General features: G+C 62.3%; 37 protein-coding genes. 21 read left to right on the top strand and 16 right to left on the bottom strand.

Annotated elements, in window-relative coordinates:
• The 13 genes from ACK59Z_RS20600 to tssB all read right to left on the bottom strand — a co-directional run.
• Positions 1-354 (bottom strand): toxin VasX (locus tag ACK59Z_RS20600; RefSeq protein WP_409293621.1); only part of this gene is annotated, 354 nt, incomplete at its 3' end.
• The gene (locus ACK59Z_RS20595) at positions 347-1270 is read right to left on the bottom strand and encodes a DUF4123 domain-containing protein (RefSeq protein WP_108191269.1); all 924 of its coding nucleotides are present in this window, start codon (positions 1268-1270) and stop codon (positions 347-349) included. The genes ACK59Z_RS20595 and ACK59Z_RS20600, both read right to left, overlap by 8 nt.
• On the bottom strand, positions 1267-3435 hold the full coding sequence (locus tag ACK59Z_RS20590; protein ID WP_409293620.1) for a type VI secretion system Vgr family protein: 2169 nt from the start codon (positions 3433-3435) through the stop codon (positions 1267-1269). The genes ACK59Z_RS20595 and ACK59Z_RS20590 overlap by 4 nt, the downstream gene beginning before the upstream one ends.
• Before the next feature lie 74 nt (positions 3436-3509).
• Positions 3510-4025, bottom strand: coding sequence for an Hcp family type VI secretion system effector (locus ACK59Z_RS20585; RefSeq protein ID WP_409293619.1), 516 nt, complete (start codon positions 4023-4025; stop codon positions 3510-3512).
• Positions 4026-4158: 133 nt separating this feature from the next.
• Positions 4159-5028, bottom strand: a complete 870-nt coding sequence (gene icmH / locus ACK59Z_RS20580) for a type IVB secretion system protein IcmH/DotU (RefSeq protein ID WP_108191318.1) — start codon at positions 5026-5028, stop codon at positions 4159-4161.
• A 1-nt stretch (position 5029) separates the two neighbouring features.
• Entirely contained in the window at positions 5030-6367 is a 1338-nt protein-coding gene (gene tssK / locus ACK59Z_RS20575; protein WP_108078403.1) for a type VI secretion system baseplate subunit TssK, read from the bottom strand.
• A gap of 55 nt (positions 6368-6422) precedes the next feature.
• Positions 6423-7220, bottom strand: a complete 798-nt coding sequence (tssJ, locus tag ACK59Z_RS20570; RefSeq protein ID WP_108191319.1) for a type VI secretion system lipoprotein TssJ — start codon at positions 7218-7220, stop codon at positions 6423-6425.
• Positions 7217-7786, bottom strand: coding sequence for an FHA domain-containing protein (locus ACK59Z_RS20565; protein WP_108191320.1), 570 nt, complete (start codon positions 7784-7786; stop codon positions 7217-7219). The genes tssJ and ACK59Z_RS20565 overlap by 4 nt, the downstream gene beginning before the upstream one ends.
• Entirely contained in the window at positions 7783-8799 is a 1017-nt protein-coding gene (tssG, locus tag ACK59Z_RS20560; RefSeq protein WP_108191321.1) for a type VI secretion system baseplate subunit TssG, read from the bottom strand. Before tssG ends, ACK59Z_RS20565 begins: the two co-directional genes overlap by 4 nt.
• Complete coding sequence (gene tssF, locus ACK59Z_RS20555; protein ID WP_409293618.1) at positions 8763-10529, bottom strand: type VI secretion system baseplate subunit TssF; 1767 nt, start codon at positions 10527-10529, stop codon at positions 8763-8765. Before tssF ends, tssG begins: the two co-directional genes overlap by 37 nt.
• A gap of 3 nt (positions 10530-10532) precedes the next feature.
• Positions 10533-10943 carry a type VI secretion system baseplate subunit TssE gene (tssE, locus tag ACK59Z_RS20550; protein WP_010953542.1) on the bottom strand — a complete coding sequence of 137 codons (411 nt, stop codon included), beginning with the start codon at positions 10941-10943 and terminating at the stop codon, positions 10533-10535.
• Positions 10940-12430 (bottom strand): type VI secretion system contractile sheath large subunit, encoded by a 1491-nt coding sequence (gene tssC / locus ACK59Z_RS20545; RefSeq protein WP_108191322.1) that lies wholly within the window; start codon positions 12428-12430, stop codon positions 10940-10942. Before tssC ends, tssE begins: the two co-directional genes overlap by 4 nt.
• A gap of 17 nt (positions 12431-12447) precedes the next feature.
• Positions 12448-12951 carry a type VI secretion system contractile sheath small subunit gene (gene tssB / locus ACK59Z_RS20540; protein ID WP_033725935.1) on the bottom strand — a complete coding sequence of 168 codons (504 nt, stop codon included), beginning with the start codon at positions 12949-12951 and terminating at the stop codon, positions 12448-12450.
• A gap of 326 nt (positions 12952-13277) precedes the next feature.
• Here tssB and vasI point away from each other — a divergent pair, with 326 nt between their 5' ends.
• From vasI to tssM, 3 genes are read left to right on the top strand one after another with little or no spacing between them, the layout of a single operon-like run.
• The gene (gene vasI, locus ACK59Z_RS20535; protein WP_175442706.1) at positions 13278-13928 is read left to right on the top strand and encodes a type VI secretion system-associated protein VasI; all 651 of its coding nucleotides are present in this window, start codon (positions 13278-13280) and stop codon (positions 13926-13928) included.
• Positions 13916-15379, top strand: a complete 1464-nt coding sequence (tssA, locus tag ACK59Z_RS20530; RefSeq protein ID WP_014859253.1) for a type VI secretion system protein TssA — start codon at positions 13916-13918, stop codon at positions 15377-15379. Before vasI ends, tssA begins: the two co-directional genes overlap by 13 nt.
• Complete coding sequence (tssM, locus tag ACK59Z_RS20525) at positions 15376-18996, top strand: type VI secretion system membrane subunit TssM (protein WP_409293617.1); 3621 nt, start codon at positions 15376-15378, stop codon at positions 18994-18996. The genes tssA and tssM overlap by 4 nt, the downstream gene beginning before the upstream one ends.
• 77 nt (positions 18997-19073) lie before the next feature.
• On the opposite strand, the gene ACK59Z_RS20520 is transcribed toward tssM, so the two are convergent.
• Complete coding sequence (locus ACK59Z_RS20520; protein ID WP_108191323.1) at positions 19074-20927, bottom strand: ABC transporter ATP-binding protein; 1854 nt, start codon at positions 20925-20927, stop codon at positions 19074-19076.
• Here ACK59Z_RS20520 and ACK59Z_RS20515 point away from each other — a divergent pair.
• The 16 genes from ACK59Z_RS20515 to ACK59Z_RS20440 all read left to right on the top strand — a co-directional run bounded on the left by ACK59Z_RS20515 (position 20926) and on the right by ACK59Z_RS20440 (position 40834).
• Complete coding sequence (locus ACK59Z_RS20515; RefSeq protein WP_181318777.1) at positions 20926-21081, top strand: hypothetical protein; 156 nt, start codon at positions 20926-20928, stop codon at positions 21079-21081. The two genes, ACK59Z_RS20520 and ACK59Z_RS20515, sit on opposite strands and share 2 nt — an antisense overlap.
• Before the next feature lie 148 nt (positions 21082-21229).
• Positions 21230-22720 (top strand): BcsE family c-di-GMP-binding protein, encoded by a 1491-nt coding sequence (locus ACK59Z_RS20510; RefSeq protein ID WP_108191324.1) that lies wholly within the window; start codon positions 21230-21232, stop codon positions 22718-22720.
• Positions 22717-22902 carry a cellulose biosynthesis protein BcsF gene (bcsF, locus tag ACK59Z_RS20505; protein ID WP_108191325.1) on the top strand — a complete coding sequence of 62 codons (186 nt, stop codon included), beginning with the start codon at positions 22717-22719 and terminating at the stop codon, positions 22900-22902. The genes ACK59Z_RS20510 and bcsF overlap by 4 nt, the downstream gene beginning before the upstream one ends.
• The gene (gene bcsG, locus ACK59Z_RS20500; RefSeq protein WP_108191326.1) at positions 22895-24508 is read left to right on the top strand and encodes a cellulose biosynthesis protein BcsG; all 1614 of its coding nucleotides are present in this window, start codon (positions 22895-22897) and stop codon (positions 24506-24508) included. The genes bcsF and bcsG overlap by 8 nt, the downstream gene beginning before the upstream one ends.
• Positions 24505-24723, top strand: coding sequence for a cellulose biosynthesis protein BcsR (gene bcsR / locus ACK59Z_RS20495; RefSeq protein ID WP_012052045.1), 219 nt, complete (start codon positions 24505-24507; stop codon positions 24721-24723). Before bcsG ends, bcsR begins: the two co-directional genes overlap by 4 nt.
• On the top strand, positions 24720-25427 hold the full coding sequence (gene bcsQ / locus ACK59Z_RS20490; RefSeq protein WP_012052046.1) for a cellulose biosynthesis protein BcsQ: 708 nt from the start codon (positions 24720-24722) through the stop codon (positions 25425-25427). The genes bcsR and bcsQ overlap by 4 nt, the downstream gene beginning before the upstream one ends.
• Positions 25424-28033: a UDP-forming cellulose synthase catalytic subunit gene (gene bcsA, locus ACK59Z_RS20485; protein ID WP_108191327.1), complete on the top strand. Its 2610-nt coding sequence runs from the start codon at positions 25424-25426 to the stop codon at positions 28031-28033. Before bcsQ ends, bcsA begins: the two co-directional genes overlap by 4 nt.
• Positions 28030-30318: a cellulose biosynthesis cyclic di-GMP-binding regulatory protein BcsB gene (gene bcsB, locus ACK59Z_RS20480; RefSeq protein WP_108191328.1), complete on the top strand. Its 2289-nt coding sequence runs from the start codon at positions 28030-28032 to the stop codon at positions 30316-30318. The genes bcsA and bcsB overlap by 4 nt, the downstream gene beginning before the upstream one ends.
• Entirely contained in the window at positions 30318-31433 is a 1116-nt protein-coding gene (gene bcsZ, locus ACK59Z_RS20475) for a cellulose synthase complex periplasmic endoglucanase BcsZ (protein WP_108191329.1), read from the top strand. The genes bcsB and bcsZ overlap by 1 nt, the downstream gene beginning before the upstream one ends.
• Positions 31421-34939, top strand: coding sequence for a cellulose synthase complex outer membrane protein BcsC (gene bcsC / locus ACK59Z_RS20470; protein WP_108191330.1), 3519 nt, complete (start codon positions 31421-31423; stop codon positions 34937-34939). The genes bcsZ and bcsC overlap by 13 nt, the downstream gene beginning before the upstream one ends.
• A 337-nt stretch (positions 34940-35276) precedes the next feature.
• Complete coding sequence (gene dapA / locus ACK59Z_RS20465) at positions 35277-36143, top strand: 4-hydroxy-tetrahydrodipicolinate synthase (protein ID WP_014859241.1); 867 nt, start codon at positions 35277-35279, stop codon at positions 36141-36143.
• Positions 36144-36328: 185 nt separating this feature from the next.
• On the top strand, positions 36329-37372 hold the full coding sequence (locus tag ACK59Z_RS20460; RefSeq protein WP_108191331.1) for an aliphatic amidase: 1044 nt from the start codon (positions 36329-36331) through the stop codon (positions 37370-37372).
• A gap of 55 nt (positions 37373-37427) precedes the next feature.
• The gene (locus tag ACK59Z_RS20455) at positions 37428-38549 is read left to right on the top strand and encodes an AAA family ATPase (RefSeq protein WP_108191332.1); all 1122 of its coding nucleotides are present in this window, start codon (positions 37428-37430) and stop codon (positions 38547-38549) included.
• Between the two features lie 21 nt (positions 38550-38570).
• Positions 38571-39728 carry a transporter substrate-binding domain-containing protein gene (locus ACK59Z_RS20450; RefSeq protein WP_033723614.1) on the top strand — a complete coding sequence of 386 codons (1158 nt, stop codon included), beginning with the start codon at positions 38571-38573 and terminating at the stop codon, positions 39726-39728.
• Positions 39725-40309, top strand: a complete 585-nt coding sequence (locus ACK59Z_RS20445) for an ANTAR domain-containing response regulator (RefSeq protein ID WP_012052055.1) — start codon at positions 39725-39727, stop codon at positions 40307-40309. Before ACK59Z_RS20450 ends, ACK59Z_RS20445 begins: the two co-directional genes overlap by 4 nt.
• A 12-nt stretch (positions 40310-40321) precedes the next feature.
• On the top strand, positions 40322-40834 hold the full coding sequence (locus tag ACK59Z_RS20440; RefSeq protein ID WP_012052056.1) for an AmiS/UreI family transporter: 513 nt from the start codon (positions 40322-40324) through the stop codon (positions 40832-40834).
• A 46-nt stretch (positions 40835-40880) separates the two neighbouring features.
• Here ACK59Z_RS20440 and ACK59Z_RS20435 read toward each other — a convergent pair whose 3' ends face one another.
• A complete protein-coding gene (locus tag ACK59Z_RS20435; protein WP_019751131.1) occupies positions 40881-41327 on the bottom strand; it encodes a GNAT family N-acetyltransferase in 447 nt (148 codons plus the stop codon).
• A gap of 72 nt (positions 41328-41399) precedes the next feature.
• A complete protein-coding gene (locus ACK59Z_RS20430; protein WP_108191333.1) occupies positions 41400-43166 on the bottom strand; it encodes an NAD(P)H dependent flavin oxidoreductase family protein in 1767 nt (588 codons plus the stop codon).
• Between ACK59Z_RS20430 and ACK59Z_RS20425 the strand changes: the two genes are divergently transcribed.
• Both ACK59Z_RS20425 and ACK59Z_RS20420 read left to right on the top strand, forming a co-directional pair.
• Positions 43167-44663, top strand: a complete 1497-nt coding sequence (locus ACK59Z_RS20425) for a PLP-dependent aminotransferase family protein (RefSeq protein ID WP_108191334.1) — start codon at positions 43167-43169, stop codon at positions 44661-44663.
• 270 nt (positions 44664-44933) lie between these two features.
• A partial coding sequence (locus tag ACK59Z_RS20420) for a methyl-accepting chemotaxis protein (protein WP_409293616.1) occupies positions 44934-46528 on the top strand: 1595 nt, incomplete at its 3' end.

Here is a 46528-nt window from a genome sequence, read left to right as displayed (position 1 = left end):
TACCCAGCCCGTGCTCTGGCCGGACAGGTAGCGCTCACGGCGGTGGTAGTCCTCCAGCCCTTGGTAGCGCAGCTCCTTGTAGAGGCCCGCGCCGACGTGCTCATGAATGACCAGCTTTTCGCCCAGAGTGCCTTTCATGAACACGTAGACATAGCCTGGGCGCAAAGCGCGGAGGGTGTAGGCCGAGTGCTGCAGCGGGGCGAAGCCTTGTTCCAGGTTGAAGCCTGCATCGGCATAGCGGCAGGCGGGGGCGTCGCCGGTGCGGGGTACGATGGCGTAGCGCACTGGCAGGATGGGCACACGTGCGCTGCAGGCAGGGCCGGAGGTGGCGCTGCTGACGGAGGCGTTAGTCATGGGCAGGTGCCTTGCTTTCGACCAGAGCCTGGAGCTCGCGAAGGCGGGCCTGGGGCGACTCTTCGAGGTTGGTGTAGATTTTTCCCGCCTTGTCATTGCTTATCAGCCACATGTGCCCGGCTATCAGCCGAATGAATTGGCCCGCAACTTCCTCGCTCCGGAAATTGAGGGCTGTCAGTTGCGGCAGGAGTGTTTCTATCCATAGGCGTATGTCCGCCAAGGTATGGTTGGCATGGGGCGGCATGGCCAAGACCTCATGAGCCAATGAGAGGACAAAGTGCTCGTGCATGCCTGCTTGCAGCCGATCAAGTTCAAGCTGCTGGAGGGTCAAAGGCAGCTCTGATTTTGAGCGGGCAGCAATCGGCTTGTTTTCGTGTGTTTTCCACTCATGAGCCGGCCCCCAGTTGACTCGCCATGCCAACCGAGACACTGGGCCAAGCCATACCTTGCGATGGTTGTCGTCCAGCGCATTCAGCCAGGCTGCAAGATGGTCCGGTGTGACATGGTGAGTGGCAACGCTCTGATCAGGGAGCACGACCTGCACCAGGCTGGTGAAGTGGTCTGCCAGCGCTGCCAGGCCAACCTCGGCATCCAGCGCGATAGCTCCACCGATAGGCATCCAGGTCGTGATTGCATGGGCAAGCAGCTCGTGAGCGTCTGCAATGTCCACCAGCAAAGGCCCAAACTCATGACGGTCATCCAGGGCGCTGTTCTTCCATAACCATGCCTTTTGAGTATTCCGGCTGACAGCGTTGATAAGCTCGAGTACCGATGGGGCATAAGCAGGAACCAGTTCACCTTCCTGCGGGATGGGCCGATAGGCCCAGTGCTCGATTGCCCTGGTCATGAGCAGCAGAAAGCGGCAGTTGTGAGCAAAGTCTTCGCTGCGCGGAGCAGGTGATGGCGTTGTAGTCATTGGCCTGGCCCTCGGATACAGCGGCAATCGGGCAGGGGGCAGGTACCATCAGGGCGGCGCCCACACAAGCGCTCCAGAGGCTTGCCGGTGTTCGGTGCACTGCTGATGGAAAAGGGGCTTGTCGTCCCATTTGCCGACTTGAGCATCTGGCCGGTGATGCGAATCGTCGGGCTGTCCAGGGTGATGCCCGTTTCGTCGATTCGAATGGAGCCACCAGGGCCTTGGATGACCACGGATTCCGAGGCTCGAAGCTCATAACGGCGAGTACGTCTGCGGATATCCCCACGGGCTTCCAGCTCGGCATGCCCTTCGACCCGTTGCTCGAAGTTGCCACCGATACGGGTGTGGTGATTGGCGGCGATCTGGTCGTGACGGTGATTGCCGATGTTTTCGATACGGTCCTTGGCGATCCTGATCGTGTGGTTTCTGCCGATGTCGAGCGCGGCGTCCTGCCCGATGGTGATGTGCTCGTCATTGCCAACCGTTTCCGTACGGTCGTGGCCGATCAGGATCGATTCGTCGTGATCGACCTGCTCTTTGCGGTCATTGCCGACCTGCGTAGTCTCATCGTGCTTGACCACATTGTTCTGGTCCCTCTGGGCATGAATGAACACTTCCTCCTGGCCCAGTTCGTCCTCGAAGCGCAGCTCGTTGAAGCCATCGCCCTTGTGGGTCTGGCTCTTGATGGTCATGCGGGTCTTGTGACGGGGAAGGTCGTACGGTGGCAGCTGGTTACCGCAGTAAGTACGGCCGGTGATCATCGGCTGGTCGGGGTCGCCGTTGACGTAGTGGATGATCACGTCCTGGCCAATCCGTGGGATGGCCATCGAGCCCCAGCTGCCGCCGGCCCAGCCTTGGGATACGCGTACCCAGCAGGAACTGAACGCGTTGTCCTGGCTTTCTCTGTCCCAGGGGAAGCTGACCTTGACCCGGCCCCATTCGTCGCAGTAGATCTCTTCACCGGGCGGCCCCACCACGGTGGCCATGTGCGGGCCGTCAACGCGTGGTTTGGGCAACGGGGCTGGGCGCCACTCGGTTCTGCCTGGCACCAGTACCGCCTTTTGCTCGTAACGTGTGCCCTGGTCGGCCCCGGCAGCTTCTTCCTGCAGGCTGGTGAACTGGCTGCCTTCGTGGCGAACCGTGCTGACCCGCCAATGCACATTCAGGTCTTCGCGCGGGTGGCCGGTCAGGGTGAAGCTCAGGCCTGGTTGCAGGCGCACATCGTCGCCTTGCACTTGGGCAATACGCACGTCATGGCGCAAGCCGGTGATGCGGTTTTCGGTGAACGGCTTGCCAACGGCATCGCGTTTGTAACGGCCGGGGTAGTCGAAGCACTCATAGTCCGTGGACTGGTGCTCAAGATACGGGCCCGAGGCCCTGTGTTCCTGACGATAGGCCGGGTGGGTGAAGGTGTAGTCGCGTTGAACCTGCCGTGCAGTACGCACTTGTTCGCTGTAGCGCAAGCGCCGTAGGCACGGTTGAGGCTGGTCGCCGCCGTGGTTGGAATGGTACAGCACGGTGTCCGGGGCTGACGGTTCACGCTCACGGTAGAAGCCTTCGGCGTCGTCCTCGTGTTTGATGACACCGTGACTTATCAGACCGAGTGACTGCAGTCTGTCGGTGATGATCAGCTTATGGCGTTTCTCATTGTGCTCGAAGCGGTAGACGAAGCCTTCTTCGGCCGCCAGGCGGGCGATGAAGTCGAGGTCGGTTTCGCCGGCTTGTACGCAGAATTCGCGCACCTGGTGGTCCAGGCTGGCGCGTAGTTCGTACTGGTCGATGCCCTGGCGCTTGAGCATCAGTTCAAGAATTTGCGGCACGGTCTTCTGCTGGAAGATGCGCCAGTTCGAACGCAGGCTGGCACGGGCCAGCTGTGGCTCGATCAGCGCGTCATAGTAGGTGCGGTAGAAGCCACTTTCCGCTTGGCTGAAACGACTGACCAAACCGTGCACGTAGCGTACTGGGCGTCCGCCTTCCCAGATGGTGAAGAGCACCGGTTTGTCGAGCAGGTGGCCGAAGTCGATATCGTTCTCGAAGCTGATCAATTTCAGCTCCAGTTCGAAGGGTGTGCTGATCCCTTCTCGTAGTTCGAACGACACCACTTCGAACTCAGCGTTGCCAACGAGTGCCTCAAAGCTGTAGCGCAAATCAGATTGGCTAGGCATAAAAGATCCTTGTCCGCCGTCTGAATCAACACAAAGCCCGGGCGGGCATGGCCTGCCCGGGGCATTTGCACAGGTCAGGCGGCGGGTGCGCGCCAGTCGTCAGAGCCTTCGGTATTGGCTACATCGTGAGCCCACGTGATCTTTCGATACGCCAGCGATACTTCAACCAGCTGGGTGTAGTTTTCATTGTCTTTGTCGAGTGCGTGGGGAAGCACGGTATTGATGCTGACGATGGTGGCGTCTTCGAGCATGGTGGTGAAAAAATGCTCTTGTTTGCCTTCCGACGAGGTGCGATACCAGCTGATCTCGACCGTTGGCAGCATTTCGCCGGTGGCAAGTGCCTGATACATCAGGGGCGTAGCTTTGTTCAGTGAACTGGTGAATATGAAAGGCTTATGCACGCGCTGGCCACTCGGTTGACCGCTCTGGGGGTCAGTGGGCGTAGTCACCTCATGCTTGATTTCCTGAACCAGAATCTGATCTTCATGGCCTTGTTGGAACACGTTGCCGACGGAGTCAGCGGTGAAGGCGCCAGCGGTGATGTTGCCTTGGGTCTGGCCTACGATCTTGATGTAAGCGGGTGTTGGCATGGCAGTTACTCCTGCGTCCATGTGGGTAAAGCACGCGCACCACGGGTGGCGTGGCCATCGGAAACGATGGGCTTGTCAGCGAGGCAAAAACCTCGCGAATTCGTTGAATTCAGTGGTGCTGTGTCACGGTTGGCTATTGCTGCAAGATGCCGTTCAGCGACTCCAGCACCTCGGTGGTGATCAGGTGCAGGCGGTAGCTGTAGATCCCGTAGGCCACCGCCATGGCGATGGCGGAAATCACCAAGGGGCTCCACCAGGGCCATTGCCGGTTCATGCGGAAGTTGCGTGGGGCCACATTGGCGTAGGGGTCGCAGACTTCTTCGGGGGTGGGGCCGCGCAGTTCGCGGATGATCCCGTGCAGTTGGTGAATCAGTGCGTTGAGTGTTTCTTCGCCTTTCGGCGCGAGCGCGTACTTGCCCTTCAGCCCAAGGCACAGGGCGTAGTACATGAACTCCAGTACGTCCTGGTAACGCTTGGGCTCCTGCATCAGGCGGGTAATCACCGTGAAGATTTTTTCCCCACCCCAGGTCTCGTCGTGGAAGATGCTGAGCAGCGGCTCCTGGCTCCAGCAGCTGCTCTTGCCCCAGGGGCGCTCCATAACGGCTTCGTCTATGAACAGGCACAGACCGTAGGAGTACGCCAGCAACTGAGCCGGCTCGTAACCGTGCTGGCGCATTTCTTCCTGGATGTTGTCGATCTGGCTGCGCACTTGCTGGTGCACGTCCTGGATGTTTGGCAGCTCGTCCAGCGTACGCAGGCGTATGACCAAGCCGAACAATGGCGATGCGGCATCCAGCATCAGGTTGGCGAAGCCGCCCCGCAGCTGAAACTCCGGGTCAGCGGGGTAGCCTTCGGAAACGGGCTCAGGCTCAGGTTTGTCCGTGGATACTTGCGCATTGGTTGCCGCAGCCCGGGGGGCGAGTACTGGCTTTTCAAGGGTTGAATCAAGCGCGTTGACTGCAGCGTTGTTTTCATCGGTGGGCGTATTGTTGTCATTTCCCATGTCACTCACTCCTGATCGCCCAGAACTGCAGTTCAAGCCCTGGGAAGTCGCCCGCAATGTGGATGCCGAAGCCATTCGCCTTGCTCATGCACGCCCAGGCCGGGTCACGTCGGTCCAGCTCGAAGTAGCTGAAGCCCGCATGGAAGGGCAGGTCGCGGGGCGCCACGGGTAATGGCAACAAAGGGATGCCCGGCAATTGCAGCGGCACCAGGTCATTCAGTGACTCAAGCGAGGTGATCTTGGCTTTCTGGATGAACATCTGGCGCAACGCCTGTGGTGGCATGCTGGCGCGCACGGCGAGGATGAAGTCGGCTTCGTCGATCAGCCGGCGGTCTTCCAGCGTGGTCGTCATCACGCCGAATTGTTCGCTCTCCAGCGGTAGTGAAACAGCGCGTGGCCGCAAGACGGTGCTCAGAGACCGACGCAAGGTGTCTTCCAGTGGTTTGAAAGAGGTGCGCAGCGCGGTGTGGTGATAGGCGGGGTACTCCTGCGGCAGCCTGTTCTGGTCGGTGAAGGTGACGAATTCGCCGCAGGCCTGGCTCATGCACAGGTACAGCTGTTCGGGGTGCGTTTGCGCTTGCCTGGCCAGATGCTGGAAGCATGGCCACCAACGGTTCATGGCCTGCAGCAGGTTGAAGTCGCGAATGTCGGCGATCCCGGACTGGCCCGATGCACCAATCCGCGTGGCGAGGCCGCGCGCCCGCTCGCGCAAGGTATGGGTGATTTCTTCAAGAAACCGCTGCAGCGCTGGCACCGCCCGCACCGAAACGCTGGTGGGGTAGAACGCTTCGTCCAGTTGCAGGCTGCCGTCGGGGCGCCGTTCCAGAATACGTGCCAGGGCCAGGCGGGTGTAGGCGCTGCTGTCTTCGGTCTTGCGTTTGAGCTGCAGGTTGGGCACCGCAAGGTCTACCTGCACCAGGTCACCGTCAGCGGTGTGGGTATCCTTGATTTCCTGTGCCTGGGCGGTATAGCGGAAATTGGCTGCATTGTCGGGCCAGCTCACTTCGCGGCCGCCATCTGTGCGCAGCGGCAGGCACAGATACACCTCACTGTCTTGGCACGCGTCGTCGCCGATTTCCAGCGGCGGCGGTGGCGGAAGGTCGGCGGGAATGTCGAACACCGTGCCGTCCGGCATTACACCTCGCGCCCGGGTGATGGCGACTTTGCCCAGACTCAGGTATTCGTCGTTCAACTGAAGTTCGCTGAAGCCGTAGAAGGCTGCATTGAGGCTGGCGAGGCGCTGGTGCAGGGCTGCTTCGCTGGCCCTTGTCGCCTGCTGGAAATGCTGTGGTTTGACGAACAGGCCTTCGGGCCAGAGAACGGGATTGCGTGAACTCATGGGCGCTCCGTGTCAGCGTGAGTAAGCAGGAAGGGCAAAGGGTGTTGAGGCGCCATCAGTCTTCTTCCTTGAGCACGATGTGCGTGTCGTTGACCAGCACCGACAGCATGATCTGGCGGCCACGCGGCGGAATGCGCAGAACTTGCCGCCAACTGGCGTTTTCATGCCCTCGGTAATCGGCAATCACCGCGACGAAGCGGGTTTCGGCGTGGATAGGCTCGAACGGGATGTACTTGAACTGGCCAGGGCGCAGCAGGTAATCGTCACTGCGGATGTAGGTGCTGCGCAGCGCTTTGGCCGGGTCCTGCTCCAGTAGCTGGTACACGGTGTTGCGCAGCAGTGAGTCGTCGCGCAGTTGCAGGATCGTGATGGCAATGGGCGTAGCGACCAGCGCTGAGGCAGCGCTTGTGGTGCGCGGCAAGGTCAACGCCACTTGAGGGTCGTCGTAGCTGCCGGGGCCGCTTTCTTCCAGGGGCGAGCGCGCCGGGTCGCTTTCGTCTCCTTCGTCCAGCTCGACGGGGGACATGGCCGGGAATTGCGCTTGCAGGTATTCGAACAGAACCCCGATTTTTTCGGTCAACGCATAGGGGTCGCCAGCACTCAGGGTTACAGCGTAGGGGCTGGGCTCCAGGGCGCTATCCTGTTCGGCTGCGACGTCAAGGCTGTTCGGATTGCCGTTGAGGGTAGGGCTGGCATTGATGCTGAATGCGACCTCGGTCGGGTGATCCTTGGGCGGCCCAATGGGCAACGAGTGGTCCATGGCCACCTGGCTCATTCTGCTCAAAGAGGTACAGCCGGTGGGCACGACCAGCGCAAGCAGCAGGGTGGCGAGCAGAAGTGGATGAGGCTTCATGGGTATGCTCCGGCAATCAGGCGCTGCAGCGGGCTTTCTCGGAGTGCCCCTTCACCGTCTGCTGCGTCCAGCGCTGCCAGAGGGTCATTCCCCATGGCTGCTTTGAAGACCGAGGAGATCTCGATGGCTGGTTGGGGGGCAGAAGGCTGTGCCGGCCAAGCGGGTGCAGGCGCTTCCGCTATCAGGCGGTCGAGCACCCTCGGGTCCGGGTTGAACAGGTCCTCCAGCGAGCGCGTGCAGGCCTGATCCTGGGTGTACTGAACCTGTAGCCGATAGGTACCAATGAGAAGCTGGTCACCCTCAACCAGGCGTCTGGGTGGAAGCGGCCCCAGGCTGTTGGCACTGCCATTGAGGTAGGTGCGGTGGCAGTGGTCGATCACACAGAAGCTGCCTTCGATCCAGCGGATTTCGCAGTGGATGGGCGCAACGGTCTGATCGCGGTCATTGATCTGCCAGTTTGCTCGCCCGCTGCCGATGGTGCCGCCCTTGCAATCGAACAGGTGCCGAGCAGTAACGCCGTGCTGCAGTTGGTCGAGGTTGGTGATGCTCAAGGTGACTGTGTTCATGAGCGCCCCCGGATGCGTACAACCGGGCTGATCTGGCCATGCCGGTCGTCGACGAAGCTGGTCCAGCCCAGGTATGCGCCCTGGCTGCGGTGCAAGCAGAAGGGGGACAACGCGCTCGGCTTAAGGCGCAGTTCCAAGTCGTAGGCCAGCCCGTCACGCAGCAGAAAGTCGATCAGTGCACGCAAACGGCCGAAGTTGATGCCGCTGGGCAGCAAGTCCCGCAGCTGTGTCTGGTCGAGTTCGCTGATCACGATGGTGAACTTGCTGCTGCGAGTGCGCGTGCGGCTGCCGATCATGAACGTGCTGCCCAGCTGGCCGTTGGTCCGCCCCAGCCTTGCAAGCTGCCTGGACGGCGTGACGACTGATCGCGTCTCGAACTCGCGGATGTGCACCTGCTTGAGGTCGAAGCAGTGCGCAATGATGCCGGCCACAGTGCCCGGCGCACGGCTGCGGCTGGCGATCACGCCGGCAAAACTGAGCAGGCGGCTCCAGGGCAGCGCCGTGTCCCCTCGCAACTGCTTGTCGTTAAGCCCCAGCAGGGCAAACACGTACTGCGAGAACCCGTCACTGGCACCTGGCTGGAAGCGGATGTAATAGCGGTACTTGCGCCAGATACGGTGCAACAGGCTGAGCAGGTAGTGGTTGAAGAAGTCGAAGAAGGCCGGCCGTACACCGATGCCATGCGCATGTTCATACGCCACCTGTTCCAGGTAATAGGTGGGCAATGGCGAATCGGTGCCGTGCAACCCCAGGAATGTGGCAATGATGCGGTAGCGCGCTTCCTCAGCGGGCATCCGCTGGGCTTTGTACACGTCCGAAACAGGGAAGGTCAGCCGTGGGTCGCAGGCCAGGCGCACGCGCCGCCGGGTGGCCTTGTCCGGCCAACGGGGTTCCAGGTCATCGCCATGCAGCCCGTGCAACCGCTCCAGCAACTGGAAGAAGTTGTACTGGTGCGCTTCGCAAAGCAGCTTGTCGGCTAGATCAGCGGTTGCTTGCCGGTCTGTATTGGCCATGTGTAGTGCTCGTTATTGGTGGTGTTGATCACTTCCAGCTGGTGGAAGGAATTGATGCTGGCGTACAGGGCGAAGAAATGAGCGAGCACACAGCTGAACAGGTACAAGTCGCCTTCGCAGAGGAAGGCGGTCTGGTCCAGTTTCAGCCGGGTGTGCAGGCCGCGAATGGGTTGCCCCTTGATCAGCCAATCCATGGGCTGCGTATGAATGTCGCGCATACCCTCCAGGCGTTTACGGGTGGTGCGGGCCTGCTGGATGTCGTGCAGGGCCATGAAGTCGTAGGCGCGGATCACCGCTTTCAGCGGCTCTACCGAGAGCAAGGACAGGTAGTTGAGCGACATGTTGGAGATCAATGCCCACTGCAACTGGCCGTCCAGCACCGGGCGACAGGGGCGGGGGGGTGTACAGGGATTGGTGTAGGTGGCCAGAGGGGGGGTTAGGTCGGGGAGAACGTTGATGTCATCCAGTCCCCGCGCCAGCGGGAGGTGCCCATTAGTGCAAAGGAGGTCGGGGGACGCGGTTTCCAGCTCGCCTATGTAGCTGTTGGCGTCGGCGCGGACGAAGGCGATTCGATGCATGACGCCATTGCCGTGCAGGCACTCTTCCAGCTGGCAGCGGTAATACAGCGCCGTGCGCCCCTGGACGTGCTCGATTTCATGGGCGAATGACTCGAAGGGACGGAAGGTCCGAAGGTGCTCACCGGTGTTCCCGTCAGTCGTCGTTCGGGTGCTGATCACCTGGTCGACACTGAAGATTTCGTAGCCGTACGGCGCTGTGCCCTTGGGCTTCAGTGGAACCATGGCGTCCTTGCCGGACAGGTCGATGGGCTCGGCGCTGTGCTGGAACAGGTTGACCGCAGGTGCGCAGAACAGGTTGAAATCTGCTTTGTCGACACGCAGCGAGTCGGGTAGCTGGCGCGTGAAGTGAAATTCGAGGTTTACCTGCTGGCTGTCATGAGCTGGCCAGATCTTTTCAAGCCCAGTAACGCTGAAAAAGTGGAAGCGTTGGGGGAATGCGAAGTATTCCTGCAGGATCCGGTAGCCATCAAAGACGTTCTGTGGGTAAGGCAGCAAGGCGTCGTTGGGGCTGAACCCTGGGAATGCGATGCTGTTTGCCGGCAGCCGACGAACCACGTCATTGATGGTCACGCTGACATGCTTGAGGTATTGGGAAACCCACAGGTAAAGCGTGCGGGCGGTACGAGTATCGCCGCTGAGGTAAAAGTCGAGGCTGGTACAGCCCAGGCTGTTCAACGGCCGCTCGGCCAGTGATTGAAGGCCGATGCAGATCACAGAACTGTCGGATGTCTGGGTGGCTGCCACCGTGTCGATCTCGAACGGATGAATGTTGACCGCTGTGCAGGTGCGGAACTCGCAGGCCACGCCGTCTACCGGTTTCGAGAACAGCCGCGACCCCTTTGGGATGCGCTGTGACTGGCTGAGGGATTGCCTCACCGGGCTGAACTTGATGATCGTCGCGCTGGGCAGCGGCCGCAGGTAGTTCGGCCAGAGCAACTGCAGCATGGGATGGGTCAGCTCTGGCAAGTCGTCTTCCAGCTTCAGCCGTAGCTTGGCGGTCAGGAACGCAAAGGCTTCCATCAGGCGTTCGACATCGGGGTCGCTGGCACCTTTGCCAAGCAACCGCGCGAGTTGTGGGTTGTCCTTGGCAAAGTCGTTCCCCAGTTCGTGCAGGTAACGCAGTTCTTCGCTGAAACGGTCTCTCAGTGACATGGGTCACCTCACGCGCGTGTAGCGGTTGTGCCCATCGACCAGCAGCTCGAGTTGCAGCTGCTCTGCGTGGTTGTTGACCTGTACCAGGCAATCCAGCCTGAAATGCAGCTCCAGCGGGGCATGGGTATCGGGCACTGCGTTGAGCGTGCGTACCTGTATGCGCGGCTCGAAGCGCTGGAGTGTGCGGCGGATATCCGCGCTCACCTGCACAAGCAAGTCGCCGTTGCTCACGTCATGCCCGTTGAAGTCGCGCAGGCCCAACTCAGGGCTGCTCTGGGAGCACCCCTGGCGGGCATTCAGTAGCGTTTCGAGGTGGCGCTTGATGGCGGCGAACTTGTGGGAAGCGCTCTCGCGTCGGGAGGCCTCTCGGCGGGTGCACTGGTCCACCATCAGGCGATCAAAAAGACCACTCATTGCGTATCGAGCCGCCCGACCAGGGAAATCTCGAAGTTCGCGCCCATGTACTTGAAGTGCGGACGTACGGCGAGCGAAACCTGGTACCAGCCCGGGTCACCCGCAACATCCGAGACCTCAATACGGGCGGCACGCAGCGGCCGGCGGCTGCGAACGTCGGCAGACGGGTTCTCCTGGTCGGCGACGTACTGCTTGATCCATTTGTTCAGCTCGGACTCAAGGTCACGGCGCTCTTTCCAACTGCCGATCTGCTCGCGCTGCAGCACCTTGATGTAGTGGGCGAGCCGGTTGACGATGAACAGGTAGGGCAACTGGGTACCCAGCTTGTAGTTGGTCTGTGCCTGAAGCCCCTCAGGGGTTTTCGGGAAGTGCTTGGGCTTTTGTACCGAGTTGGCGGAGAAGAACGCGGCGTTGTCGCTGTCTTTGCGCATGGTCAGGGCGATGAAGCCCTCTTCGGCCAGTTCGAATTCCTTGCGGTCGGATATCAGCACCTCGGTAGGAATCTTGGCCTGCAACTGGCCCAGGGATTCGTACAGGTGGACCGGCAAGTCTTCGACAGCACCGCCGGATTGGGGGCCGATGATATTCGGGCACCAGCGGTAGCGGGCGAAGCTGTCGTTGATGCAACTGGCTAACAGAAAAGCAGAATTGCCCCACAGGTAGTTGTCGTGCTGCCCGGCGATGCCTTCGTTGTAGTTGAAGCTCTCGATCGGTTGTTCCTGCGGGTGGTAAGCGGAGCGAAGCATGAAGCGCGGCCCGGTCAGGGCGACGTGGCGGGCGTCTTCGCTTTCACGAAAAGCGCGCCACTTGGCATGCCGAGGGCCGGCGAAGAGGTCTTTTATTTCCTTGAGGTTAGGCAGCTCCTCGAAGCTGTTCAAATTGAAGAATTCGGGGGCAGGTGCAGCAAGAAAAGGGGCATGGGACATGGCGCCAACGGAGGCCATGTAACTTAGCAACTTGATGTCAGGGGAAGAGGGGCCGAAGTTGTAGTTGCCTACCATGGCCGCAACCGGCTCTCCCCCGAATTGGCCATAACCCGCGGTGTAAACATGCTTGTAGATACCGCTGCAGGTAATGTCAGCAGCATTTTCGAAGTCGTCGAGCAGGTCCTCTTTCGTGATATGCAAGACTTCAAGCTTGATGTTCTCCCTGAAGTCCGTGCGGTCGACCAGAAGTTTAAGGCTGCGCCATGATGATTCAAGCTGCTGGAACTCAGGCTGATGCAGAATGGCATCCATCTGATTGCCGAGCATTCGGTCGATCTCGGCAATCATCTGGTCGGCTCGGTGCTTGTTGATCAGTTGATCTGGGTCATTGCTTTTGAGTATTTCGGTGATGAAGGCAGATACGCCCTGCCTGGCAATCTGGTAGCCCTCCTGGGCAGGTACCAGTTTGGTTTCTGCCATGATCTGGTCGAGCAGGGTGGCATTGCTCAATGTGTCGGCCGTTGCGTCTGTGGTGATGGCGGTGCTGCTTGGCTTGGGCATGTGGACGCTCCGTTGTCTCAATCTTGTTCTGGCGCCTCGAGCACCAGGTCCAGTTCTTGGGCGAGCTGCTTACGCGCCTGCTCGTTGTTAAGCAGGTGCTGCAATTGCTTGCGGAAGGCCGGGACGTTACCCAGCGGGCCTTTCAGGGCGACCAGTGCTTCGCGCAGCGCCAGCAGCTTGTTCAGCTCGGGCACCTGGCGCGCGATCCGGTCCGGCCCGAAATCGTTGATGGACCTGAACTGCAGGTGGACGGCCAGCTCGGTATCCGGGGCGGTGCCAAGCCTGGACGGTACCGTTACGTCCAGGCTCACGTTGGCGTCGTTCAACACGCTGTTGAATGTATGTTTATCGATGCGCATGACCTGACGGTCCTCAAGCGCACGGTTGTCATCCAGGCCGAAGTCGCCCAGCACCAGCATCTTGTGCGGCAGCTCCACCTCAGCCTGCTCATCGCTGGTAGCGGGGACATACTTGATATTGACGCGTTCTTTCGGCGCAACGGATCCCGTATTTTTAGACATCGGTACGCAACTCCCTGTTGGGCTGTAGGATGTTCAGGTGCTAGTTGTGTTTATTGTTGTCTCGGTCTTGTAGGAAGATTCCCACATATGATTAATGGGTTGGGTTGTTTGTCCATTCCCTATGAAAACGATGCACGGAAGCGTGCTCTTTGGTCGAGCTTTAAGATGTAAAGAAATATTTGTTTGTGTGCATTCGGTACTGTGTAATAGGCTTCTGCTGGATTTGTTTTAATTGGTCGCGCGGGTGCATGGGCATTGCTATCTATTTGTAGGAAAGTTCTTTGCGTCATATAGGCCATTTGTACTATTCAGAGAGTAAATTCAGGATGATTAACCGCTGTGCATATGGCGCTGGTCTCTCGTTGCTGTTTTGTCTGCAGCCGGTGCTGGCAGGCTCCACGCGGGAATGTCCCCGGATCGTGTCCAACGTCGAGCGACTGGCCTGTTTCGATCAGGCTGCTGGCACCCCGGCGTACACGCCAAAACGGCAGTGGTCTGCACCGGAGCAGCAGGCCCCCACGGTGTTGCGTGTGATGGCAAATGAAGCTGAACGGGCACCGGATGACCTGACGTTTCGCATCGGGAGCCAGCCTCAGGACGGGGCAGGCGCACCAGCGCTTGTGATTTCGGCGCCCGCCATCGCATCGGGTGATGAACGTGCCTACATGGCAATCAGTTGCATACAGGCCATCTCCCGGCTGCAGCTGATTGCCAGGCGTCCGATCGAAGCAAGCTGGGTCAAGGTACGCCTGAGCGGGGAGGGCTGGTCTACCCGTGAGACGCCCTGGCAAGTGATGGAGAACGGCCAAGTGCTCGATGCCGGGCGCGGCCTGCCCGCCATCGAGCAGATCAGGAAGCTGATCGGTGCCCAGCGTATCGAGGTTGTGAGTGATCACGGCGAGGTCGACGGGCTGACCTTCGATGCGCAAGGCCTGGACCCCTTGATCAGCCGGGCGCGAAGCACATGTCGGTGGTAGCGCAGGTATCCAGGGAAGAGGTCACTCGGTTGCTCGCGCCGATTGATCCGGCAGTTCCGGCTGGCCTGTTCGATGTCGAGGACGAAACCTATCAGGCCATTGATCAGGAGATGGTCAAGCTGGGTGGGCTGCAGGAAGCCTCGATCGACTGGGTCTACATCGAAGACGCGTCCCGTCAGTACCTGAGCCAGCAATGCAAGCACTTGCGAATCGTTGCGCACCTGAGTGCCGCATGGTTGCGTAGCGGCTGCTGGGAGCAGTGGGGATGCACCTTGGCGTTGCTGGCCGGCATGCTCGAGTGCTATTGGGAAGCCGCTCATCCCAAGCCGGGACCGAAAGGCTTCCTGGGCAAACGCAAGCTGGTTGCCCTGGTGATCGATCGCTTGGCCGAGGCGCTACCGCGTCTTGATCGTTTTACCTACACCCCGACCCACGCAGCGGCAGCGCAGGCTGCCTTGAAACGCCTGCAACAACAGGAAACGGTGCAGCTGGACACGGCAGCACTGGGCGAACTTGAGCGCCTGCTAGGCAAGTACTCGGAACTTGCCAACGGTGTTGGCGAGGCTGCTGTGCCCAAAGCGCCGGCTGCAACCGAGAAGCCTGCGCCGTTGGCCGATGTCATCGCCACACCCGTGTCACGCATGTCGATGGGCAATGAGCGTGAGACACGGCGGGCCGTGCTGTCCATGGCCGAGCTCATCAACCAGCAGGACCCTTACGACGCTACCGGCTATCAGTTACGGCGTTTCGGTTTGTGGGCGCACATTCAGATTGCTCCCCAGGTCAGGCAGGGCAACCGTACGGAATTGATGGCGGTGCCGCTGGACATCACGCGGGTCTATGAAGAGGCCATTGCCAGTAAGGCGGTTGACCCCGCCTTGCTGCAGCGTATTGAAAAGAGCCTGACGGCTTGCCCCTTCTGGATTCGTGGCAGCTTTCTGGCTGCGACCGTCGCCACACAGCTGGCGATGTGCGAGGTGGCCGAAGCCATCCGTTGTGCCACCGCCCGGTTTGTACAGCGCATGCCGTCGCTGCAGCAGTTGTGCTTCAGCGACGGGCTGGTATTTGTCGACGACCAGTGCCTGGCCTGGCTCAAGGGCACGCAAGGGCCGTCTGGCCAAGGTGCAACCCCCCAGGAGTTCAGCGGCTTGCGCGAGGAGTTGGTCAGCCAGCTGGAAACCGGTGGCGTAGAACCGCTGCTCCTTCGGCTGCAAGGGCTGCAAGCGGGCTTTCGTGCTCCCCGTGAGCGCTGCCACACCACCGTGATTGCAGCTGATCTGCTGGCCGCGCGGGGTGTGTCCTGGCTGGCCCAGGACCTGTGCGCCAACGTTGCCCGAACCATGCAGCAAACCACCGCCAGTGCGTGGGAGCCCGAGGTGTTTCAGCGGCTTCAGCAGTATGCGGCATCCCCAGTGCTGGCAGTTCAAGACAAGGATCAGGAGCCTCGATGAATCAAATATGGACGCAACTCAAACGTTGGGGCTGGCCGTGGGTAACGCGCATTGGCCTGGCGCTGCCGCTGCTGCTAGGGCTTGGCGCCTTGCTGATGCTGGTCGCTATCTGGTGGCTTGGCCCGCAATGGACGTGGCGGGAGCAGCAGCCGCTGGCAAGTGTGGCTCATCGCAGCGTGGCAAGCCTGGTGCTCGTGCTGGTGCCGCTTCTGTGCTGGCTTGGGGTGCTGCGCACGCGCTTTCGCCGCCTGCAAGCGGAGCGCCGGCAGGCACTGGCCGCCGAACAGGATGTCGCGCTACCGTTCGTGCAGGCGCAAGAGCGGGCCTTGAGCCAGGGGCTTGAGCGGTATCTCGACAATGCCGGTGGGCGACGCGCGTTGTACCGGCTGCCTTGGTACCTGGTGTTGGGCGACGAACAGTCCGGTAAAAGCAGCTTCATCGACCGCACCGATCAGCGCTTTACCCTGACGCGTATCGACCAGGCCCAGGCACGGGGCCGACAGGCTGAAGCACTGGCCTATCCGGTAGGCTGGTGGGTCAGCGACGATGCCGTGATCATCGACCCGCCCGGCGTTTTCATCAGTCAAAAACCACCGGTGGGCTCGGCGGCCAACGACCCCACCAATGCCTCCGCGCCGCCCGGCATCCAGGCCCGGTTATGGGAGCACCTGTTGGGCTGGCTGCAGCGTAAGCGAAGCCAGCGGGCGCTCAATGGTGTGTTGCTGGTGGTCGACCTGCCGGCGCTGCTGCATGGCAAGCCCGAGCAGCGGGTCGCGCTGGCCCATGGGTTGCGCACACGCCTGTACGAAGTGAGCAGTCAATTGGGCGCGCGCCTGCCGCTGTACGTGGTACTGACCAAATTCGATCTGCTGGACGGCTTCGACCAGTTCTACAGCCAGCTTCCGGCCGCCAAGCGTGAAAGCCTGTTGGGGTTCACCTTCAAGCTGGATGCGGTTGACGCGTTCGACGCTTGGCTGGATGAGTATGACGAGCACTACGGGCGGCTTCTCACCCAATTGCATGAGCAGGTCATCGATCGGCTGGATGTACTGGGCAAGACAGCACCGTGCGGACGCCTGTTCTCACTGCATGCACAGCTGATCGGGTTGCGCCCCATACTGCAGGCATTCTTGCGCGAAACCCTGGCGAGTGACCGGTTCACCACGCCACCCTTGGTGCGTGGTGTGTACTGGTCGTCAGTGGTACAGCAAGGCGACATGCGCAATGCCTTTGTCCGTGAAGCGGCTCAGCCCTACACGACGAAGCTACCCCTGCGTGAAGGTAAAGCACAGGGGAAGGCGTTGGTCTATTTCATCCAGCAAGCATTCAGGCGGGTTATTTACCAGGAAGCCGGGCTGGCGGGCGACAATGTTCGGGTAGCGCGCAGCAAGCGCCACTTGTTGTGGGTGGGCTCTGGTGTGGGCATCCTGGCGTTCAGTATCGCCATTGCCAGCTGGCAGCGTTACGCCGAGATCAATGGCGCCAAGGCTGCCAGTGTGCTCGCCAAAAGCCAGGAGTACGGCGGTCACGAAGTCGATATGCGTCTTGATCCGACCGGGCGCAACCTGCTGGCGCCACTGGACCAGATTCGCGATGCGGTGGCGGTGTTTGGCGACTATCGTGCGGCCTGGCCGGTGGTTGCCGATTTTGGCTTGTATCAAGGGCGCAACATTGGTCCCTTGGTTGATGAGGCGTACCTCAGCTTGTTGTCGAAACGTTTCTTGCCGGCCTTGGCCAGTGGTGTGATCGATGCCATGAACGCTGCACCCCCTGGCAGTGAGCAACAAATGGCCGCGCTCAGGGTTTACCGGATGATCGAGGACCGCAACAGCCGCCGGCCAGAATGGGTCGAGGACTGGATGGCCCGTCAGTGGCAACGGGCCTTTCCTGGCCAGGGTCAGTTGCAGCGTGACCTCATGCAGCATCTGAAGTACGCCTTGGCCTATGCCGATACCGATTTGCCGCAGTACCGCCAGCGGGTCAGCGAAGTGCAGCAGGCGTTGCGCAAATTGCCGTTGCCACAGCGGGTCTACGCAGGGCTGAAACAACAATCGTACGAGCAGGTGCACGCCGGGCTGGACCTGCGCCACCAGATAGGGCCTGCGTTCGATGTGGTGTACCAGCCGTCTTCCGGGTCAAGGCAAGGGGGGGAGGATGTAGGGCTGGCCGGCATGCTCACCGCCAAGGGCTTCAGGGATTACTTCGAGCCGCACAGCCAACGCTTCGCTGAAATGGCGATGGTTGATCAATGGGCATTGGGGGAGCGCAGTCAACTCGACTATTCGGACGTCGACCGCGATGCATTGACCGAGCGGCTGTATAACCTCTACAGCGCCGATTACATTGACAGCTGGCGGCGCGCCCTGAACGCGTTTACGGTGGCTGACTTCCGTGATCTGGACCATGGTGTCGCGATCCTGGAGCAGTTGACCGGCCCCGCAGCACCGTTGCAACGGCTGCTGGATACGGTCAGGGATAACACCTCGCTTGCGTCTCCAGCAGTTGTTGAATCACCGGGTGAGCTGAGTACGCTGCGGGTAGCAACCGGAAAACCCGAGCAACAGCAAGCGTTGGCTATCCAGCGGGCGTTTGCAGGCCTGGGCGCCATGCTGCAGGCGACAGGAGAAAAGCCGAGCTACTACGATGAAACCCTCGGCGCTGTTGCGGCCGTGCTGGACTACGCCAAGGCCGTACAGGACAGCCCGGACCGCGGCAAGGCCGCGTTGCAAGCCGTGCATCAGCGCTTTGCGATGACAGGGCAGGACCCGATCGGCACCCTGCAACGTGTTGCCACAGGTTTACCGGAGCCTATCAGCCACCAGGTCAGAAAGCTCGCCGACCAGACTGCCCAGGTGCTGAACGTCGAAGCACTGCGCGAACTGGAGCGACGTTGGGATGCTGACGTGTACAGTTTTTTCCAGCAACGCCTGGCAGGCCGCTACCCCTTTGTGGTGAAGGCACCCGATGCTTCTTTGGATGACTTCGAGGCGTTCTTCGGGCCGAAAGGGCGCCTGCAGCAGTTTAATGATCGGTATCTCAAGGTTTTCCTGAAGGACAACCTTGAGGCTTTGCAGTCCGCTCAGCACGGGCAATCCCTGATTCGTGCCGACGTGATCGAGCAGCTCGAGCTGGCGGAGCGCATCCGCGAAACCTTCTTCGATCAGCGTGGCAAGCTGAGTGTGCAGTTCAGCATCGAGCCCTTGGGGCTCAGTGCGAACCAGCGTACCAGCCTGCTGGACCTGGATGGCCAGTTGATTGCCTACACCCATGGCCCAAGCCATATCACGGGTATTGTCTGGCCCAATACCCTGGGGCAGCAGGTCCGTAGCAATCTCACCTTGCTAAGGCAAAATGGCAACAGCAGCAGCCTGGAGTACCGTGGCCCGTGGTCGATGTTCCGCTTGCTCAGCCGCGGCGCGCTCAATGGCCGGACGGCGACCAGCGTGGACCTGAGCTTCCGGACCGGAGATGGCGTGATGCGCTATCGGCTTAACGCTGAAAAAGCCTTCAATCCTATTACCCAGCAACCGTTCAAAGGCTTCCGCTTGCCCCGAGGCTTATTGCAACAGCCAGCCAATGGGGTGCAGGCGGCGCTATCGGATGAGCAGCGACTATGAACATCGTCAGGGGCGCAATGCATTGACTGGGCAGGCTTTCGAAGCCTGGGTATGCGCTGGCTGCCCCCGGCCTCTGATTACTCCACAGCCTCGGCCACGCCCCGATCCTCACCCAGGAACCCGCCACTCTGGTGCTGCCACAACCGCGCATAGGTACCCTGTTTTGCCAACAGTTCGGCATGGGTGCCTTGCTCGATGATGCGCCCTTCATCCATCACGATCAGCCGGTCCATGGCGGCGATCGTCGACAACCGGTGGGCGATGGCGATAACGGTCTTGCCCTGCATCATCTCATCCAGGCTCTCCTGAATGGCCACTTCCACCTCCGAGTCCAGCGCGCTGGTGGCTTCGTCAAGCAGCAGGATCGGTGCGTTCTTCAGCATCACCCGGGCAATTGCAATGCGCTGGCGTTGGCCGCCAGACAGCTTGATACCGCGTTCACCCACCAGGGTGTCATAACCGCTGTTGCCCTGGCGGTCGCTGAGCTGGCTGATGAAACCGTCGGCCTGGGCATTGGCCGCAGCAGCACGGATCTGTGCTTCGGTAGCATCGGGGCGGCCATAGGCAATGTTGTCGCGAATCGAACGGTGCAACAGCGAGGTGTCCTGAGTGACCATGCCGATGGCGCTGCGCAGGCTGTCTTGCGTGACCTTGGCGACGTTCTGCCCGTCGATGCGTATTTCCCCCTTATCCACGTCGTAGAAGCGCAGCAGCAGGTTGATCAAGGTGGATTTACCGGCGCCGGAGCGGCCGACCAAGCCGACTTTTTCGCCTGGACGAATGTGCAGCGTCAGCTCATTGAGCACCTGGCGCTCGCCGTTGTAGTTGAAGCTGACCTTGTCGAAACTCACCGCGCCACCCGTGGTTACCAGCTCTGCAGCACCCGGCACATCCTGCACCTTGGGGCCGCGGGTGAGGGTGGCCATACCGTCCTGCACGGTGCCGATGTTTTCGAACAGCGAGGTAATTTCCCACATGATCCAGTGCGACATACCGTTGACGCGCAAGGCCATGGCGGTAATCGCCGCCACGGCCCCGGTGCCAACCTGGCCTTGGTGCCAAAGCCACAGTGCGTAGCCACCGGCACCAAAGATCAAGCCCACCACCAACGCCTGGTTGACGATTTCGAACTGGCTCACCAGGCGCATCTGGCGAAAACCGGTCTGCTTGAAATCTTCCATGGCTGCGCGCGCAAAGTGCGCTTCGCGGTTGGAGTGCGAAAACAATTTTACCGTGGTGATGTTGGTGTAAGCGTCAGAAACCCGCCCGGTCATCGACGACCGGGCATTGGCCTGCTCTTGCCCGACCTTGCCCAGCCGGGGGACGAAATACAGCATGGCCAAGCCGAATAGCACGACCCAGGCAATGAAGGGCAGCATCAGTTTCAGGGCAAAGCCGCCGGCCAGGGCAATGATCGCGATGAAATACACGCCAATCCCGGGCAGGATTTCGATGAGGGTAAACAGTACATCGCGTACTGCCAGCGCCGTCTGCATCACCTTGGTAGTGACTCGGCCAGAAAACTCGTCAGAAAAGAACGACAAGCTCTGGCGCAACATCAGGCGGTGAAAATCCCAACGCAGCCGCAGCGGCAGGTTGATCGCCAGCACCTGGTGCTGAACCATGGTGCGCAGCGCCACCAGCCCGATGCTGACCACTAGGACGATGCCGATCCCCCACAGCACACGGCTTTCCTCGGGGCCAACAGTACCGCCTGCCTGCCAGGACGCGAGCAGGTCGACCACCTGGCCGAGGAACGCGAACAGCCAGGCTTCGTATATCGACACCCCGGCACTGAGCAGTGCCAGCGCCAGAATGTAGCCACGGGCGCCGCGGGTACAAGCCCACATGAAGCGCAACAGGCCAATGGGCGGCGGTGGTACCTCGTCGGGTGGGAAGGGGTCGAGCCGACGTTCAAAGATACGCAGCATGCTTGTCTCCGGAAAACGGTTTTTGCCTGGCCAATGCCCTGCCGGCTTGCCTTTGCCGACTCTTGTTTTTAACCCGGAAAAGGTCGGCCTTGGGGTGTTTGTTAACAAACCTTTGCAACTCATTACATTTCAGATTGATTTCATTCTGCCCTGATGCTGTATAATTGACGCGATTTTGTGCTTGGTATCCTTTTCGTCGTTTTTTTGACATGAGTCATAAGGCGTCAGCAGAGGATGTGACACATTCCGCCTTCAAACCGTTTCAATTTACCTTTTGTAGAGCCAGTGTTTTGACTAATGGAATGCAGTTGTTGGCGATTTCCGGCCTGAGCGTCGAGAGCAGCCAGCTTCATCAACAAGGACTGTACTGGTTAGCCTGTGACGCCGCCGAAGACGCCTCCTTGCTATGCCGCCAGGTGGTCGAAGGCATGCCCGATAATGCCAGGGCAGCCCTGATCGCCGATGCGCAAGCCATGGATGACGTGCTGGGTGCGCTCGACGCAACGCGCGGCCCGGTCGAGCTCGCGTTGTATGAGGCCAACTCGCAAGCCACCCGTTATCTGGTTGAAGACCTGCCTCGTCTTGATGCCCGTGGGCGTGTGCTGGTGCTGCTGGCACCGGCACACGCCTGGGCGGATACCGAAGTCGAGCACTGGTGCAATGCGCTGCGCCCGGCGTTGTTGGCTGAAGCGGCGTTGCTGCTGGTCGTCAGTGGGGGACAGAGCACCGCCTTGGTCGAGCGCCTGCGCGTTTTCAACCAGTGCCTCGACGGCCTGGGGCAGGTGTACCGCGGCAAAGGTGGGGTGCGCTACCTGCAGCATTTCTGGAGCAACCCGCTTGGCAAAGCAGCCACCCGGGACATGGAGCTGACTCGGCTGAGCGCGGGGTTTGCCGTTGCTGCCACGCCTCAGGCACCCAGCGACACCGGTGGCGACGATTTGCTGTGCCTGGCCCAGCGCCCAGTACTGGAAGGCGCGCCAGCCTTCTCTGAACACTGGCAGGTCTGCGAAAGCGTTGAGGAACTGGGGGGCAAAGCCAGCCGGGCGGTGTCTGCCACGGTGATCTTTGCCATGGACGGTGGGCAGCGTCTGGATAGCCTGGCGCGCCAACTGCACCACCTGCGGCAGTCGCGTGGCAACGCCTTGAAGCTGGTGGTGCGCGAAATGGCGCCGACCCTGCGTTATCAAGACGAACAGTTGCTGCTGGCTTGTGGTGCCAGCCAGATCGTGCCGTTCGGTGCCAGCTTGTCACGCTTCCTGACCATGGTCGAGAGCATCCAGGGTTACGTCTGGCGTCGACACCTGCCAACCGACTTCGATGCCTTGCTGGCACGCCTGCGGCCGCTGGCCATCTGTGGGTTGGTAGCGCCACGGGCGTTCGCCGAGGCTGTGCAAAGCATGTGGCACGGGGTGCGCAACGGCGAAATCGTCCACCAGTTGCTGGTGTTGCGTCCGGCGCCCGGCCTGACCCCGCTGCAGGCTTGCTCGCGTACGGTATTCCGCCGTGATGGCGACATTGCCTGCGTGGTTGGCGAGGTGCTGTTCCTGTTCCTGTTCGCTTGCCGCTCGGAAGGGGTCGAGCAGGCGCTTGACCACATCTTCCAGCTGTCATGGAAAGAGCTGTTCATCAGCCAGGAGGTGCTTGCCGGTGTCGACAGCCTGGCCACTCCGGCTTTCCTCGACCGCAACCTACCGCAGCCACCCCGCAGCGACATGGCGGCGCAGTTGCCTGCACAGGCATGGTCGGCACTGGCACCGCGCAAGGTTGGCCTGGCCAAGCGGGGTGGCGCATGAACTTCGTGCAACTGCTGCAGGTGGTCGGCATTACCGCACTCGTCACGCTGGGCCTGGCCTTGTTGCTCGTGCACCTGTGTTCGGCATTACGTGACGGGTTGCGCCGTCGCCTTCCCCCCCGTTACCTGAAACCGCTGGGCGTACGCCGCCGCGCTGCACGCCAGGAACCCCAGAATGACTAATACCACCATCACCCTCCCGGTACTGGCCCGCTGGCCTGGACTGGGAGGGTGGAACCTCTATTTTTTTGCAAAGTTTCTGCTGGTCGCACTTGGCATGCTCGACTTTCAGGCGCTGCCGAACCTGTTGTTCGCTGCGTTTCTGCTTGTCCCTTTGCCGGGCAAGTGGCTGCGTATTGCCCGGCAACTGCTGGCGGTGCCAATCGCTATCGCGCTTTTCTACCAGGACACCTGGCTGCCACCCTTCAGCCGCTTGCTGGCGCAGCCGGGGGTGCTGGACTTCTCGTGGGACTATCTGCTCGAGCTGCTGGGCCGCTTCATCAACTGGAACCTGCTGGGGGCGCTGGCAATGTTGCTGGTGGGTTACCTGTACCTACGCCATTGGCTGCGCCTGAGCACCCTGAGCCTGCTGGGGTTGGCATGGCTGTCGGTCGGCGGCTTGCCGTTGCTGGGTGCAAGCCAGGCGCCCGGCGTGGCGGCGCGCACCGCAGCCGAACCTGCGCCTGCCTCTGCAGTAGCCGACAATGCCACGCTCGACAGCTGGCTTGAGCGCTTCTTCGCCAGTGAGCGCGAGCGGGTGACGGCGTTCCCGGCCGTGAATGCCGATGAGCAACCGTTCGACCTGCTGGTAATCAACATCTGCTCGCTGGCCTGGGATGACCTGTCTGCCGTGGGGCTGCGGGACAACCCGCTGTTGTCACGCATGGACGTGATCTTCGACCAGTTCAACTCGGCGACCTCCTACAGCGGCCCGGCCGCCATCCGTGTGCTGCGTGCCAGCTGTGGGCAGTCGTCGCACGCTGGCCTGTACCAACCGGCCCCGGAGCAGTGCCTGTTGTTCCAGAACCTGGCCCGGCTGGGTTTCCAGAGCAACACCTTGCTCAACCACAGCGGCCGGTTCGACAACTTCATCGGCGACATTACCCAGCAGCGCATGCCGCAACCGGGCATGCGCAATACCGACTTCCCACGGGCACTGGTGGGCTTCGACGGCTCGCCGATTGCCAGTGACCTGGATGTCCTGCGCCGTTGGTGGGGGCAACGCAAAGGTACCCCGGACGAGCATGTGTCACTGTTCTACAACAGCATCAGCCTGCATGACGGCAACCGTATCGTCACTGCCGACGGCGGTACCCGCGTGGCCGACTATGCCACCCGCGCCAATCGCCTGTTTGGCGAGCTTGGCACCTTCCTTGACGAACTGGAGCGCAGTGGCCGCCGGGTAGTGGTGGTCATTGTCCCTGAGCATGGGGCCGCGTTGCATGGTGACCGCATGCAGTTGTCTGGCATGCGCGAAATTCCCACGCCGTCGATTACCCATGTGCCGGTCGGCCTGAAGTTCATCGGCATGGGCCAGCCTGCCCGCAACGAGCCGCTGCGGGTCACAGCTGCCACCAGCTACCTGGCGCTGTCCGAGCTGATCTCGCGTGTGTATGCGGGCCTCGGCCAGCAGCAGGTGCTGGATGTGCCCGGCCTGCTGACCGACCTGCCAACCACCGAGCAGGTTGCCGAAACCTCTGGCGCACAGGTGCTGAATTACCAGGGCCGTGCCTACATGCGCCTGCAAGGCCAGCCTGACTGGCAGCCCATTCCGAAGGAGCGCCCATGATCACTGGCAAGTCAGACCCGTCCGACCGCAGCGACGATATTGCCCAGTTGCGTCAGCACCTGGACATGCCAGAGCTGAACTACCAGGACATCTCGATGCTGGTGGGCGTTCAGCAGGCCCTGCAGCGCTGGCCATTGCTGGGTGAAAGCTGCAGGGCCAGCAGCGACGATGCGCTGTACGCGGCTGTCACCCAGCGCGAGAGGGTCGCGCCATGACCAGCCTGGCATTGCATGGGGTACGCGGAGGCCTGGGGCGCAGCGCCTTGCTGGCTGCATTGGGCTACGCGCTGCAGGGCGTGGGCGAGCGGGTGCTGCTGATTGACCTGTGCCCAAGCAACTTGCTCGGGCTGCACTTCAACCTGCCGCTGGATACGTCCGAGGGCTGGGCGCTGGCCGAGCGGGAAGGGCGGCCGTTCAGTGATGCCGTGTACGAGGTGCTCGATGGCCTGTGCCTGCTGCCGTACGGCAACCTGCCTGGCGGTGCGCAGCACCGTGTGCCCGATGCGCAGTCATGGCGCGCTCGCCAGGTCGAGCTGGCCGAGCATTTCGACTGGCTGTTGTACGACCTGCCGCAACTGCCGGGCGATACCACCGGCAATGGCATCGAGACTGATGTACGGGTACTGGTGGCAGAAGCCGAAATGGCCAGCCACCTGCTGCTCGGGCGACGCCCGCTCGAGCACTTCGACATGCTGCTGGTCAACCGCTACGACCCGGCCAGCCGCTTGCAGAGCGACCTGTTGATGGTGTGGCGTGACCTGTTTCGTGATCGCTTGCCGATCCAGGTGGTCCATCGCGACGAAGCCTTCCTCGAAGCGCTGGCGTACAAGGCTCCCCTGGGTCTTTACGCACCGCAGAGCCTGGCCTGCCGGGATGTGCAAAGCCTGGCGGTGCGCTGTCTAACGAGGCGCCAGCCGTGACCCTGACCCCTCTGTCGGCCTATACCTGGTTCACCGTCCGTGGCGCGCGTCTGCCGGTCGCGTGGCTGTTCACCCTCGGCGTGTGGTTGGCCTTCCTGTTTCTGCGCCTGGAGTCACCCGCCTGGCAGGCGCTGCTGGCCGAGCGCCAACGCCTGTACCCGCAGCTGGCGGGCAAGCGCCCAACCCTGGGTGACCCGCTGCGTCTGTTGATCCAGAGCCTGTGGTTGTTGCTGCGGCGCCAACCGCAGGCACGTACAGCAGGGCCTGGCCGCCGCGCGTTGGGCGCGGTGCGCATGCACCTGCGGGCGGCAGGCGGGGTGGCGCGCCACTACCGCGGCCTGCTGATCGATGCATTGCAACAGGTACCCGCGCGCTACCGCGCCAGTGCTTTCAAGCACCAGGCCTCGGCACGCCTGCGCGGCCTGAGCGTGTTTGCCCGGCGGGCGTTCTATAGCGTGCTGACGGTATTCGCCCTCAGCCTCGCCCTGCTGTGCGTGACCGAACCGTTCGGCTACCTGGCGCAACTGATGTTCATCTGCCTGCTGCTGGTCATCGCCCTGCTGGTGCGACACATGCCGGGGCGTTTCCCGACCCTGATGCTGATCGTGCTGTCGACCATCATCTCGTGCCGCTATCTGTGGTGGCGCTACACCTCGACCCTGAACTGGAACGACACCACCGACTTGGTATTCGGGGTGATCCTGTTGGCGGCAGAAACCTATTCGTGGTTCGTGCTGATCCTGGGTTACATCCAGACCAGCTGGCCATTGCAGCGCAAGCCGGCAAACCTCCCGGCCAACGCCAGGCACTGGCCAACCGTCGATTTGCTGATCCCCACCTACAACGAAGACCTGTCAGTGGTGCGCACCACGGTAATGGCCGCGCTGGGCCTGGACTGGCCACGCGAGTGCCTGCGCATCTATATCCTCGATGATGGCCGCCGCGACGCGTTTCGTGCCTTTGCCGACGAAGTCGGGGTAGGGTATATCGTGCGGCCCGACAGCAAGCATGCCAAGGCCGGCAACCTCAACCATGCGCTGGGCGTCACCGACAGCGAGTTGATCGCCATCTTCGACTGCGACCATGTGCCGGTGCGCTCCTTCCTGCAACTGACCGTGGGCTGGTTCCTCAAGGACGCTAAACTGGCGCTGGTGCAGACACCGCACCATTTCTTCTCGCCTGACCCGTTCGAGCGCAACCTCGGCTCGTTCCGCCGCCGCCCCAACGAAGGGGAGCTGTTCTACGGCCTGATCCAGGACGGCAACGATATGTGGAACGCGGCGTTTTTCTGCGGCTCGTGTGCCGTGCTGCGCCGCACTGCGCTGGAAAGCATCGGTGGTTTTGCCGTCGAGACCGTGACCGAAGATGCCCACACCGCCCTGCGCCTGCATCGCCAAGGGTGGACGTCAGCCTATCTGAGTATTCCGCAGGCCGCGGGCCTGGCCACCGAAAGCCTGTCGGCGCACATCGGCCAGCGCATTCGCTGGGCCCGTGGCATGGTGCAGATCTTCCGCACCGACAACCCGCTGTTCGGGCGTGGCCTTAGCCTGTTCCAGCGGGTGTGCTACGCCAACGCGATGCTGCACTTCCTGGCCGGCCTGCCGCGGCTGGTGTTCCTGACGGCGCCATTGGCGTTCCTGTTGCTGCATGCCTACATCATCTACGCACCGGCATTGATGATTCTGCTGTACGTACTGCCACACATGATCCACGCCAGCCTGACCAACTCGCGGATGCAGGGCAAGTACCGACAAACCTTCTGGGGTGAGGTCTACGAGACCGTACTGGCCTGGTACATCGCCCGCCCGACCACGGTGGCGCTGTTCGCGCCGAAAAAAGGCACGTTCAACGTTACCGCCAAGGGCGGCCTGATGGAGCAGGAACAGTTCGACTGGCGTATCGCCCAACCTTACCTGTGGCTGGCCGCGCTCAACGTGGTGGGTCTGGGCTTTGCGGTGTGGCGCCTGGTCACCGGCCCGACGGCAGAAATCGGCACGGTGATCGTCAGCTCGCTGTGGGTGATCTACAACCTGCTGATCATCGGTGCCGCAGTTGCGGTGGCCGCCGAAGTGCGTCAGGTGCGCCGCGCCCATCGGGTGCAGATGCGCTTGCCGGCGGGGCTGATGCTGGCCAGCGGTCATGCCTACCCCTGCACCCTGGTCGACTACTCCGACGGCGGTATCGGCCTGCAGGTACAGCCCGGTCTGGAGTTGAAACCGGGGGAGCAGGTACGCCTGCTGCTCAACCGCGGCCAGCGCGAGTTCGCCTTCCAGGCGTGCGTCACCCGTACCGTCGGGCAACACGTGGGCCTGGTGTTCCGCGACCTCGCCCTGCAGCAGCGTATCGACCTGGTCCACTGCACCTTTGCCCGCGCCGATGCCTGGCTTGGCTGGAACGAGCAGCACGAGGTCGAGCGCCCGCTGCGCAGCCTGATTGATGTGTTGAAGCTGGGCGGCGTCGGTTACGTGCGCCTGGTCGAGCACATGCCGCCATGGCTGCGGGCGTGGTTGCGCCCGTTGCGTTCGCTGGCGCTGTGGCTGGCCAGCTACTGGCCCCGCACACCGCGGGCAATCCCTTCCATGAACCCTGTTGATCGAGACGCATGATGACTGGTTATCCCGCGCGTACCTGGGGCCTGGCGATGGCGCTGTTTACCGCCTTGTCGCAGAGCGCCGCTGCTGCTTCTGTAGCTCCGCTTGCCGAGCCTGCGGTACCCACACCCACGGTACCAAACTGGCAGGTTGCGAAAACCTTCGAGCAGCTTGGACATGCGTCCGACAGCCTGCTGCTGGGGGTACGCAACAGCGAGCATATTGAGTTCGGCCTGCGTCGCGATCGCCTGGCCACCGATGCCAGCTTGCAACTGGACTACACGCCTTCGCCAGCCTTGCTGCCGAACCTGTCGCACTTGCGCGTCTACCTCAACGACGAGCTGATGGGTGTAGTTCCGGTGGAAAAGGAGCAGTTGGGCCAGCGTGTGCGTCGCCAGCTGCCGTTGGACCCGAAACTGCTCGGCGACTTCAACCGGGTACGTCTGGAGTTTGTCGGGCACTATACCGATGTCTGCGAAGACCCGGCGCACAGCGGCCTGTGGCTTAACCTTAACCGCAAGAGCCAGGTACAGTTGCACGAGCAGGCGCTGGTGCTGGAAAACGACCTGGCGTATTTCCCGTTGCCGTTCTTCGATACCCGCGACACCGGCAAGGTAGTGCTGCCGGTGGTGTTCAGCGGCGTGCCGAGCCTGGGCGAGCAGCGTGCGGCGTCAATCCTGGCATCCTACTTCGGCAGCCAGGCCGGTTGGCGCAAGGCCAGCTTCCCTGTGCTGTACAACCACCTACCGGCCCGTGGCGAAAAACCTGCACCGAGCATCGTGTTTGCCAGCAACGACCGTCGCCCGGCGTTCCTCGCCGATCTGCAGCAGTTCCCGCCAGTCGACGGCCCCGTGCTGCAGGTGATCGATCACCCGGACGACCGCTTCAGCAAAGTGCTGCTGGTGCTGGGGCGTAACGACGACGACCTGATCAAGGCCGCCTCGGCGCTGGCGGTCGGCAACAATCTGTTCCGCGGCGCGCGCGTCAAAGTGGAGCAGATGACCGCGCTGCAACCGCGTCAGCCCTACGATGCGCCGAACTGGACGCGCACCGACCGGCCGGTTCGATTTGCCGAGCTGCTGGATTACCCCGAGCAACTGCAAGTCAGCGGCCTGCAACCGCGGCCGGTGACACTGGAACTGAACCTGCCGCCCGACTTGTTCGTCTGGCGCAACCAGGGTATTCCGCTGCGCACCCTGTACCGCTATACGGCGCCAGCGGTGACCGACGAATCGCGCCTGAGCATCAGCGTCAACGATCAGTACATCACCAGCATGCCGCTGGTGGGCAATGACCGGCGCGGCGGTACCCTTGAGGAAATGCGCCTGGCAGTGCTGTCCGGTGACAACACTGCATTGACCGAGAACTCGCTGGTGCCGGCGCTGAAGATTGGCGACCGCAACCGCCTGCGCTTCGACTTCAGCTTTGCCAGCACCCTGGGCAGCGCCCAGCGCGATCGCTGCCAGACCTCGCTGCCGGTGGACGTGCGTGCAGCAATCGACGACAACTCCACCATCGACCTTTCCGGTTACCACCATTACATCGCCATGCCCGACCTGCGTGCATTCGCCCGCAGTGGCTTCCCGTTCAGCCGCATGGCCGACCTGTCCGAGACGCTGGTCATCATGCCGGCCAAACCTACGGCGATGCAGGTCGGCACTTTGCTCGACACGGTTGGCGGGTTGGCCGGACAGATCGGTTACCCGGCGCTTGGCCTGCAATTGATCGACGACTGGCAACAGGTCGCAGCGGCAGACGCCGACTTGCTGCTGATCGGCAGCCTGCCCGAGGCCCTGCGCGATGCGCCCAACCTTGGCCTGTTGCTCAGCGCCCAGCGTGACTGGTTACTGCAGGGCCGCAGCGCATCGTTGCCCGGTGGCCAGCGTTTCGATACTGAGCCGGTGGCTGCAAGCAGCCGCGTGGCGGTCAGCGCCCAGGCGCCGATTGCGGCCATCACCGGGCTGAAGTCGCCGTTCCACGAGCAGCGCAGTGTTGTGGCCTTGCTGGCCAACAGCGACAGCGATTACGCATTGCTGCGCGACGTGCTTGGCGATGTGGGCAAGCTCGATGCGGTGGCGGGTTCGGTAACGCTGGTACGCAGCAGTGGCGTGAGCAGCCAGTTCGTCGGCGAGCACTACTTCGTGGGCGCGCTGCCGTGGTGGCTGCTGCTGTGGTTCCACTTGTCCGAGCACCCTGTGTTGCTGGCGGTGATCGCGGCTGTTTGCGTGGTGCTGTTCGCCTTCTTGTTGTGGCGGGCACTGCGCTGGGCAGGCAAGCGCCGCTTGGGTGAGGCGGGGTGATGATGCGCCAGATGCTGGTAGGGTTGGTCGCCTTAGGCCTGCCCGTTTTCGCCAATGCCGGGTCGGTTTGCCCATGGCCTGCCTGGGAGCGGTTCAAGGCCGAGCTGGTGAGTGTGGATGGCCGGGTCATCGACCCGAGTGACGAGCGCCTGATCACTACCTCGGAAGGGCAGAGTTACGCGCTGTTCTTCGCCCTGGTAGGCAACGACCGGCAAACCTTCGCGCAGTTGCTGCGTTGGACCAGCAACAACCTCGCCGAGGGTGACCTGGCCCGGCATCTGCCTGCCTGGCTGTGGGGCCGTGACGGGCAGCAGCAGTGGCAGGTGCTGGACGCCAACAACGCCAGCGATGCCGATCTGTGGATCGCCTACAGCCTGCTGGAAGCAGGGCGGTTGTGGGACCAGCCGGCCTACACGCAGCTGGGCCAGCACCTGCTGTGGCGTATCGCCGCGCAGACCGTGCGCAAGCTTCCAGGCCTTGGCGTGATGTTGCTGCCAGGTGACTACGGCTTCGAAGACGCCCAGGGTACCCGCCTGAACCCCAGCTACCTGCCGCTGCAGCTGCTCGACCGCTTCAGCGAGGTGGACCCCTTGTGGGGTGAGTTGGCGGCCAACACGCGGCGTTTGTGGTTGGCATCGTCGCCAAAGGGCTTTGCCCCGGACTGGTTGCTGTGGACGCCGGCCGGAAAGCCAGCGGCAGACACGAAACATGGCAATGCCGGTGATTATGACGCCATTCGTGTGTACCTGTGGGTCGGCATGTTGGCCGAGGGTGCGGCGCAACGCCGCGAACTGGTCGCCCATTATGCGCCGATGGCGGCATTGACCCAGCGCCAGGGGCTACCTCCTGAGCAGCTGGATGCACGCAGCGGTGAAGCCCGCGGCCATGGCCCGGCGGGTTTTTCTGCGGCCTTGCTGCCATTGCTTGCTGCCTCGCCTGAGCACGTGGCCGGCTTGGCGACCCAGCGCCAGCGCTTGCGCGAACAGCCGGTCGAGGCCAAGGCGTATTACAGCCAGGTACTGGCGCTGTTCGGCCAGGGCTTCGACGAGGCCCGTTACCGTTTTGACCCGCACGGCCGCCTGTTGCCGGCCTGGAGTGCGCCATGCAGCGAATGATCGGCGTGTTGATGCTGGCGGCAATAACCTGCCAGGCAGATGCACAACCCAAGGATATCGATGAACAGCGCCAATGGCTGCTGGACCAGGTACGCCGTGGCGAAGCGCTGCACCGTGACGACCTGGTGCGCGATGCGCTGGGCCGTTTGCAGTTGCTTGAGCCGCGCAACCCGGAGGTATTGCTGGCGGCCTTGAGCCTGGCATTGCGCGAGAAGAACAGCAGTGAAGCCGAGCAGTTGAGTGCGCGGATCAGTGCCGTGGCGCCTGGCAGCCTGCAAGCACGTCAGGCCGCACGCCTGCTTGAACTTCAACAACCGGCGCCTGCGCGGCGCTTGCAGCAGGCGCGTCTGCTGGCGGTTACCGGCCGTAACGAAGAGGCGCTGGCGGTGTACGAACAGTTGTTTGCCGGCGAACCACCCAGCCTTGAATTGGCCCTGGACTACTGGCGCGTGCGCGGCAACCTGCCAGGCCAACGCCCTGAGGCGATCCGCCAGTTGCAGCGGTTGGATCAGCAGTACCCGGGCAGTGCCGGGCTGCGCCAGACCCTGGCCGGTTGGTTGTTCGCCGAAAAGCGGGACCGCGAGGCCTTGGCCCTGCTCGATCAGCTGGCGCGAGACCCTGGTGCACGGGATGCCGCTGCCCAGCGCGAGTTCGACTACCTGTCCGGGCAAGCCGTGAGTGCCACCAGCGCGGCAGCCTGGCAGGCCTTTCTTCAGCGTTACCCGGCTTCGCCGTTGTTGGCACAGGCCAGCGAGACCTTGCAACAGCAGCGCAAGCTGCTGGCCGACCCGGCATGGCAGGCCGGTCAACGGGGTAAGGCATTGCTCGACAAGGGCCGTAATGCCGAAGCGGAAACGCAGCTGCGCCGCGCCCTGCGCCAGTACCCGGGCGATGCCAGCCTGCATGGGGCCCTGGGTTATGCGTTGATGCGCCAGGGCCGCCATGAAGACGCCCATGCGGCGTTCCGCGCGGCGAGCGCCAAGGAGCAGGACACCTACTGGATCAGCCAATGGAAGGACCTGGAGTCGTCCAGCCAGTATTGGGCTCTGCTGAAGAAAGCCGAGCGGGCCCTGGAGGTGAAAGACGTGCGCGGTGCGCGCGCACTTTACCAGCAGGCTCGCCAGCAACGGCCAAAGGATGAATACGCGTTGCTGGGCCTGGCAGATGTCTCGCTGGCCGAGGGCGATGTGGCGGCTGCCGAGCGGCAGTACCTGCAGGTACGGCGTATGGCGCCGGATAACGAAAGTGCCGTGCGTGGCTTGATGCGCGTTTACCAGGCGCAGTCGCCAGGCAAGGCGCAGGCATACCTGGACAGCCTGCCACCACGGCAGCAGGCGCAGTTCGCCAGCCTGCGACGCAGCCTGGAACTTGCGCGCCTGCGCCAGCAAGGGGACGAAGCCCTGCAGCGCGAGGACTGGTCGACGGCCAGCCATGTGCTGGGCCAGGCTTCAGCCCTGGCTCCCGATGAGCCTTGGCTGGTGTATCAGCTGGCCAACAGTCTGCGTCACCAAGGGCGCACTGGCGAGGCCGACGCGGCATTTGCCAGGCTGGTGCAGCACCAGCCACGTGATCCGGCAACGCGCTATGCCCACGGCCTGTTCCTGGAGTCCAGCGACCGTGATGCCTTGGCTCTGGACAGTTTGAGGGCGGTACCTCAGGCGACCTGGAGCGCGGACATGCACGCGCTGGAGCAGCGTGTTCAGCGGCGTATGACCCTGGCCTCTGCGCAGCAGTTGCAGGCACAAGGCCGCAGTGCCGAGGCGACAGCCTTGCTTGAAGCCGGCCTGGCGCGTGGTGAAGGTAGCCCGGACGACTTGATGCTGTTGGCTGACTGGGCAGCCGCGCGTGGTGAACATGGCAAGGCGCGCAGCTATTACCAGCGTGTGCTGGTCGCGCAGCCTGGGCGTCCTGATGCACGCCTTGGGGTGATGGAAAGCGCCGTGGCCGAAGGCAACCTGCAGCAGGCCCGGCACATGCTGGGCGTGAAGGTGCCACAATTTGCCGCTGATGACGGCAACGCCCAGCGGCGCCTGGCGGCGGTGTGGACCGCGCTGGGTGAACACGATCAGGCGGCCAGGTTACTTGACCGGATTGCCGCGCAGCAGACGCGACCCGATCCGTTGTTGCGGCGCGACGCAGCCCGCCTGGTGGCGCAGGATGATCCTCAACGAGCACTGGACCTTTACGCGGCAGCGATGGCTGATGCGCAGTTGCTGGACCGTGCTGCCGTAGCGCCACGGGATGACCGTGCATTGACCCTGGCCAGCCGCGAGCGGGATGGCGACGACTGGCTGGCCCGCAGCCTGCGCAGTGATGTGGACGCCCTGTATCGCCAGCGCAATACCCATGTGACGCTGATGCATGACTACGGCTGGCGCGAGGATGACGGTACGCCCGGCACGTCGGAGCTGAGTACCCAGTCGACCTTGTTGCATGTCGACACTCCTTGGCAGGAGGGCACCGCGTTTGCGCGGCTAGAGCGCATTGGCATGGATGCGGGGTCGTTCGAGCCGAACGATCAGGGAAGCTACACCCCCGACTTCGGCAGCTGCCAGTTTGTTGGCCAGACCGCTGACGGCAAAACACTGCCCGCGTGCACGGGGGGATCGCAGACTGCAAACGGTAGCCTGTTGGCGTTGGGTTGGCAGGGCAGCCGCTGGGCGTTCGACCTGGGCACCACCCAGGGCTATGCAATCAACAACTGGCTGGGCGGCGCAACGGTCAACGGTGACCTCGGGCAGGTTGGCTGGTCGCTGACCGCCTCGCGCCGGCCGATGAGCAATTCATTGCTGTCGTTCGCCGGCGCACGCGACCGCCCGACGGGCGTGCGCTGGGGCGGGGTCACTGCCAATGGCGCCACGCTCGGCCTGAGCTGGGACCAAGGTGGCGACAACGGGGTGTGGGCCAGCCTGGGGCACCATTGGCTGTACGGCGAAAACGTGGCCGACAACCAGCGGACCCGGGCCATGGCCGGCTTTTACCACCGCGTGGTGGAAAAGGCCGACGAGCGTGTCCGTGTTGGCGTGACGCTGATGCACTGGCGCCATGACAAGGACCTGGGCGGCTACAGCCTGGGGCAGGGCGGTTACTACAGCCCGCAGCGCTACAGTTCGGTGGGCGTGCCGGTCAGTTATGCCTGGCGCAACTACGACTGGTCGCTGCTGCTGGAAGGTTCCGTCAGTTGGTCTCAGGCTCATAGTGGCAGTAGCCGCTTGTACCCGGACGCACACATCAACCGCAAGGTACTGGCAAATTATGGCGTCGATTCCAACATCGATGCGATGACCGAAGCCAGCGACAGCAGCGGGTTGGGCTACCGCCTGCGCGGTCTGTTCGAACGGCGCCTGAGTGACCAGTGGGTACTGGGCGGCGGCTTCGACTGGCAGCACAGCGATGACTATGCGCCTAGCCATGGCATGCTCTACCTGCGCTACCTGTTCGAACCGTGGCGAGGCAACCTGGCTCTGCCGGTGACACCGCTGGAGCCTTACAGCGAGTGGCGGTGACGGCAATCGCTGCGTTGCAAGGGGCGCGCCTGCACGGGGCGATGCGGGCCAAGGGTTGACACCAGGCACGCCGCCCCACCATTATCCAGCCATACCTACGCAACGGGCTTGCCAGCATGTCCACATCCAACCACGCCATTTCCGCTTCGGGCTTCATCGCTCAGGCAGACGCGTGCGTTGCCGTTGCCAAGAAATCCAAGAAACAGCCGCTCATCTGACCGAGGCGCGCTGTCTCGTCAGGTGGGCTGACGAGACAGAAGGCGCCAGGTATCCCTGCCACCACTTCCACTCTTCGCCCTGCTGACGCTGACTTTCGGTCAACATCAGGAGTTTTTGCATGTCGAATTTCCGTGGTATCTGGATCGCCCTCGTCACGCCAATGCGCGCCAATGAAATCGACTTCCCAGGCCTGGAAAAGCTGGTGAAGAAGCTGCTCGAAGACGGTGTGGCCGGTTTTGTGGTGTGCGGTACCACGGGTGAGGCAGCGGCGTTGTCCAAGGCCGAGCAACTGGCAGTGCTGGATGCCGTGCTGGCCTGGGTGGAGCCTGGCAGGGTGGTGATGGGCCTGTCAGGTTACAACCTGCGTGAGTTGCTGGCCTTCCAGGCTGAAATCCAGCAGCGTGACATTGGCGGACTGCTGGTTCCCGCACCTTGCTATATCCGCCCTTCGCAGGCTGGCATCGAAGCCTTCTTCGCCACCGTGGCCGATGCCGCCAGCGTGCCAGTGATCGTCTACGACATTCCCTACCGCACTGGCGTACGCATCGAACGTGAAACCCTGCGCCGTATCGTGCGCCATCCACGCATTGCAGCGGTGAAAGACTGTGGTGGTGACAGCGAGACGACCATGGCCCTGATCGAGGACGGCCACGCCCAGGTGCTGGCCGGTGAAGACCTGCAGATCTTCAACAACCTGTGCCTGGGTGGGGCAGGGGCCATTTCAGCCTCCGCACATGTGCGCGCCGACCTTTACGTACGCATGGTGCAGCAGGTTGACAGCGGTGATTGGGCCGCCGCGCGTGGTACGTTCTACCAGTTGCTGCCCTGGATCAAAGTGGCCTTTGCCGAGCCCAACCCGGCCGTGGTCAAGGCGGCATTGCAGCTGCAAAGCCTGATTGCAGACGAGCTGCGCGAGCCCATGCAGGCGTGCACGAATACCACCCGAGACAAGCTGCAAAGCGTGCTGTGTTCGCTCGGCGCCTGAAGCGGCAACGGTTGATGGCGGGTTGACAAGCCGCCACACCCGGCATATACCGTTGGTTGTCAGGAGCCGCGCATCAATGGCGATGTCGCGGCCTCCACCCCGAACCCAAAGAGCAAATGAGCTCTCTCCGCATGCGGAGAGGGCTTTTTTTCGTCCCTGAAAAATAACAACAAGAGGTGGTCAACATGCGTCATGGTGATATTTCCAGCAGCAATGACACCGTCGGCGTCGCCGTGGTCAACTATAAGATGCCGCGCCTGCATACCCGCGATGAAGTGCTCGAAAACGCCAGGAAAATCGCCGACATCATTGTCGGCATGAAGCAGGGGCTGCCGGGCATGGATCTGGTGATTTTTCCGGAGTACAGCCTGCAGGGCATCATGTATGACCCGGCCGAAATGATGGAAACTGCCGTGGCCGTACCCGGCATGGAAACCGAAGTGTTCGCCCAGGCCTGCCGCAGGGCCAATGTCTGGGGCGTGTTTTCGCTGACCGGCGAGCGCCATGAAGAGCACCCGCGCAAATCCCCCTATAACACGCTGGTGCTGATCGACAACAATGGCGAGATCGTGCAGAAGTACCGCAAGATCATCCCCTGGTGCCCGATCGAGGGTTGGTACCCGGGCGACCAGACCTACGTTGCCGATGGCCCCAAGGGCCTGAAGATCAGCATGATCATCTGCGATGACGGCAACTACCCGGAAATCTGGCGCGACTGTGCCATGAAAGGCGCCGAGCTGATCGTGCGCTGCCAGGGTTACATGTACCCGGCCAAGGACCAGCAGGTGCTGATGGCCAAGGCCATGGCGTGGGCTAACAACTGCTACGTTGCAGTGGCCAACGCCGCGGGCTTCGATGGTGTGTATTCCTACTTCGGTCACTCGGCAATCATCGGTTTCGATGGTCGTACACTCGGCGAGTGCGGTGAAGAGGAGATGGGTATCCAGTACGCCCAGCTGTCGATCTCGCAAATTCGCGATGCGCGGCAGAACGACCAGTCGCAAAACCACCTGTACAAGATCCTGCACCGTGGCTACAGCGGTATGCATTTGTCTGGCGACGGCGACCGCGGCATTGCCGAATGCCCATTCGAGTTCTACCGCACCTGGGTGCTGGATGCCGAGAAGGCCCGCGAGAACGTCGAGGCCCTGACCCGGCGCACCTCGGGGGTGGCGCAGTGCCCGGTCGGCAGCCTTCCCTACGATGCCAAGGAAAAGGAAGCCCGCTGACGGGGTTGCCCAGCGTGCCTGCGGGCACGCTGTTTCACAAAGCGAGGGGAAGACCATGCCGTTCTTGAACGACCTGCTGGAGCAGACGCGTCGCGATGCGTCCTCCAGTGCTGCACTGAGTGCCGAAAACTGCCACACCCGGGCAATCGTCGAGACCCACCTGCGCAGCGAAGACACCCTGCAGTCGCGTTTCCGCTTCGATGTCGCTGCCGTCATGCAGGTAGTACGCAACGAAGTGCTGGGCCAGGACGAAGTCTTGCAGGCCATCGAAGATGTGCTCACGGTGGTGCGTGCGGATATTCTCGACCCGCGCCGCCCGCTGTTCACGGCATTGTTCCTCGGCCCGACCGGGGTCGGCAAGACCGAGGTCGTGCGTGCCCTGGCCCGCGCCCTGCACGGTGATGCCGATGCCTTCTGCCGGGTCGACATGAACACGCTGGCCCAGGAACACTACGCCGCTGCTCTGACCGGCGCACCACCGGGCTATGCTGGCGCCAAGGAAGGCCGCACGCTGTTTGACCAGGCGTTGCTGGACGGGAGCCAAGGGCGCCCAGGGATCGTGCTGTTCGATGAGCTGGAGAAGGCCAGCAAGGAGGTGTCCCAGGCGTTGCTCAATGTGTTCGACAATGGCCTGCTGCGCTTGGCCTCCGGTGAAAAGAGCTTCAATTTCCGTAACACACTGGTGTTCATGACCAGCAACCTGGCGGCAGACGAAATACGCCAGCACCGGCTGGGCCCGCTGGCGCCGCTGCGGCGTCTGCTTGGCCTGCAGGCAGGGTGCCGCGAGCGTTTGCTGGGGCTGGTGCGGCGGCGCCTGGTGAAGCGTTTTTCTGCCGAGTTCGTCAACCGCATCGACAGCACTGTGGTGTTCAATGCCATCGAACAGGAGGTGAGCGAGCGCATCGTTGAACTGGAGGTGTCGCGCCTGAACCGGCGCCTTGCCAAGCATCACTGCCGCCTGCAGCTGGATGCGGCGGTGGTTGGCAAGCTGGCCAGCGAAGGCCACGACCTGGAGTTTGGCGCGCGTGCGCTCAAGCGCTTTATCCGCCATGAGCTGGAAGTGCCACTGGCCGAGTACCTGCTTGGTAACCGCATCCCATACCAGGCAGACGTGACGTGCATGACGGTGGCCGGCCACCTTGAGCGCGGGCGCATCCGTTTTTCGTTGCCGACATGACGGTTGTCACAGGATGGTGTGATGAGTAGACAAGACAGGCAATTGAAGGTGGGCTTGCTGTTCGCCGAAACCGGCGTTACCGCAGCCATTGAACGCTCGCAGCGCTGTGGCGCGCTGCTGGCGGTCGAACAGGTTAACCGCGAGGGGGGCGTACTTGGCGAACCGGTTCTGACCCTGGTCGGCGACCCCGGGGGCGACCCGGACCGTTATCGCAATCTGTGTGACGACTATGTGCGCAACCACGGTGTGCGCCTGATGCTCGGCTGCTACATGTCGCACACCCGCAAAGCCGTGATGCCCGTCATCGAGCGCGCCGATGGCTTGCTGTTCTATCCCACGCCCTATGAGGGCTTCGAGTACTCGCCCAATATCATCTACGGGGGGCCGGCACCTAATCAGAATAGCGCGCCTCTGGCGGCATACCTGACACGTCATTACGGCGCCAGGGTCGCCTTCGTCGGTTCCGACTACATCTACCCGCGGGAAAGCAACCATGTCATGCGCCACCTGTACAAGCAGCATGGTGGTGAAGTGGTGGAAGAAGCCTACATGCCCCTGTACCCCTCGGCCGATGACCTGGCCCTGGTGGTCGAGCGGGTGGTGCGTTCTGCCCCAGACGTGGTGTTCTCGACCGTGGTCGGTACGGGGACGGCAAGCTTCTACCAAGCAATGGCGCAGCGCTATGGCAATGGCCCTCGGCCGCCGATCGCCAGCTTGACTACCAGCGAGGCAGAAATTGCCGAAATGGGGGCCGAGGCGGCCCGTGGCAACATCGTCGTGGCACCCTACTTCACCAGCGTCGAGTCACCGCAAAGCAACGCATTCGTCAGTCAGTGCCGTGCGTTCTTTCCGGCCGATGTGCGCATCACTGCCTGGGCCGAGGCGGCGTACTGCCAGATGCGCATGCTGTGCCAGGCGGTAAATGCCACCGGCAGCCTGGAGGTGGAGGTAATCCGCAATCACCTGTACCACGCGAGCATGGATAGCCCCCAGGGCAGGGTGCAGGTGGAGCAGCAGAACAACCACTCGCACCTGTTTTCACGTATCGGCGAGATCGATGCGCGCGGGCAGATCTGCATCAAATGGCAATCGCCTACGACCATCCGCCCTGACCCCTATGTGGTGGTTCACAACCTGGACGACTGGACCTTGAGCATGATGGGAGGCGGCCCCTCATGAGCACGTCGAACATCCTGAACACGCTGCGTGAACTGCACGTGGGCATCGTTTGTCCGCCCAGTGAAATCACTGATGCCCTGGTGTTGCAACTGATGCGTATCGGCTGCTCGGTGAAGCAGTGCTGGCCACCGCCCAAGGCGTTCGACACCCACACCGACCTGGTGTTTTGCGGGGTGTTCGAAGGCCGCCACCATGCCGAGCTGGGCAAGCTGCTGGCCCAGGGCGGCGTACGCCTGACCGCCATCGCCTTGGTGGAGTACGAGAGCCCGACCATTCTTTCGCAAATCCTGGAGCTGGGGTGTCACGGCGTGATGGTGCTGCCTCTGGACAACCACAAGGTGCTTCCGGCGTTGGTGTGCGCCAGAAGCAACAGCGAAGCCCAGGCCCGCTTGATGCAGAAGAATGCCCAGTTGCAGGAGCGTCTGGAGCACCAGGCCGACATCAACAAGGCCAAGGTCCTGCTGATGGCGGCCCAGGGCTGGCAGGAGCCTGAAGCTCATGCCTACTTGTCGAAAGAAGCGATGAAACAGCGGCTGTCGATGCTGGAAATGGCAAGAAAAACCCTAAAACAATTCGAATGAGAAGAGGTTGCCATGTTGTACGGACTGGTTCTGCTGTATGTGGGTGCAGTGTTGTTCATCAACAGCATCTGGCTGATGGGGCGTATCACTGACCGCGAAGTGGCGGTGATCAACCTGTTTGTCGGTTTGCTCAGCCTGTTGGTGGCGGTCTACCTGATCTTCGTGGTGGGCTCGGCCGAAGGCATCAAGGCCGGTGCCTTGACCCTCCTGTTCGCCTTTACCTACCTGTGGGTGGCCGCCAACCAGGTGCTGCAGGTTGATGGGCGCGGGCTAGGCTGGTTCTGCCTGTTCGTCAGCGTGACGGCGCTGGTGGTGACAGTCAGTTCCATCCCTGGCGCCGAAGGGCTGTTGAAGGTATGGGATGTGCTGAACTGGGCGGCGTGGACGGTGTTGTGGTTCAGCTTTTTCCTGTTGCTGGCGCTGGCCAGGAAGATCCAGCGTCTGGTGGCGGCAATGACCTTGCTATGCGCGATCTTCACCGCCTGGGTGCCCGGGCTGTTGATCCTGTGGCAGCAGATGGGCTGACGGCCATGCGCCCGCTGTGGAGCAGCCTTGCGCTGTGACGCTGCCCTTACGGCAGGCGCTTTTCCATCGGCTGATACACCAGCCCGGCAAACTCACCCACGTCGCCTGCCAGGGTGAAGCCGTAGCGTTGGTAGGCGGGTACAGAAGACAGTGATGCCTTTACCGTCACCACCTCAGCGCTGGCATGCTCCAGTGCTGCGTTCATCAACCGCTTGCCTATGCCCTGGCGTTGCAGGCCTGGTGCAATGAACAGCATCGCAATGTGACGGCCTTCCTTGAGCTCGATCAGCCCTGCGATAGCACCTTCGACAAAACAGGCCAGCATGAGGTTGTCACCTTGCATGCGCTCGGCAAACGCCTGGGGTGCCGACACCTGGGTAAAGGTCTCGATACCTTGCGCCGACAGCGTGGGCGCGACTGCCTGCATGAAGGCATCCATGCACAAGGCGCAGGCCTGGGGGAGGTCGTCAGGGGTGAGCGTGCGTACTTGCATGGTAATCGTCCTTGTCGGGTGTCCTTCTGTTGCCCACTTTATCCTGTTACGGGTTCAGAGGCCGATGCGGCATCAAGCTGCCTTGGCAGCGCCCGGCTTGCGTTCGCCAATCAGGATGTCTTCGAAGAATGCCCCGACAGGTTCGGTAGGGTGGCACAGTTGTATCTCCAGCACCCACACCACCTCGCTCGGGACAATCTCCACCTCGGCCAGCTTGTCCTGGCTATACAACACATGCGGGAAGTCGGCGATGCGATGCCCGGCCAGGTTGCGCTCCAGCTGCCAACCTTTGGCCTGGGCACTGCGCTCGGCGAAGTCATACAGTTCACGTCCGGTCAACCCGCGGCCCCAGGCCTGACGGGTCTCGTCGAACACTTCATGCAGTGCCTTCACGCAGGCGTGGTGCAAAGCGTGCTGGCCAAACACGAAGGTATCGCCATAGTCACCTTCATAGCCATCCCATACCGGCCCAACGTCGACCACGACGATGTCCGTGGTACGTAGCACACGTTGAAGGTCAATGCCTTGCCGTGGCGTACGTACGGTATCGTCACCAAAACGGATGTAGGTGGGGTGCCAGGTGTGTGAGGCGCCCATCGCCTGCAGGGTATGCGCGGCCATCTCCAGTGCCTGGGCGGTGGTCATGCCGACCTGCAGTTGGCTGGCAATGGCGGCCACGGCCCGTACCGACTGTTCGCGGGCTGCGAGCATGCCGTCCAGCGAATAACGTGGGCCGACCTTTTCCAGCTCAGGGTGCAGCGGGTTGGTTGAGGAAGCCTGCGTTGTCAGTGCACCGCTGGCGACAAAGGCCTCGGCCACAAAACGATGGGGCTGTACCCCTGCTGCAAGGCATTGCTCGCGGGCCTGGCTGATCATCGTGGCATTGCCACAGGCATAGACCTGGGTTTCGCCCCAGCGATGTGTCTGGCTGAGCGCCACCTGCTGTATACGTGCCTGGGCCGAGAGCACCGGTTGCCAGCGAAAGTGCGGGTGCACACGGCTGGACACGTCGAGGAATTCGCGATCATAAAAATCCGCCGGCGAAGAGCCGCCCCAATACAGCGTGACGTCGGCATCGCCGGCCAAGGCTGTCAGCAACAGCGGCTTGATGCCGGCGTAACCTGTGCCAGTGGCGAAAAGGATCAGCGGGCGTTGGTCATCGTGCTGCCAGGTACAGGCGCCCAGCGGGCCCTCGAGCTTTACCGTTGCACCTGCTTGCAGGGTGGGCAGCAAACCTTCAGTGAACAGGCCGCCGCTGACCTTGCGGATGTGAAACACCAGTTGCCCTTGTTCCCGGGCAGGCAGGTTGGCAATGGAGAAACAGCGGCTGTCGCCGTTGTCCAACTGAAACCGCATGTACTGGCCCGCCCGCACCTCCAGCGGCTGAGCAGGCTGCAACACCAGCTCGACGATATCTGCGCTCAGCGCGCGCTTGCCAACCACCTGTGCCTGGGTTTCCAGTGCCGGGGCGTCCAGTGACCAGCCGGGTATTTCCAGGCGCATGTCGCTGCAGGCGTGGCTCTGGCACAGCAGCATCTCGTCGGCGGCCAAGGGGTAGGAAGGCGGCGGCGTGTCCGCATCCCGCTGCTTGTCCTGATGCTGCCCCGACACCACCTTGACCTTGCACGAGCCGCAGGCGCCGCGGCGGCAGGAGAAGGGTACCGGCAGGCCGCAGGCGAGCATGGCGTCGAGCAGCAGCTCCTGGCTGGCTTCGAAGGTTTTGCCCGAGGGCGAAATTTCAATGACGTGGCGGCTTTGCATGAGCACCTCGGGGCAAATGGAGGTTCGATTGTTGCTATAGTTCAGGACCAGCAGAACCTCCAGTTTTGGATATTTCATATGGTCCAGCTTCGTAAATGGCAGCCACTGCTCAAACTCGATGGGGCACAAGCTTCGTACCGGCAGATCGTCGAAGGGTTGGTGGCCGCAATCAGCGAGGGTCGCCTGCGCCCTGGCACGCCGTTGCCGGGCACGCGGGAGATGGCGCAACTGCTGAACGTCAATCGCAAGACCGTGATCCTTGCTTATGAGGAAGCCGAAACCAAAGGCTGGCTGCAAAGCGTGCAACGCCGGGGCACCTTTGTCAGCCAGCAGCTGGCGCCTGGCACAGCGGCCGTTTGCGGTGCCGTGCGGCCTTTTGCCCTGGCGCTGCCAGAGGAACCTGCCGTTGCCTACTTCAAGGCGAACGAACAGGCTGTGGCCCAGCAAGGGCGGCCAGGGGCCTTGTTCTTCGACAACGGCGCCTGTGACCACCGCCTGCTACCGCAGGCTGTACTGCACCGCTATTACCGCAATGCCTTGCGCAGCAGCTTCAGCAGCAATAGCGTGCGCCACGGCAGCGAGTGCAGCAGCCGCTACCTGCGCAGCGCCCTGGCCGACATGCTGCGGCACAATCGCAGCCTGAACGTTGGCGCCGAGCATATCTGCCTGACCCAGGGGGTGCAGATGTCGCTGTCCCTGGTGGCCAGTGTGTTGCTCAAGCCGGGTGACGTTGTGTTGGTCGAGCGCCTGAGTTACCCCCCTGCCTGGGAGATCTTCCGTCAGCTGGGTGCCCGCCTGGTGACCGTGGAGCTGGACCATGAGGGGTGCCGGGTCGATCAGCTAGATGCCCTGTGCCGGCAGCACAAGGTGCGGATGATGTACATAACACCCCATCACCAGTTCCCGACCACGGTCAGCCTGCCAGCCGGGCGCAGGCAACAGTTGCTGGAGCTGGCGCGCCAGCATGCGTTTTGCGTGGTCGAAGAAGATTACGACTACGAATACCACTTTGCCGGGCGGCCTTATCTGCCGTTGGCCAGCGACCGCCAGCAGCGGCACGTGATTTACATTGGCTCACTGTCCAAGCCTTTGGGCAGCACGTTCCGTTGCAGCTATATCGTGGCACCGGTGGAAGTGACAACCGTGCTGGAACGCAGGGCGATGTTGACCCTGGGGCAGGGCGATGCAGTCATGCAGCAGATGTTGGCGGACCTGATCAATGATGGCGAACTGAAGAAGCACCTGCGCCGGGTCAACCGCGAGTACCGGCGCCGGCGCGAGACCTTGTTGGGGTGCTTGCGCGATGCGTTCGGCGAACAGATCAGCGTGCAGGTGCCAGAAGGTGGCCTGGCGCTGTGGGTGAGGTTTGCCGATGAGATCAACGTGGATCAGTTGGTCGACAAATCGCTGGAACGGGACCTGGTGGTGCGCAGTGGGCGACAGTTTTCACCGTTTGGCCATGCCGAGAATGCCTTGCGCCTGGGGTTTGCTTCGCTGGATGCGGATGAGATCCGGCAGGCGACCCAACGCCTGGCAGACGCCGCGAAAGCGATTGGCAAGGCGCGGTGGCTGTAGGCACGGCCTTCTGTCGCGACAGGGGATGGCACGGGCTTCGTCCGTGTTCGCGGGCAAGCCCGCTCCCACAGTGATCGCGCTGGCCTCAGGATTTGTGCAAGAGGGTTACGCCCCCAAGGGTCGCGAAGCCTCTGGGTCTCAACGCATTCCGTTCGGTTACCGCACATAACCGCATCACGGCGCCTCAAGCCTGCGCCAGCACCTCCGATAGCAGCACACCCACCCTCGAATCTTCGATCAGAAGTGGTGCCAACAAGGAGTACTGCCCGCATGCTTGCCAACCTGAAAATTCGCACCGGAATGTTCTGGGTGTTGTCGCTGTTCAGCCTGACCCTGCTGTTTTCGACGGCCAGTGCCTGGTGGGCTGCCGTGGGTAGCGACCAGCAGATCACTGAACTGGACCAGACTGCGCACCAGTCGGACCGGTTGAACAATGCGTTGCTGATGGCGATTCGCTCCAGCGCCAACGTGTCTTCGGGCTTTATCGAGCAGTTGGGTGGCCATGACGAGAGTGCAGGCAAGCGCATGGCGCTGTCGGTGGAGCTGAACAACAAGAGCCAGACGCTGGTCGACGAATTTGTCGAAAACGCCCGTGAACCCGCCCTCCGCGTGCTGGCAACCGAGCTGCAGGCTACCTTTGCCGAATACGCCAAGGCGGTGGCGGGGCAGCGTGAAGCGACCCGCCAGCGTTCGCTGGAGCAGTACTTCAAGGTCAACAGCGATGCCGGTAATGCCATGGGGCGTTTGCAAACCCTGCGCCAGCAGCTGGTGACCACACTGAGCGAACGTGGCCAGCAAATCATGCTCGAGTCCGACCGGCGTCTGGCCCGGGCGCAATTGCTGAGCCTGTGCCTGCTGGGCATGACCGTGGTGCTGGCGGTGCTGTGCTGGGCGTTCATTGCCCAGCGTGTGTTGCACCCCCTGCGTGAAGCCGGTGGGCATTTCCAGCGCATTGCCAGTGGTGACCTGAGTGTGCCGGTGCAAGGGCAGGGTAACAACGAAATCGGCCAACTGTTCCATGAGCTCCAGCGCATGCAGCAGAGCCAGCGCGACACTCTGGGGCAGATCAACAACTGTGCCCGGCAGCTGGACGCCGCCGCCAGGGCGTTGAACGCGGTCACCGAGGAAAGCGCCAACAACCTGCGCCAGCAGGGGCAGGAGCTGGAGCAGGCCGCCACTGCCGTGACCGAAATGACCACGGCAGTGGAGGAGGTGGCGCGCAACGCGATCACCACCTCGCAAACCACCAGTGAATCCAACCAGCTGGCCGCGCAAAGCCGCCGGCAAGTCAGCGAAAACATCGACGGCACCGAAGCCATGACCCGCGAGATCCAGACCAGCAGTGCGCACCTGCAGCAGTTGGTGGGGCAGGTGCGGGACATCGGCAAGGTGCTGGAAGTGATCCGCTCGGTGTCCGAGCAGACCAACCTGCTGGCGCTCAATGCTGCCATCGAGGCGGCCCGTGCCGGTGAGGCCGGGCGCGGCTTTGCGGTGGTGGCGGATGAGGTGCGCACACTGGCCTACCGCACGCAACAATCGACCCAGGAAATCGAGCAGATGATCGGCAGCGTGCAGGCGGGGACCGAAGCTGCGGTGGCATCCATGCAGGCCAGCACCAACCGCGCCCAGTCGACACTGGACGTGACCCTGGCCTCGGGGCAAGTGCTGGAGGGCATCTACAGTGCGATCGGCGAAATCAACGAGCGCAATCTGGTCATTGCCAGTGCGGCCGAAGAGCAGGCTCAGGTGGCGCGCGAAGTAGACCGCAACTTGCTGAACATCCGCGAACTGTCGAACCATTCCGCGGCGGGTGCGCAGCAGACCAGCGAGGCGAGCAAGGCGTTGTCGGGGCTGGGGCTGTCCCC

It is taken from the genome of Pseudomonas sp. KCJK9058, assembly GCF_046230975.1.
Lineage (GTDB): Bacteria > Pseudomonadota > Gammaproteobacteria > Pseudomonadales > Pseudomonadaceae > Aquipseudomonas > Aquipseudomonas alloputida.
Note: the sequence above shows the minus strand (reverse complement) of the source record. Positions and strands in the feature narration are given on the sequence as shown.

Bases quoted from the DNA above. Each gene is read 5' to 3' on its own strand.
- ACK59Z_RS20450 (WP_033723614.1), top strand. From the start codon at position 38,571: ATGAGTAGACAAGACAGGCAATTGAAGGTGGGCTTGCTGTTCGCCGAA.
- bcsB (WP_108191328.1), top strand. From the start codon at position 28,030: ATGATGACTGGTTATCCCGCGCGTACCTGGGGCCTGGCGATGGCGCTG.
- tssF (WP_409293618.1), bottom strand. From the start codon at position 10,529: ATGTCACTGAGAGACCGTTTCAGCGAAGAACTGCGTTACCTGCACGAA.
- ACK59Z_RS20510 (WP_108191324.1), top strand. From the start codon at position 21,230: ATGCAGTTGTTGGCGATTTCCGGCCTGAGCGTCGAGAGCAGCCAGCTT.
- ACK59Z_RS20590 (WP_409293620.1), bottom strand. From the start codon at position 3,435: ATGCCTAGCCAATCTGATTTGCGCTACAGCTTTGAGGCACTCGTTGGC.
- dapA (WP_014859241.1), top strand. From the start codon at position 35,277: ATGTCGAATTTCCGTGGTATCTGGATCGCCCTCGTCACGCCAATGCGC.
- ACK59Z_RS20445 (WP_012052055.1), top strand. From the start codon at position 39,725: ATGAGCACGTCGAACATCCTGAACACGCTGCGTGAACTGCACGTGGGC.
- ACK59Z_RS20515 (WP_181318777.1), top strand. From the start codon at position 20,926: ATGCTTGTCTCCGGAAAACGGTTTTTGCCTGGCCAATGCCCTGCCGGC.
- bcsF (WP_108191325.1), top strand. From the start codon at position 22,717: ATGAACTTCGTGCAACTGCTGCAGGTGGTCGGCATTACCGCACTCGTC.
- ACK59Z_RS20595 (WP_108191269.1), bottom strand. From the start codon at position 1,270: ATGACTACAACGCCATCACCTGCTCCGCGCAGCGAAGACTTTGCTCAC.
- ACK59Z_RS20460 (WP_108191331.1), top strand. From the start codon at position 36,329: ATGCGTCATGGTGATATTTCCAGCAGCAATGACACCGTCGGCGTCGCC.
- tssC (WP_108191322.1), bottom strand. From the start codon at position 12,430: ATGCCCAAGCCAAGCAGCACCGCCATCACCACAGACGCAACGGCCGAC.
- ACK59Z_RS20455 (WP_108191332.1), top strand. From the start codon at position 37,428: ATGCCGTTCTTGAACGACCTGCTGGAGCAGACGCGTCGCGATGCGTCC.
- icmH (WP_108191318.1), bottom strand. From the start codon at position 5,028: ATGGGAAATGACAACAATACGCCCACCGATGAAAACAACGCTGCAGTC.
- tssJ (WP_108191319.1), bottom strand. From the start codon at position 7,220: ATGAAGCCTCATCCACTTCTGCTCGCCACCCTGCTGCTTGCGCTGGTC.
- tssA (WP_014859253.1), top strand. From the start codon at position 13,916: ATGTCGGTGGTAGCGCAGGTATCCAGGGAAGAGGTCACTCGGTTGCTC.
- ACK59Z_RS20425 (WP_108191334.1), top strand. From the start codon at position 43,167: ATGGTCCAGCTTCGTAAATGGCAGCCACTGCTCAAACTCGATGGGGCA.
- ACK59Z_RS20440 (WP_012052056.1), top strand. From the start codon at position 40,322: ATGTTGTACGGACTGGTTCTGCTGTATGTGGGTGCAGTGTTGTTCATC.
- bcsG (WP_108191326.1), top strand. From the start codon at position 22,895: ATGACTAATACCACCATCACCCTCCCGGTACTGGCCCGCTGGCCTGGA.
- ACK59Z_RS20565 (WP_108191320.1), bottom strand. From the start codon at position 7,786: ATGAACACAGTCACCTTGAGCATCACCAACCTCGACCAACTGCAGCAC.
- tssG (WP_108191321.1), bottom strand. From the start codon at position 8,799: ATGGCCAATACAGACCGGCAAGCAACCGCTGATCTAGCCGACAAGCTG.
- tssK (WP_108078403.1), bottom strand. From the start codon at position 6,367: ATGAGTTCACGCAATCCCGTTCTCTGGCCCGAAGGCCTGTTCGTCAAA.
- bcsQ (WP_012052046.1), top strand. From the start codon at position 24,720: ATGACCAGCCTGGCATTGCATGGGGTACGCGGAGGCCTGGGGCGCAGC.
- tssM (WP_409293617.1), top strand. From the start codon at position 15,376: ATGAATCAAATATGGACGCAACTCAAACGTTGGGGCTGGCCGTGGGTA.
- ACK59Z_RS20520 (WP_108191323.1), bottom strand. From the start codon at position 20,927: ATGCTGCGTATCTTTGAACGTCGGCTCGACCCCTTCCCACCCGACGAG.
- bcsZ (WP_108191329.1), top strand. From the start codon at position 30,318: ATGATGCGCCAGATGCTGGTAGGGTTGGTCGCCTTAGGCCTGCCCGTT.
- ACK59Z_RS20435 (WP_019751131.1), bottom strand. From the start codon at position 41,327: ATGCAAGTACGCACGCTCACCCCTGACGACCTCCCCCAGGCCTGCGCC.
- bcsC (WP_108191330.1), top strand. From the start codon at position 31,421: ATGCAGCGAATGATCGGCGTGTTGATGCTGGCGGCAATAACCTGCCAG.
- ACK59Z_RS20585 (WP_409293619.1), bottom strand. From the start codon at position 4,025: ATGCCAACACCCGCTTACATCAAGATCGTAGGCCAGACCCAAGGCAAC.
- bcsR (WP_012052045.1), top strand. From the start codon at position 24,505: ATGATCACTGGCAAGTCAGACCCGTCCGACCGCAGCGACGATATTGCC.
- vasI (WP_175442706.1), top strand. From the start codon at position 13,278: ATGATTAACCGCTGTGCATATGGCGCTGGTCTCTCGTTGCTGTTTTGT.
- tssE (WP_010953542.1), bottom strand. From the start codon at position 10,943: ATGAGTGGTCTTTTTGATCGCCTGATGGTGGACCAGTGCACCCGCCGA.
- tssB (WP_033725935.1), bottom strand. From the start codon at position 12,951: ATGTCTAAAAATACGGGATCCGTTGCGCCGAAAGAACGCGTCAATATC.
- ACK59Z_RS20430 (WP_108191333.1), bottom strand. From the start codon at position 43,166: ATGAAATATCCAAAACTGGAGGTTCTGCTGGTCCTGAACTATAGCAAC.